The organism is Ferruginibacter sp. (assembly GCF_028288465.1).
Classification (GTDB): Bacteria; Bacteroidota; Bacteroidia; order Chitinophagales; family Chitinophagaceae; genus Ferruginibacter.
Map to the genome: position 1 here is coordinate 173015 of NZ_JAQBNR010000011.1, position 53081 is coordinate 226095.

General features: G+C 40.1%; 45 protein-coding genes and 1 tRNA gene (1 of these 46 cut by a window edge). 29 read left to right on the forward strand and 17 right to left on the reverse strand.

Annotated features, from left to right (window positions below):
* Together JWR61_RS04610 and JWR61_RS04615 are read right to left on the reverse strand one after the other, a co-directional pair.
* A protein-coding gene (locus JWR61_RS04610; RefSeq protein WP_301926673.1) for an NAD(P)H-binding protein crosses the window boundary here: on the reverse strand, positions 1–713 show its 5' portion. 178 nt of this gene lie to the left of the window's left edge; only the first 713 of its 891 coding nucleotides appear in the window; the start codon lies at positions 711–713; the stop codon falls past the left edge of the window.
* A gap of 53 nt (positions 714–766) precedes the next feature.
* A complete protein-coding gene (locus JWR61_RS04615; RefSeq protein ID WP_301926674.1) occupies positions 767–1195 on the reverse strand; it encodes a MarR family winged helix-turn-helix transcriptional regulator in 429 nt (142 codons plus the stop codon).
* A gap of 168 nt (positions 1196–1363) precedes the next feature.
* On the opposite strand from JWR61_RS04615, the gene ruvB reads away from it, so the two are divergent.
* Positions 1364–2395 (forward strand): Holliday junction branch migration DNA helicase RuvB, encoded by a 1032-nt coding sequence (gene ruvB / locus JWR61_RS04620; RefSeq protein WP_301926675.1) that lies wholly within the window; start codon positions 1364–1366, stop codon positions 2393–2395.
* A 94-nt stretch (positions 2396–2489) separates the two neighbouring features.
* On the opposite strand, the gene JWR61_RS04625 is transcribed toward ruvB, so the two are convergent.
* From JWR61_RS04625 to JWR61_RS04635, 3 genes are all read right to left on the reverse strand, one after another.
* The gene (locus JWR61_RS04625) at positions 2490–3185 is read right to left on the reverse strand and encodes a response regulator transcription factor (protein WP_290340464.1); all 696 of its coding nucleotides are present in this window, start codon (positions 3183–3185) and stop codon (positions 2490–2492) included.
* 195 nt (positions 3186–3380) lie between these two features.
* A complete protein-coding gene (locus JWR61_RS04630; protein WP_301926676.1) occupies positions 3381–5477 on the reverse strand; it encodes a pitrilysin family protein in 2097 nt (698 codons plus the stop codon).
* 49 nt (positions 5478–5526) lie between these two features.
* Positions 5527–6834: a pitrilysin family protein gene (locus JWR61_RS04635; protein WP_301926677.1), complete on the reverse strand. Its 1308-nt coding sequence runs from the start codon at positions 6832–6834 to the stop codon at positions 5527–5529.
* A gap of 242 nt (positions 6835–7076) precedes the next feature.
* Between JWR61_RS04635 and rsgA the strand changes: the two genes are divergently transcribed.
* Positions 7077–8003, forward strand: coding sequence for a ribosome small subunit-dependent GTPase A (rsgA, locus tag JWR61_RS04640; RefSeq protein ID WP_301926678.1), 927 nt, complete (start codon positions 7077–7079; stop codon positions 8001–8003).
* Positions 8004–8082: 79 nt separating this feature from the next.
* Here rsgA and JWR61_RS04645 read toward each other — a convergent pair whose 3' ends face one another.
* From JWR61_RS04645 to JWR61_RS04655, 3 genes are all read right to left on the reverse strand, one after another.
* Complete coding sequence (locus JWR61_RS04645; RefSeq protein ID WP_290340458.1) at positions 8083–8385, reverse strand: hypothetical protein; 303 nt, start codon at positions 8383–8385, stop codon at positions 8083–8085.
* Between the two features lie 63 nt (positions 8386–8448).
* A complete protein-coding gene (locus JWR61_RS04650) occupies positions 8449–8643 on the reverse strand; it encodes a hypothetical protein (RefSeq protein WP_301926679.1) in 195 nt (64 codons plus the stop codon).
* Positions 8644–8704: 61 nt separating this feature from the next.
* Positions 8705–9217: a gamma carbonic anhydrase family protein gene (locus JWR61_RS04655; RefSeq protein WP_301926680.1), complete on the reverse strand. Its 513-nt coding sequence runs from the start codon at positions 9215–9217 to the stop codon at positions 8705–8707.
* A gap of 205 nt (positions 9218–9422) precedes the next feature.
* On the opposite strand from JWR61_RS04655, the gene JWR61_RS04660 reads away from it, so the two are divergent.
* The 8 genes from JWR61_RS04660 to JWR61_RS04695 all read left to right on the forward strand — a co-directional run bounded on the left by JWR61_RS04660 (position 9423) and on the right by JWR61_RS04695 (position 15302).
* A complete protein-coding gene (locus JWR61_RS04660) occupies positions 9423–10610 on the forward strand; it encodes an aspartate aminotransferase family protein (RefSeq protein ID WP_301926681.1) in 1188 nt (395 codons plus the stop codon).
* Positions 10611–10740: 130 nt separating this feature from the next.
* Positions 10741–11388: a hypothetical protein gene (locus JWR61_RS04665; RefSeq protein WP_301926682.1), complete on the forward strand. Its 648-nt coding sequence runs from the start codon at positions 10741–10743 to the stop codon at positions 11386–11388.
* Positions 11389–11452: 64 nt separating this feature from the next.
* Entirely contained in the window at positions 11453–11752 is a 300-nt protein-coding gene (locus JWR61_RS04670) for a transcriptional regulator (RefSeq protein WP_290340452.1), read from the forward strand.
* Between the two features lie 50 nt (positions 11753–11802).
* Positions 11803–12213 carry a hypothetical protein gene (locus tag JWR61_RS04675; protein ID WP_301926683.1) on the forward strand — a complete coding sequence of 137 codons (411 nt, stop codon included), beginning with the start codon at positions 11803–11805 and terminating at the stop codon, positions 12211–12213.
* Between the two features lie 73 nt (positions 12214–12286).
* Positions 12287–12517, forward strand: coding sequence for a hypothetical protein (locus JWR61_RS04680; RefSeq protein WP_301926684.1), 231 nt, complete (start codon positions 12287–12289; stop codon positions 12515–12517).
* Positions 12518–12556: 39 nt separating this feature from the next.
* Positions 12557–14140: a DUF4173 domain-containing protein gene (locus JWR61_RS04685; protein ID WP_301926685.1), complete on the forward strand. Its 1584-nt coding sequence runs from the start codon at positions 12557–12559 to the stop codon at positions 14138–14140.
* Between the two features lie 127 nt (positions 14141–14267).
* Positions 14268–14624 (forward strand): diacylglycerol kinase family protein, encoded by a 357-nt coding sequence (locus tag JWR61_RS04690; RefSeq protein WP_301926686.1) that lies wholly within the window; start codon positions 14268–14270, stop codon positions 14622–14624.
* Positions 14625–14630: 6 nt separating this feature from the next.
* Complete coding sequence (locus tag JWR61_RS04695; RefSeq protein WP_301926687.1) at positions 14631–15302, forward strand: DUF1361 domain-containing protein; 672 nt, start codon at positions 14631–14633, stop codon at positions 15300–15302.
* A gap of 7 nt (positions 15303–15309) precedes the next feature.
* Here the strand turns inward: JWR61_RS04695 and JWR61_RS04700 are convergent, their stop codons facing one another.
* A complete protein-coding gene (locus JWR61_RS04700) occupies positions 15310–18723 on the reverse strand; it encodes a hypothetical protein (RefSeq protein ID WP_301926688.1) in 3414 nt (1137 codons plus the stop codon).
* Positions 18724–18805: 82 nt separating this feature from the next.
* Between JWR61_RS04700 and JWR61_RS04705 the strand changes: the two genes are divergently transcribed.
* The gene (locus tag JWR61_RS04705; RefSeq protein WP_290340445.1) at positions 18806–19444 is read left to right on the forward strand and encodes an MBL fold metallo-hydrolase; all 639 of its coding nucleotides are present in this window, start codon (positions 18806–18808) and stop codon (positions 19442–19444) included.
* Positions 19445–19478: 34 nt separating this feature from the next.
* Here the strand turns inward: JWR61_RS04705 and mce are convergent, their stop codons facing one another.
* Positions 19479–19880, reverse strand: a complete 402-nt coding sequence (gene mce / locus JWR61_RS04710; protein ID WP_301926689.1) for a methylmalonyl-CoA epimerase — start codon at positions 19878–19880, stop codon at positions 19479–19481.
* Between the two features lie 126 nt (positions 19881–20006).
* Between mce and JWR61_RS04715 the strand changes: the two genes are divergently transcribed.
* The 3 genes from JWR61_RS04715 to JWR61_RS04725 all read left to right on the forward strand — a co-directional run bounded on the left by JWR61_RS04715 (position 20007) and on the right by JWR61_RS04725 (position 22237).
* Positions 20007–21224 (forward strand): IscS subfamily cysteine desulfurase, encoded by a 1218-nt coding sequence (locus JWR61_RS04715; RefSeq protein WP_301926690.1) that lies wholly within the window; start codon positions 20007–20009, stop codon positions 21222–21224.
* Between the two features lie 78 nt (positions 21225–21302).
* Positions 21303–21722, forward strand: a complete 420-nt coding sequence (gene iscU / locus JWR61_RS04720) for a Fe-S cluster assembly scaffold IscU (protein ID WP_290340440.1) — start codon at positions 21303–21305, stop codon at positions 21720–21722.
* 65 nt (positions 21723–21787) lie between these two features.
* On the forward strand, positions 21788–22237 hold the full coding sequence (locus JWR61_RS04725; protein WP_367881789.1) for a HesB/IscA family protein: 450 nt from the start codon (positions 21788–21790) through the stop codon (positions 22235–22237).
* A 71-nt stretch (positions 22238–22308) separates the two neighbouring features.
* On the opposite strand, the gene JWR61_RS04730 is transcribed toward JWR61_RS04725, so the two are convergent.
* On the reverse strand, positions 22309–22557 hold the full coding sequence (locus JWR61_RS04730) for a hypothetical protein (RefSeq protein WP_301926691.1): 249 nt from the start codon (positions 22555–22557) through the stop codon (positions 22309–22311).
* Positions 22558–22993: 436 nt separating this feature from the next.
* Here JWR61_RS04730 and gldF point away from each other — a divergent pair, with 436 nt between their 5' ends.
* From gldF to JWR61_RS04755, 5 genes are all read left to right on the forward strand, one after another.
* On the forward strand, positions 22994–23716 hold the full coding sequence (gene gldF / locus JWR61_RS04735; RefSeq protein ID WP_301926692.1) for a gliding motility-associated ABC transporter permease subunit GldF: 723 nt from the start codon (positions 22994–22996) through the stop codon (positions 23714–23716).
* 11 nt (positions 23717–23727) lie between these two features.
* Positions 23728–25467 carry a gliding motility-associated ABC transporter substrate-binding protein GldG gene (gene gldG / locus JWR61_RS04740; protein WP_301926693.1) on the forward strand — a complete coding sequence of 580 codons (1740 nt, stop codon included), beginning with the start codon at positions 23728–23730 and terminating at the stop codon, positions 25465–25467.
* Positions 25468–25469: 2 nt separating this feature from the next.
* Positions 25470–26429 carry a TerC/Alx family metal homeostasis membrane protein gene (locus tag JWR61_RS04745; RefSeq protein ID WP_301926694.1) on the forward strand — a complete coding sequence of 320 codons (960 nt, stop codon included), beginning with the start codon at positions 25470–25472 and terminating at the stop codon, positions 26427–26429.
* 28 nt (positions 26430–26457) lie between these two features.
* Complete coding sequence (locus JWR61_RS04750; RefSeq protein ID WP_301926695.1) at positions 26458–28965, forward strand: bifunctional UDP-N-acetylmuramoyl-tripeptide:D-alanyl-D-alanine ligase/alanine racemase; 2508 nt, start codon at positions 26458–26460, stop codon at positions 28963–28965.
* A 145-nt stretch (positions 28966–29110) separates the two neighbouring features.
* The gene (locus tag JWR61_RS04755; RefSeq protein WP_301926696.1) at positions 29111–29782 is read left to right on the forward strand and encodes a lipoprotein signal peptidase; all 672 of its coding nucleotides are present in this window, start codon (positions 29111–29113) and stop codon (positions 29780–29782) included.
* A 29-nt stretch (positions 29783–29811) separates the two neighbouring features.
* Here the strand turns inward: JWR61_RS04755 and JWR61_RS04760 are convergent, their stop codons facing one another.
* The 5 genes from JWR61_RS04760 to gltX form a co-directional block, all read right to left on the reverse strand.
* The gene (locus JWR61_RS04760) at positions 29812–32172 is read right to left on the reverse strand and encodes a T9SS type A sorting domain-containing protein (RefSeq protein WP_301926697.1); all 2361 of its coding nucleotides are present in this window, start codon (positions 32170–32172) and stop codon (positions 29812–29814) included.
* Between the two features lie 305 nt (positions 32173–32477).
* Positions 32478–33878 carry a class II fumarate hydratase gene (gene fumC / locus JWR61_RS04765; RefSeq protein ID WP_301926698.1) on the reverse strand — a complete coding sequence of 467 codons (1401 nt, stop codon included), beginning with the start codon at positions 33876–33878 and terminating at the stop codon, positions 32478–32480.
* 199 nt (positions 33879–34077) lie between these two features.
* Positions 34078–34857 carry an enoyl-CoA hydratase/isomerase family protein gene (locus JWR61_RS04770; RefSeq protein WP_301926699.1) on the reverse strand — a complete coding sequence of 260 codons (780 nt, stop codon included), beginning with the start codon at positions 34855–34857 and terminating at the stop codon, positions 34078–34080.
* Positions 34858–34943: 86 nt separating this feature from the next.
* Positions 34944–35351: a cobalamin B12-binding domain-containing protein gene (locus tag JWR61_RS04775; protein WP_301926700.1), complete on the reverse strand. Its 408-nt coding sequence runs from the start codon at positions 35349–35351 to the stop codon at positions 34944–34946.
* A gap of 23 nt (positions 35352–35374) precedes the next feature.
* Positions 35375–36904, reverse strand: coding sequence for a glutamate--tRNA ligase (gene gltX, locus JWR61_RS04780; RefSeq protein WP_301926701.1), 1530 nt, complete (start codon positions 36902–36904; stop codon positions 35375–35377).
* Positions 36905–37141: 237 nt separating this feature from the next.
* On the opposite strand from gltX, the gene JWR61_RS04785 reads away from it, so the two are divergent.
* From JWR61_RS04785 to JWR61_RS04800, 4 genes are all read left to right on the forward strand, one after another.
* The gene (locus JWR61_RS04785) at positions 37142–38068 is read left to right on the forward strand and encodes a hypothetical protein (protein WP_301926702.1); all 927 of its coding nucleotides are present in this window, start codon (positions 37142–37144) and stop codon (positions 38066–38068) included.
* 261 nt (positions 38069–38329) lie between these two features.
* Entirely contained in the window at positions 38330–38962 is a 633-nt protein-coding gene (locus tag JWR61_RS04790; RefSeq protein WP_301926703.1) for a polysaccharide deacetylase family protein, read from the forward strand.
* A gap of 228 nt (positions 38963–39190) precedes the next feature.
* Positions 39191–39958 carry a TatD family hydrolase gene (locus JWR61_RS04795; RefSeq protein ID WP_301926704.1) on the forward strand — a complete coding sequence of 256 codons (768 nt, stop codon included), beginning with the start codon at positions 39191–39193 and terminating at the stop codon, positions 39956–39958.
* 35 nt (positions 39959–39993) lie between these two features.
* Positions 39994–40080 (forward strand) — tRNA-Ser (locus JWR61_RS04800).
* A 744-nt stretch (positions 40081–40824) separates the two neighbouring features.
* Here JWR61_RS04800 and JWR61_RS04805 read toward each other — a convergent pair.
* Positions 40825–41028, reverse strand: a complete 204-nt coding sequence (locus tag JWR61_RS04805) for a hypothetical protein (RefSeq protein ID WP_301926705.1) — start codon at positions 41026–41028, stop codon at positions 40825–40827.
* A gap of 91 nt (positions 41029–41119) precedes the next feature.
* Between JWR61_RS04805 and JWR61_RS04810 the strand changes: the two genes are divergently transcribed.
* From JWR61_RS04810 to JWR61_RS04835, 6 genes are all read left to right on the forward strand, one after another.
* Positions 41120–43327, forward strand: coding sequence for a hypothetical protein (locus JWR61_RS04810; RefSeq protein WP_301926706.1), 2208 nt, complete (start codon positions 41120–41122; stop codon positions 43325–43327).
* Between the two features lie 666 nt (positions 43328–43993).
* Positions 43994–48286 carry a T9SS type A sorting domain-containing protein gene (locus tag JWR61_RS04815; protein WP_301926707.1) on the forward strand — a complete coding sequence of 1431 codons (4293 nt, stop codon included), beginning with the start codon at positions 43994–43996 and terminating at the stop codon, positions 48284–48286.
* Positions 48287–48303: 17 nt separating this feature from the next.
* A complete protein-coding gene (locus tag JWR61_RS04820) occupies positions 48304–48543 on the forward strand; it encodes a hypothetical protein (protein ID WP_301926708.1) in 240 nt (79 codons plus the stop codon).
* Positions 48544–49376: 833 nt separating this feature from the next.
* A complete protein-coding gene (locus tag JWR61_RS04825) occupies positions 49377–50168 on the forward strand; it encodes a polysaccharide biosynthesis/export family protein (protein ID WP_301926709.1) in 792 nt (263 codons plus the stop codon).
* A 197-nt stretch (positions 50169–50365) separates the two neighbouring features.
* Positions 50366–52603, forward strand: coding sequence for a polysaccharide biosynthesis tyrosine autokinase (locus JWR61_RS04830; RefSeq protein ID WP_301926710.1), 2238 nt, complete (start codon positions 50366–50368; stop codon positions 52601–52603).
* Positions 52604–52842: 239 nt separating this feature from the next.
* Positions 52843–53081 (forward strand): DegT/DnrJ/EryC1/StrS family aminotransferase (locus JWR61_RS04835; protein WP_301926711.1); only part of this gene is annotated, 239 nt, incomplete at its 3' end.

Consider the following 53081-nt stretch of genomic DNA (forward strand, 5'->3'; position numbering starts at 1 on the left):
AACGACTGTTCATCCGTAAATTCCACCCATGGGATACCGGGTTTATTGATGGCATTGCTTAATACAGCCGCTATGTCGGCCCCCGTTCTTTCATCGCCTGCAACATACCGTATCGTATTCCCGGTAAAATGTAACGCCAGTAATTCTTCGGCCGCTGCTGCTGCAATATCATTGGTATGCACCAGTACCAGTTTTTCTCCACTGCCACCAAAGTTGGCGCCCATAATCTGCATGTTTTTGATGAGCGGAATCATGTTGAATAAATTATACATAAAGTATGATGGACGCAATACTTTAATATTTACATCCGTGAGCCGATTCAATAATCCTTCATATTCTGCCAACCCGTCCACCGGACCTGCACCTATACCCATATGTGCACCAATGCTGCTGAGTACCACCACGCGTTGAATGTTGTTGGCTTTAATGGCAGCAATATAATTACTGGCTACGTTTTTTTGATATTGCCTGAAATTGTCGGTTGCAAAATTAGGCGGTATCATCGTGTAGACTGCATCTGCGCCAGCGAATGTGGCTGTTACAAAGCCCGCATCTTCCAGCGAACCCACAGCTGCTGTGGCTCCCTGGCTAACCAAACCTTGCAAATTGCCGGCAGTGCGGCCAATGATTGTCACACTGTGACCTGCTTTCAATAATTTTTCTGTGAGTGCTGCAGCTATATGGCCTGCGCCGCCGGTGATAACGTACTTCATAATAATGGTCTGTTGTTTAATGTTTGTATATACAAATAATAATGAAAAAAATTTTAGCTGCTTAGTTTGTCGCTTAGTTTGTTGATGTTTATTGCCGTCCGCTTCATTTCTTCCGCCCCTAAAATGGAAATACAATTCGTATAAAATTCATCCAGGCAATCTTTCATTTGCGGATATAATTGGTTGGCTTTTGGTGTAGGATATACATTGGTTACTTTGCCTTCAGTCGTTCGAACCACCAATTTATTTTCTTCCATTTTTTCTATCAAACGTGTGATGGTACTGGGTGTAAGCTGCATTTCTTCTGCCAGCTTTCCAGGCTGTACACCCGGCTCTTCAATAACGGTCATCAGCAAATAGGCATGACTGGGAGTAAGGTTGATTTTCTTCCAGCTGTTAGTAGCCAGCTTCTCCACTTTACGGGCAAAAGCGTTGGCCGAAAAATATAAACACTTGCTGAACCTGCTTCCTGATGCTTTCATAACAAACACAAAGTAAAAACATTTTGTTTGTATATACAAATATTAATCTCTTTATTTTTTTAAAGGTTAATTTTTCCGCAATTTAAAAATGGCGCTTTTTAAAAAGCTCTGCAAAACAACCCTAAAAATTAGCCATCACCTCATTGCTTAAATGATTATTTTTACAGCATGGCAAACCCGAATTTAAATAAGGATGGAGAAGCACTGAGCCCTGCGGAAAAGGATTTTGAAAATAATATCCGGCCCAGTGAAATGGCCGATTTTTCAGGCCAGCCGCAAACGATAGAGAACTTAAGGATATTTATTAAGGCAGCTAAAATAAGAGGGGAGGCCCTGGATCATATTTTATTTCATGGCCCGCCCGGATTAGGCAAAACCACACTTAGCCGTATTGTAGCCAACGAGCTGGGAGTAACCATTAAGGAAACCAGCGGTCCTGTAATTGAAAAGCCCGGTGATTTGGCAGGACTGCTAACCAACCTGGAAACCAACGACGTATTATTTATTGATGAGATACACCGCCTCAGTAATGTGGTGGAAGAGTATTTATATGCTGCCATGGAAGATTACCGCATCGATATTATGATTGACAGTGGTCCAAATGCAAGAAGCGTACAGATTAATTTAAACCCCTTTACGCTGATTGGCGCAACTACCAGGAGCGGTTTACTTACAGCACCGCTGTTATCCCGTTTCGGGATCAAATCAAGGTTGGAATATTACAACGCTGCCACATTGCAGAAAATTATTTTGCGGTCTGCATCGATATTAAACACATCCATATCGACAGCTGCCGCAGATGAAATTGCACGGCGCAGCCGCGGCACACCACGTATTGCCAACGGACTTTTAAGAAGGGTTCGTGATTTTGCCCAGGTACTAAACGATGGCAACATTGATATTGGCATTACACAGCATTCCTTAAAAGCATTGAATGTAGATGAGCATGGCCTGGATGAAATGGACAACCGTATTCTGAATGCCATCATTGATAAATTTAAGGGAGGACCTGTAGGTATTACTACTATTGCCACCGCGGTAGGGGAAGAGCCGGGCACACTGGAAGAAGTATACGAGCCATTTTTAATCCAGGAAGGATTTTTGCAACGTACTGCAAGGGGCAGGGAAGCCACTGCCAAAGCCTATCAGCATCTCGGTAAAGCAGCACCCGGCGCAGGCTTTGCCGGCGCATTGTTCTAGGATTTTACCCTGCTTATAAAATAAAAAATGCCAAAGTTTTTTTGAACTTTGGCATTTTTTATAATCCTGAAATGTATGATTGGTTGTTTATATGCTATGCTGCTACTAACCTGAAGCCATTGCCGTGAATATTCACAATTTCAATGGTACTGTCTTCTTTCAAATACTTGCGCAATTTGGCGATGTAGACATCCATGCTGCGGCCATTAAAATAAGTATCGCTGCCCCAGATTTTCTTTAAGGCAATCTCCCGCTGCAACAAATCATTTTTATACTCGCACAGCATCTTTAATAATTCGTTTTCTTTGGGTGATAAGGTTTGCACCTTTCCTTCATACACCAACTCCCGCAGGCGTGGGTTGAAATGATACTTGCCCATATCAAACTCTGCGTTCACTTCTTCACGGTGCATTTCTTCGTTGCGTTTTAAAATGGCTTTTATTTTCAATAATAACACTTCACTGTCAAACGGCTTGGTAATGTAGTCATCTGCCCCCAGTTTGTATCCCTGTATAATGTCATCTTTCATTGTTTTGGCCGATAAGAAAAATAACGGCACATCGGGATTGATATCGCGGATTTCTTCAGCTAATGTGAAGCCATCCATATTCGGCATCATTACATCAAGTAAACAGATATCAAATTTTTCCCGTTGAAATGCGGCCAGGCCTAGACGGCCATCTCTTTCCAGCACTACATCATAATCGTTCAGTTCAAGGTAATTTTTTAAGACCATACCCAGGTTGGTATCATCTTCGCACAATAATATTTTGGGTTTTGCTGCTTCCATGTTTTAAAAGTTTAATGGCAAATAAAATTAAATCAAAATTGATGCAGCGAATATAATGCCTATTTTTTTGTTAAAGGTCTTATTGTACAGGGGCGGCCGTTTGCTGTGATGGACGCCTGCAAACATTTGGTCTGGTAAAATAAAAAGTCCATTCTTTGCGGGAATGGACTTTTTTAAAAAGTTTAAGAGAAATGCTTATTTAAAATCAGCGTCAGTTACGCCTTCATTTAATTTTATTTCTTTGTATTTAAAAGGAATTTCCTGGCCGCCGGCAATCCTGGTAACTTCTGTTGGCAGCAGCAGGTTCCCTGTTTTTTGATAGTTTTTATACTCTACAGTCAGCGGCACATCTGCACCTTCCTGGGTTGAAGTAGTTTCTTCCTTCAATAACAAGCCGGTCTTTACACTGTATTCCTGAACAGTACTTCTTCCGCTTGGCATTATAACCTGCAAACGATAAGTGTCTTCTTCATCTACTTTGCCTGTGCCAAGATAATTGGTTTTGTAAGCGCCATCAGTTATATAGAACAACTGGGGAATTACACCTTTATCATCCATTGCCTCTTTAATTTCCTTATCAGTGAAATCCTTTTTTTGTGGCCCCTGCTGCTGAAACCCGGTAGCACCATTGAACATCATTTTCATTACCGTCATGGTGCCCATTTTTAATTCCATCATCTGCCGGTTGGGATTCATTCGCTTTTCTACCCCGTCAAATGTACGGCCCATCATATCAAGACTTATAACCGCTGATAAGCTGGTAACTTTTTTTACCTCTTCCTTACCACCAATTGCTTTTAAATAGGTTTCAATAATTTCGGCGGCTGAAATACTGTTGGTATTTTTCGGAGTTTCAGTTCCTTTTTTATCAGCAGGTTTACCAACTATAAGGTTGGCAAACCGATCGTATCTTTTTACCGGGTAACCAAGCCGCATTAATTTGGGTAGTATAACAGCACCATTGCCGGCAATCACAATCCGTGAACTGGTTTCGTTAAAATAGGTGCCGGATACCCTTTTTAAATCGCTGAGCTTAACGGCGTTTATTTTCTGCAGATAAGTTCTGTAAAAATCCTTGGGTAGATTATTGATCAAAATATTGGATGCATAAGTAGCAGTGCGGGCGGGGTCTTCCATGCCCAGGGCAAAAGAGCCGTTGTAGATAGCTTTTGCATTATCCAGTTCTTCCTGTGTAATTTTCCCGTCCCGCATATTTAAAATTTCGCCAAATATTTCGGCAGTAGCACTATCTACCTTATCACTTCTAACGGCGGCGCTTGCCGTAAATAAACTTTGAAAGCGGCCGCTGCCAACCCTTGAATAACTGCCGTAGGTAAATCCGTGTTTTTCCCGCAGGTTCATAAATAATTTACTTTCTGCTCCGCCACCTAAAATTTGGTTGGCTACCAGTAGGGCATGATAATCTTTATTGTTCATCGGGTTGCTGATCAGGTTGCCAACGCTTACCTGCCCTTGTACGGCGGTAGGTACATCAACAAAATCTATTTCAGTTCTGGCCGGATTTTTTACCAATGGAATTACGGGAAGGACAAGTTTTTTTCCTGTCCATTCTCCAAAGGCTTTTGTGGCCAGTTCCTTTGCAGCTTCTGGTGTTATGTCGCCCACAAAAGTGAGGTAAGAACGGGATGGAGTAATGTAATTTTTATACGCCTCTTTTACATCTTCCAGTGTAAGACCTTTTACCGTTTCTTCGGTTGTAAACTCACCCATGGCTGTTTGTTTGCCATAGCTTAAAGCTGCATTCACTCTTGCTGCAATGGCCGGTGCACTTTTTTCATTCGCTTTTAACCCGGTAAGCGTAAATGATTTTAATTTATCAAAAGACGCTGCTGGAAAAGCCGGATTTTTTAATCCATCAGCTAGTAAATTAAATGCTTTGTCAAAATAGCGGGTCAATGCGCTGGCATAACCGCCCGAGGCCGAAAGACTAACTTCTGCACCAATCAGGTCAACAGCTTCATCAAATTTGTCTTTGGGCATGCTGGTAGTTCCTTCCGCAAGCATTTGCCCCATCAATTCCACCAGGCCGGCTTTTTTTCCTTCCTGTATTGGTCCTGCATCAATGTTTAAAGAAGCTGTTACTTTTGGGAATTTGTGATTTTCCACCACCAGTATAGTCATGCCATTCGGCAGCGTAAATATTACCGGATCCTTTATGGCAATCACAGGCGCTGGCCCGGCTGCCGGCTTTTTAGATCTGTCAACTTTTATTTGTGCAAAACCCTGCTGTAATAAAACAACACTGATTGCAACGATTAATAATTTTTTCATTTAAATATTTTTTTGCTTTATGATATGCTTGATCAAATAAGTTGTGCTATTATTTTTTAGGCAGATAATACAAAACTACCCGCTGGTTTTTGTTCAAATATTTTTTGGCCACATCCTGTATATCCTGGCGGGTGATTTTCCTGATTTCATCCAGTTCGGTATTGATGTTATTGGTGTTTTTGTAAAAGGTATATCCATCCGCCAGGTTTTCGGCTACGCCCAGCATTTTGCTGTTTTTACCTATATAATCGTTTTCAAACTGGTTTTGTAATTTGGTAAATTCACTTTCGCTGATTAAACTGGTTTGCAGTTTAATCACTTCTTCATTCATATCATTCAGCAGTGTATCCAGGGGAGTTTCGTTATTGGGCAACGCGTAAATAATGTAGGCGCCATAATCTTCCAGCGAATAGTTAAAAGAGCCAACCTGCACAGAATTCTTTTTATCATCCACCATTTTTTTAGACATCCTGCTGCTGTTGCCCTGGCTTAAAACCGCACTTGCCATTTCGAGTGCTTTCGATTCTTTGCTTGTTTCACCCGGTACACGATAGGCTGCTAAAATAGCCGGTATCTGGATATTGTTGTCATACGCCGTGTCAATAATCTCACTCGTGATTGGATCTTCCTTGGCAGTTGTTCTTGTTATTGCAACGCCGGAAGGAATATCTGCAAAATAACTTTCTATCAGCGTTTTTGTTTTAGCGATATCAATGTCTCCTGCGATGGTAAGTACCGCGTTATTCGGGGTATAATATTTTTTATTGAAAGCCTTGAATTCATCCAGTGTTGCCGCATCCAGATCGGCCATGCTGCCGATGGTTACCCAATTGTATGGATGTTTTGTAAACAGGTGTTTCATTACTTCACTGAAAAAATTGCCGTAGGGTTGGTTATCCACCCGCAATCTTTTCTCTTCTTTTACAACTTCATTTTGTGTTTTTACGCCCACTTCATTTATCACCGGGTGCATCATGCGTTCACTCTCCAGCCATATACCGGTAGCCAATTGATTGGAAGGAAAAACTTCATAATAAAAAGTGCGGTCCTGGGTAGTATTGGCGTTATTTTGACCGCCATTGCTGCTCACAATCTTCATAAATTCGCCGCGTTTAATATTGTCACTGCCTTCAAAAAGCAGGTGTTCAAAAAAGTGGGCAAAGCCTGTTCTGTTGGGTTGTTCATCCTTGCTTCCCACATGATACATCACAGATACCGCTACTACGGGGGCTGATTTGTCCTGGTGTAAAATAACATGCAAACCATTTTTTAAGTCGTACTCGGTGTAAACTATTTTTTGAGCGCTGGCCGAAACGGCGCTTGCCATCAGGAAAAAATAAAAAAGTCTCTTCTTCATATTTGTTTAATTGAAAGTCAAATGTAAGTCGTTATTGATATGTTCAATGGTAGTTTTAAAAAAATTGATAAGCGGTAACATCTCTTTATCTACCGTATTGAATTTCATGCAGCATCAACATTTTTTTTATCAAAAGTTGGGAACTATGCGCCCGCCCCCTGCACTTTCAGCCTTAAGCCTTCCGCCTGCTGCTTTCTTCAAACAATTTTTTTATTCATTTTTATTGGTGAAATTCGTGCACAATGAAGGCAACAGTTTATAAAAGTACCGGCAGTTGGTATGTGGTGCAAAACGAGGAGGGGACAGTTTTAAATGCCCGCATATTGGGTAAGTTTAAAATGGATGGTTTAACCAGTACCAATCCCATCGCTGTGGGCGATGTGGTAACGATTGTGGCAGAGAATGAACTGGAGGGCTCCGTTACCATTACGGAAATTGAAGACCGTAAAAATTATATTACCAGGACCTCGCCTGCCAACAAGCACAAGCACCACATCATCGCTTCCAATATTGATCAGTCGTTGCTGTTTGCAACTTTAAAAGAACCCAAAACTTCCCAGGGTTTTATTGACCGGTTTTTAATTACATCAGAGGCTTACCGCATTCCCTCCATTATAGTATTTAATAAGGCAGATTTGTATAAGGAAAAGGAAACGGAAAAATTTGCCGAATTAAAATCTATTTACGAGACCATCGGGTACAAGGTAATGGGCATGAGCATTGAAAAAAATATGGGGGTAGATGAAGTAAAAAGTTTATTGAAAGATAAAACCACTTTGTTAAGTGGCCACAGCGGTGTGGGTAAATCTTCTTTTATTAATACCATTTTTCCGGAACTGCAATTGAAAACACAGGATGTAAGTGGCTGGAGTGGAAAGGGTTTGCATACGACTACTTTTGCCGAAATGTTTAACCTGCCTTTCGGCGGCCGTGTAATTGATACACCAGGTATAAGAGAGTTGGGTTTGGTAGACATTCCAAAGCAGGAGCTGTCACATTATTTTCCTGAAATGCGGGAACTGATCAACGACTGCCAGTTCAACAATTGCATGCATACCAATGAACCGGGCTGTGCCGTAAAAGCTGCGGTAGAAGAAGGTCTCATCCACATGGACCGCTATATTAGCTACTGCACCATACTGGACAAAATAGAAGAGAAATCCTATTAAGCAAACTGAGTTTACAGATTGCCTGATTCAGGTTATATTAAACCAATCCGTGCAATCTGCAAAATCAGTATTCTAAATATCAGTAAGCTCTGTGTTCTAAAAAATGAGCAATTTCCATCACGGCATTATTTTCCTGTTGTACACTTTTTACATGTTGCGGAAAAATGGATACGCCATTGAAAACATTATAATGCAGCGTTAGCACATGGCTTTTGTAATGAAAATCCCAGTCAAGGGTTTCGGTGTCATCCACCTGGTTTAAAAAATTAATTTGCAGGTCGGTGGCCAGGGTTTCTGCGATGGCGTAAAATTTTGATACGCCGCAGTTGTCATCAATAACGGCTTCCGTATTGCCGAATTTAGTTTTCAGGTGGTAACACATAGTTACAGGGGTTTAGGGTTAGGGTAAATTTTTTATTTTAAAATATAACGAGGGTTCATAAAATCAATAAATTTTACGCCCGCCTTTGTACTTTGTCTGGGTCACTTTGTCTCCTTTTGCAATTTTTAAATCATTGCTTAACTGGCCAGCCTGCGGACTGCCGGGACAACCTAATTTTTCTTTTTTACTAAACACGGCGCAGCTTGTTGACGCCATAACATAACACAGGCAGGTAAGGGCAATGATGTTTTTTTTCATAGCATTTGGAATGGGTGTATAAATATTACAGCCGGCTACTAAAAAAAATCATTTGCCAGTTTTATTTAAACCAGCCGCTGTACATTAAATAATTATTGGCGATTCTGTTTATTTCTCCACTGATCAGTTCTTCACTGATATTTTTTACTTTTTTTGCAGGCACACCGGCGTAAATACAGCCTGATTCTATAATCGTATTTTCAAGTACCACCGCACCTGCGGCTATGATACAATTGCTGCCCACCTGCACATTGTCCATCACAATAGCACCCATGCCAACCAGCACATTATCAGCTATAACGCATCCATGTACGATTGCATTGTGTCCGATGCTTACATTATTTCCGATAACCGCCTTCGTTTTCTCATAAGTACAGTGAATTACAGCACCATCCTGAACGTTTACCTTATTACCCATAATGATGCTGTTAACGTCGCCGCGTATCACTGCATTAAACCAAACGCTGCAATCATCGCCCATAATAACATCACCAACAATGGTGGCATTAGGGGCAATAAAACAATTGTTGCCCATTATTGGCAACACACCTTTAACCGGAAGAATTACTGGCATATTTTTTATTTATTATGTTACAAACAGTTGTTTTTTATTATCGGCATCGTTGCGTCGCAGCCGATAGCTATCGGCTCGTGTACTGAATATCTTTTGGCATCTTCAGCCCGCTGTTCTAAGGCATTCAATAGGCCCAACAGCAAGCAGTACGACGGTTGTAAATATTACTGCGAATATCAAACTTTTGTATCGAAATTTGCGGCTTATGACGCAGCGACAATTATTTCTTGCTCATGTGGGGCAAACATCGCAGGCGCCCCTGGCCCTTGAAATTGTAAAAGCCAGTGGCAGCAACCTGTGGGATGTGAATGGAAAAAAATACATCGATCTTATTGCAGGCATCAGCGTATGCAACATTGGTCATTGTCACCCGCAGGTGGTTGAGGCCATAAAAAAACAGGCAGAGCAATACATGCACATTATGGTGTACGGCGAACTGGTGGAAAGTCCGCAGGTGGCTTATGCAAAACTGCTTACGGAACACTTGCCCGCTTCCCTTAACTCGGTATTTTACACAGCCAGCGGAAGTGAAGCGACCGAAGGCGCCATGAAACTAAGCAAACGCTTTACCGGCCGTACACAAATCATCTCCTTCAAAAATTCATACCACGGCAGCACACAGGGTGCTTTAAGTATCATGGGCGATGAGTACTGGCGCAATGCCTTCCGCCCCTTGTTGCCAGATACGGTGCAACTCAATTACAATTCGTTTGAAGACCTGCAGCAAATTACTGAAAAAACAGCATGCGTGATAGCAGAAACCGTACAGGCAGAAGCGGGCGTAATAGTACCAAAAAATAACTGGCTAACGGCCTTGCGTACACGCTGTACCCAAACGGGTACCTTACTTGTTTTAGATGAAATACAATGTGCCTTTGGCCGCAACGGTAGCCTGTTTGCGTTTGAACAATTCAATGTAGTGCCGGATATACTGTTATTGGGAAAAGCATTGGGTGGCGGTATGCCTTTGGGGGCTTTTGTAGCAAACAAACAAATGATGGATTCACTGAGCTTTAATCCTGTGCTCGGTCATATAAACACGTTCGGTGGCCACCCGGTAAGTTGCGCTGCAGGACTAGCGGCGTTGAATGTGTTGTTGCAGCAAAATTTAATCAGCACTGTTAAGGAAAAAGAGGCATTGTTTTTATCGCAGTTACAACATCCGTCTATAAAAGCAGTACGCAGCTGCGGACTTATGCTGGCAATAGAATTTAGCGATTTTTACTTCAATAAGAAAGTAATTGATGCGCTGATTGAGGAAGGCGTATTTACGGACTGGTTTTTATTTGCAGCTAATTGTTTGAGGATAGTACCGCCCCTGGTAATAACCAAAGAAGAAATCATAATAGCCTGCCAAAAAATAAATAATGTTTTAAATAAAATTACAGTGTAGTAAGAGGCATTGGCCCTTTCCTGCAGCATTGCATCTGGCTTAGCATTCCCAATATATTTGCCTTAACCTCAAAAAGTAATTTTTGCAAATATCAAATCTTTCTATTTACTTTGTGTTTCAAAGTGCTTTTATGAGTGGACAACAACAATCCCTGGACGACCTGCAGCATATAAAAAGAATGATGGAACGCAGCAGCCGCTTTATCAGTTTAAGCGGACTGAGTGGCATTGCTGCCGGTACTTGTGCCTTAATTGGTGCCATTGTGGCTTACCCTTATGTATATGGCCATAAGGACATTTTTGTTGATGCCGCCGCGGGCAATGAATTGGCCCGTACAGGGCACTTCAGTGTAATATTGTATACCTGGTTGTTTTGGATTGCCGCTTTTACTTTTGCAGCCGCCGTAATCAGCGCTTTCATATTTACTTATATCAGGAGTAAAAAGCAGCATATTCCTTTATGGGGTACTACAGCCAGGCGATTAATGATAAATGTTGCTATCCCATTAATTGTGGGTGGTTTGTTTTTGATAAAGCTCATACAGGCCAACGACATCGGGTTGATTGCACCAGCCTGCCTGATTTTTTATGGCCTTGCATTGGTAAACGCCAGTAAATATTCACTGAATGAATTGCGCTACCTGGGATACGGGCAGCTGATACTGGCGGTAATTAATTTGAAATTTATGGTCTACGGGTTTTATTTTTGGGCTATAGGTTTTGGTGTATTGCACATTGTTTACGGAGCAGTAATGTGGACCAGGTATGAAAAGGAGTGAATGCTGTTGTATAGGGCATAAGCAAAATTAATATTAAAAGTCCTTAACAGGCAAACCCCGGGTAATGATTAATCCGATAGAAAATTTAAATAAATTATTTGACAGCCGCATTCGCCTGGGTATCATGAGCGCCCTGATGGTAAATGCAGATGTAAGCTTTAATGATTTAAAGGAGTTGCTGACTATAACAGATGGCAACCTGGCAAGTCATTTGAAGGCGCTGGAGGAAAATGGAATCATTAAAGTGCAAAAGGGTTTTATCGGACGAAAAACAAATACAACTTACCTGGCAACAAAAACCGGCGAAAAAGCATTTAGGGCACATATTGAAGCATTGGAAAAAATGATCAGATCAACTAAATAATTTTTTTTGTACATGCGCTTTGAAAAACAAAGTGCTTTCAGAAAATTAAGATGCGAATAATACTACACACATTTACAATTTGGGTCCTCACTGCATTAATCAATGCGGTAGTATCCGCATCCTTGCTGGCTTTCAGCGATAGCGAATTTAACAGGTGGGTATTTGCATTTTCACTTGCCTTCTTTTTTACACTGATATTTTCCGCACCAGCCGTGTTTATTTTTTTTATCTTTTTTGCCACTACAGAAAAAGACGATGACGGCTATTTATTCAGGGTGTTGGTTATAACAGGTTTTGTTACCGCAACAATTTCAGCCGCGGTTTTTTATGCAGCTTTTAATTCAATATTTAAGTCGTTCACAATTCGCCTGACACTGTCAATTGTGTGTTCCACATTAAGTGCTATTATGTTGCATCATAAATTTATTGTGGCAACCTGTAAAAGCCATCTGCCGCCTTAGTATCGAAGGATTACAGAAAATCAATGATAGCTGAAAAACTACCTGGCTTCTTTATCAATTTAAATTATACAACATGAAACAGCTATGGTTTAAAAGAACAAATTGGACTTACTCGCCAATTCACCCGATGGGCTTCATTGTAACATTGATGGCGATCCTTTTTATGGTGCCTGTAACCCTCGCTACAGTACACAACACGCATTCTGTATCTGATAATTTATACGAGCTGTTTGTGTATGGAACCAGCACTGCGTTCTGGTGGAAATGGATAGCTGATAAAACAAGTGCCGTAAGAAAATATTAAAAAATGGCTGCTCTAATGCAGACTACTAAAACCTTAAAAATGAAACCTGAATCAACAAAAACACTTTTAGTAACCGGAGGCACCCTGCTGTTTAGCATTATTTTCTGGCAGCAAAAGCTGGGCATCAATACTATCTTTTTCGACCTCTTTATAATCTTGTCCGTTTTTTATCTGTACCCGGTGGCTTTTAAAAAGCCTGCCATAAAGTGGCTGCTGGCGGCGCATATCATCACTGCTTTTGCTTTATTGTATCACAACACCGAATTGAGTAAGCTGGCCTTTAGTGTTACCTTGCTTTTAGTCGTGGTGTTTACTCAATACCTGCATCGTTCTGTGTGGTATGCCGCCGGTTCTGCTTTTATGAACTACCTTCTGCTGATACCGTCTTTTATTGGCGGCGCAAAACAATTGAATCAAAATAAAATGCGATTATACAATGTACGCAAGACGGTACGTTTTTTAATTATTCCAATATTACTCTCACTTGTATTTTATTGGCTGTACAATTTTGCCAATTCAATCTTTAGCAGTATTATGAGCGACGCTTCAATCGCCTTGCAGCATTTTTTTTCACAGTTTTTTAGCTGGTTTAGTTTGGAATGGTGTTGGTTTTTATTACTGGGTTTATTGATTACGGGCGGCCTCTTATTAAAAAGCAATGTTGCCTATTTTTCTGAAAAGGATATTGTTCAGACTAAAGAGCTCAGCAGAAAAAGGACAAACCTTATTGAATGGAAACGGACCGGCATGTTTCAATTGTTGTTTTTGTTAATGGGCAGATTTTCGGATGGTATGCTGGCACTGCGAAATGAAAACAAAACCGGTATCATTAGCCTGGCGCTACTCAATTTGCTGCTGCTTTGTATTAACTGTATTGACGTAACGTTTGTCTGGTTTGGCTTTCAGTACAAAAATAATATGAATCTTTCTGCCTACGTACATGAAGGAACCGGCATGCTGATTTTTTCAATTGTGCTTGCAATGGTATTGTTATTGTTTTTCTTCAGGGGCAATTTAAATTTTTATAAAAAAAACAAGTGGTTGCGTATTGGAGCCTATGCCTGGCTGATTCAAAATATGGTGTTGGTGATTTCTGTATTGCTTAGAGACTATTATTACATCGTACATATGGGCCTGGCCTACAAACGCATTGGCGTATTAATTTTTTTAATGCTGGTATTATTTGGACTGATAACTATTTTTATAAAAATTCAGCAGCTAAAAACAGCTTATTATCTGCTTACTGTAAATGCCTGGTTCGCCATAATAGTACTGGTGTTTTCCAGTTGTATACATTGGGATGAAATGATAGTAAAGTATAACCTCGCCAGGAAAAATACCATTCCGCTGGACATACATTTTTTGTTGTCGCTCTCAGATAAAGCACTGCCGGTACTGGAGGCTAATATGGATGTACTGGAGAAATCCAGCGCCCAAACCAATGATCTCAATGACGTATATTTATACCGGTCGGGGCTTACAGCAAAACAATTTTTCGAAAGGCGAAAGGCGGATTTTTTTAAAGAGCAAAATGGATATAACTGGTTGTCATGGAATTTTGCCGATGCTTATGTTAAAAGCCACCTGGCAAAAGGCCCGGAAACCGCTATAGTAAACCATTAACAAAATATAGTACGTTATGTGCGTACTTGGGAGTCGCAGGTAGCGTTAACCGGGGTGTCAGTAGTGCAGTGCAAAAGAGATACCCGGAATTTTAAGTGCAATTGAATAAGAGTGAAATAAAGACATTATGAAATTACTACGTTCATTTTTTTACGCCGGCAGGGGAATAAAATATTGTTTTCAGCAGGAGCAAAATTTCCGGATTCATGTACTGGCAATAGCGGTGGTATTATCCGCCGGTTTTTACTTTTCAATCAGCACAACGGAATGGCTTTTTGTAACGGGATGCTGTACCATTGTAGTGGCAATGGAAATGCTGAATACGGCATTGGAAAAAATGTGCGACCTGGTGACAAAAGATTTTCATCCATTGATCAAATGTATTAAAGATGTTAGTGCCGGCGCTGTACTGGTATGCGCTGCCGGAAGCCTGATTACCGGCACAATTATATTTGTGCCGAAAATAATTCAACTTTTAAAATGATTTTTTATGAAACAATTGAGTGCGTCCTATAAGGTACAGCTGGCTTTTTTTGCATTTATTACTGTGATGCTGGTAGCCCGTGTTTGTTATTCCGGAACACTGATGTATTTATTTCTTTTATGGAATTTATTTTTAGCCTGGGTACCTTTTCAACTAAGCGTTTTACTGAGCAGTAAAAAAGTCAGGTCGAAAACCAGTGCTTATTTTATTTTGGCAGGGTGGCTGTTATTTTTTCCAAACGCCTTGTATATCATCACTGACCTTATTCACCTGGAAGATGTGGATACCGATGTTCCGGTTTGGTTTGACGCCATTTTAATATTCACCAGTTCTGTTGCCGGTTTAATACTGGCATTTGCCTCCTTATTTAAAGTAGAAAGGTTTCTACAACAAAAAATAAAGCAACATTTGGTAGACAGGCTGATAGTCGGCTGTCTTTTTTTAGGTTCGTTTGGAGTTTATCTTGGCCGGTTTTTGCGGTGGAACAGCTGGGATATTGTGACACATCCGTTGGATTTGTTGGCTCAAATTACCGCACCATTTATTTTACCATTGCAGCATTACCGCACCTGGGGTATTACCGGAATGCTTACTTGTTTATTTTGCCTGCTTTATTTTACCGTAAAAAAATTACCCGGCCTTTTAGAAGAACCGGGTAAAACATCATTTAAACTATAATCTTGTTTTAAAAATCAAGTCCCATACTTACATACATAATGGGTTTGCCTTTAAAGAAGCCATTCATTTGCCAGGCTGCATCAAACTTTAAAAAATATCCAAGCAAAGTACTCCTGGCACCAAAGCCATAGCCGCCTGCAAAAGGTCCGATGCCACCGGCCTTCTTTTCAATTTGTACTGGCGGTACGCCATAAATTACTGATGGACGGCCAATGCCTTTTAAACCACCACTCCAGGCAGAACCTAAATCAGCAAACTGAACCAGTTGAAAATTCCGCAGGAAAGCATTGTTGATGGGGCGGCTAAACAAGGTTGTAAAAACAGGCAATCGAAATTCACTGTTTAATACGACTGCATTGTTACCATTGGCCACGTTTTGTAAAAATCCCCGTACGTTTACAGCAAGGCTTTGAAAAGCATATTCAACATTCTGATCTGGTGGATTGTGTGTATTAAAGTAACGATCGGAGCCATCGGATTTTGTGTTGTTGCCAAACATCAGCCAGCTATCCACACCACCCAGGTAGTAAATTGTTTTTTGATTGCCCCAGCTAAAATCCGCCGCGGCTCTTCCTGCCCAGATAAAGTTGCGGTAAATAGGATAGTAATAACGGGCATCGGCACCCCAGTTAAAATTATACTTTCCATTGTTTAATTTTTCTTTACTGATGTCCGTATTCCAGTCCATGTAAACTTTATACCGCAAGCCATTCCAGATGTTTTGGGTTGGGTTTAAAGAGTTATCATACACATATTCCAAATGGGTAGTAGCAAATGTTCTTTTTTGATCCGGCTCTTTTAAAGATTCATAGGGGTAGGTAAAATCGTAAAAATTTGTGAGAAATACGGTTTTATCTGTTCTGATACCCAGTGTTAAAGCAAGCCTTTTCGAGTTATCAAATGGATAGGCTACATTGCCCTGGTACAGATTGGTAAATACTTTACCAGGAATAGATCCGGTTTGATCAGTTACTGTCATTGCATTTCGGTAGTAAGTTGCACCCCAGTCGAACCTTCTTTTGTAATTCTGGTAGGTCATCAGCCATTCATTGTCTTTTAAATTGGAAGATATTCTGAATGCACCGCTGATTTTTACGTCTTCCATTAATTCCGCCGTACCCATCTTTATAAGTCCGTTTATAACAGTACTGGATGAAAGATTGATGGGGCCCTGCCCACCGCCATAGGGCTGAAAGCGGTTGATTAAAAGGTTATTATTTAAACTGGCACCCACATAATCAGAATAAAATTTAGCAGGCTTGTAGGGATATAACTGCGCTTTCTGTAAAACGTTGTTTTTACGCGACTCGTTATCGGCATTTACATTTTGTATAGCATTACTGTCCACCTTTTCATTATCAAATTCATTTTGAAAAACATCTTTTTTGTTTTTATCCTTGCCAGGGATGCCAAGTGGTTTATCAAATTTGTCGCCCTCTCCGGCCGCAACTTTATCAGCCATAATTACGTTTTTCATATAGCTGGTAGGAGGTACAGTTATGTTTCGCCGGCGCAAAGTGCTTTCATCAATCTTTAATTTGTACAAGGTCTTTTCATCACTCTGCCGGGTAACTTCACTCACCTGGTTATTATCTCCGGCAATCCGGCTTTCGGCAATGCTGCTTTCATAATTGCTCAAGGGAAATGTGTACACAGAATCTGTTGAAATAGCTACCACTGCTACAGAATCAACATCCGTTTTTTTGTAGACATTTAATGTGCTGTCTACCTCCTTTACCGATGGATTGCGCAGGATGTCATCACCGATTAATACCAATGTATCCAGGCCTGCAGCCTTGGTTGTAAAGAAGCCAGCATAACGGTTTCCCACACCATTTTCATCACTAACAAATGTAAAGTGGTTGGAGTTGTAAGGCGTTGGGTAACGGGCATTGCCGTACTTTAAATTAGATAACTGTGTTATCTGGTTCAGCTCTGGCTTTACACCAAAATTGGTAATCAGGAAAATGTTGTATCGGTTATGACTTGGTAAAACTGTGTCAGCAGTTTTTGCATCGGAACTGGGCCGGTTGCTGCTGAAAAGAATACCCTGTTTGCCCGGAAATGAAACAAAAGTGGCGTCCAAGTCATCGTACACGTCATTGGTGATTTGTTTTACCTTTTCGTTGTCCAAACCAAGGGTAAAAATATCTGTATGCCCATCTTTTACGGCGCTTAATAACAGCGTTTTACTGTCAAGTATATATTTTACATCCTGTATTTGCTGAAACTCATCGGTAAGATCAATTTTGGGATTTTTAATCCTTGTGACCAGGTCGTATACGAATAATTTTATCCTGCCTTCCTGTTTGTAAACCACGGTCAGTCTTGACCCTTTTGGATCCCAGGCTAAAATTGGATAATAAGGATTGGTTTCGTTTTGATAGCTGCGGATGCCATATTGCAGAAGTGTAGTATAATCAAAATCTTCGCTCAGCTTCACTTTTATGATACCTTTTTTATACTCGACTACCGCAAAAGAATTGTTTTTTTTGTTTGGGTTTACATTAATGCGGTAGTAATCTTTGTTTTTGCGGATTTCAAAACTTTCAATGTAACTTCCTTTAGGATAGGCTTTTCTTTTGGCAATATCCTTGTAATATTTTTCTTCTTCAAACTCCATAAAATCCTTCAGAACACCTTTAAAGTTTGTTTTGCAAACCTGCTGACTTGCCCGGTTCAGGTTTTTATACACCCTTGCGAGGTAGAGCAAATACGTGACATTTTCTTTCTTGTATTTTTCCTGGATGTAATACCAGAAAGCATGACCGGCCAACTCCGGTTTTTCAAAAGCAAACTGGTAAAAATTTTTGTAATTGCCACTTAGGATTTCACTTTTTAATTCGTCATCCAATGCTGTATTCCAGTTTTCACCAACATAAGCAACGTAGCCATCGGTAAGCCATTTTGGTAAATCCAGCAGTGCCTGGTTTCCGGCTACTTCGCCCAGGTCTTCTCCAAATAAAACATTGTCAGTTAAAATGCGGGCAATACCTTCCTTGATCTGTTTCCGCAGGTTAGCATGGTCGCCATTAAAATAAACCACCATCTTATTATTTACCAGTTTGGTGCCCCCGCTGGTCGATTGCCAGTCTGCATTTAACCCAATATTGGATTGTTGTAAATCTGCAAACTCGTTGTACACAACAATATTGGCCCTGCGCTGTAAGCTGTATTCGGTAAAGGTTTCAATGCCTGGCAGCTCTTCTTCTGCCACCTGTAAAACAAACTTTGCCAGTTCCTGACCATTTTGAGTAAAGTAAGTATTGAAATTTTTTGTTTGATAATATTGCCACTTGAATTTTTTATACTGAACCCTGTTTTTTCCAAACTCAACTGCATTTACCTGGGCTGCGGAAATGAAAGAACCAAAAAGTATACTGCCACACACTATAAAAAATATTCTGCTGAACTTTGCCATACTTAATCTGATATTTGTTAATAAAATTACTCTATTCAAACCAATCATAAAAATATCCCTTTAATAGCTAAATTGATCTTAAATGTTGCAGATACAATCTTTTATTTTTAGTCCGATACAGGAAAATACGTATATTTTGTACAATGAGTTTAAACAATGTATCGTCATTGATCCGGGCTGTTACTTTGATGAAGAAAAGGAAACGCTGCAAACTTTTATACAACAAAAAGGGCTTAAACCAGTAATGCTGTTAAACACTCATTGCCATCTTGACCATGTGTTTGGTAACAAGTTTGTTGCCGAAACTTATAGTCTCAAATTGCAATTGCATGAAAAGGAAAAAGCTGTTTTATCTTTTGCACCAACTTCAGGTTTAATGTACAACATGCCCTTTGACAATTATACCGGGGAACTCATTGAATTGAAAGAAGGGGATAAGGTTTTACTTGGGGGGGACGAACTGGAAATCATAGAGGCGCCAGGGCATTCGCCTGGCAGTATTTGTTTTTATTGCCGCAAGCAACATTTTGTAATTGGAGGTGATGTGTTATTTCAAAGAAGTATCGGCCGCACTGATTTGCCAGGAGGTAGCCATCAAACCCTGCTTAACAGTATTCGTAAAAAATTATTTACATTGCCCGATGAAACAATAGTCTACAGTGGCCACGGTTCGCCAACAACAATAGGGGAAGAGAAAAAACAAAACCCTTATCTAAGTTAATGGTCTGGTAGTGACGAAAGATGGTAAATCTTTATTAACGAATCCCCTGACACAGCTCAACTAAAACACCTGTAGTATCTTTTGGATGTAAAAAACAAACCAGTTTATTATCAGCTCCGGGTTTTGGTTTTTCGTTCAGTAAGGTAAAACCCAGGCTCTTTAATCTTGCCATTTCGGCCTCTATATCAGCCACTTCAAAAGCAATATGATGAATGCCTTCTCCTTTTTTGGCAATGTAGCGGGCAATTACGCCGTCGTCACTATTGCTTTCCAGCAGTTCAATTTTGGTTTCCGCCGTTTTAAAAAAAGCGGTAGTTACGTTTTCTGTTGGTATAACTTCTGTTTTATAACACAAGCTGTTTAATAATTTTTCATATAAAGGAACAGCAGTTGCAAGGCTTTTAACGGCAATGCCAATATGATCTATTTGTTGCATATCAAAAGTATTGGTCCTTGTGAGCGGTTTGTGAAATAGGGAAATTATTGACTCCGTTAACCTACGAATAAGCTAAAATAGAACCTTTTGTAGTAATTTTATGTTTGAACAGATAAATAAAGATGTATGTTAAAACTACCGATATATTTAGATAATAACGCCACAACACCGATGGACCCCCGGGTATTTGAAGCGATGACTCCTTATTTTATGGAGCACTTCGGTAATGCGGCCAGTCGTAACCACCCTTTTGGATGGGAAGCAGAAGAAGCAGTTGATTACGCCCGCGAACAGGTTGCCAAATTAATAGGCGCCGATCCCAAAGAAATTATTTTTACCAGTGGTGCCACTGAAGCGGATAATCTTGCCATTAAAGGTGTATTTGAAATGTATGCCAGCAAGGGAAATCACATTATAACAGCTACTACAGAACATAAAGCAGTACTGGATACCTGTAAACACCTGGAAAAAAATGGGGCAGAAGTAACTTATTTACAGGTACAAAGAGATGGTCTGATTGATCTTAAAGAACTGGAAGCGGCTATTAAGCCAACGACCATTCTGATAGCCATCATGTATGCAAACAATGAAATCGGTACAGTTCAACCAATTAAAGAAATAAGCACGATCGCAAAAAAACACGGCGTTTTGTTTTTTACTGATGGTGTACAGGCAGTAGGTAAAATTCCGGTGGATGTAATAAAAGATGGTATTGACCTGATGGCATTTACTGCGCATAAAATGTATGGCCCTAAGGGTATCGGTGCGTTGTATGTTCGCCGTAAAAACCCAAGAGTAAAAGTTACCGCCCAGATGGACGGTGGTGGTCACGAAAGAGGTATGAGAAGCGGTACCTTAAATGTACCCGGTATTGTAGGGTTTGGTAAAGCCTGTGAACTGGCCCGTTTGGAGATGGAAGCCGATACAAAGCGCATCAGTATTTTGCGTGATAAACTGGAAACAGAACTGATGAAGTTGGAAGAAGCCTATATTAACGGCAGCACAGAACATCGTTTGCCACATGTGACTAACATTTCTTTTAAGCATGTGGAAGGTGAAGGCCTTTTGATGGGATTCAATAAAAACATTGCGCTTAGTTCAGGTTCGGCCTGCACTTCAGCTTCACTGGAACCTTCTTACGTTTTAAAAGCATTGGGTTTAGGCGATGATCTGGCACATAGTTCGCTGCGTTTTGGTTTGGGAAGGTTTACAACAGAAGGACAAATTGATTACACAATTAAAGCAATAAGTGAAACCGTTTTAAAGTTAAGAGAAATGAGCCCGTTATGGGAAATGTATAAGGAAGGTATTGACTTAAATTCAATTGAGTGGGCAGCACATTAGAAAGGTCAAATGTTTAGTATTCACAGTATTTAACGGGTTAGCACATTAACTAATCAACAAATTATAAAATTTAATACCATGGCATATTCAGAAAAAGTAATCGATCACTACCAGAATCCAAAGAATGTTGGAACGCTGGATAAAAGTAGCAAAAGTGTTGGAACCGGTTTGGTAGGCGCTCCTGAATGCGGCGACGTTATGCGTTTGCAAATACAGGTAGATGATGCTACCGGTATGATCACCGATGCTAAATTTAAAACTTTTGGTTGCGGATCAGCAATCGCTTCCTCTTCTTTGGCCACAGAATGGCTCAAAGGAAAAAGCATTGATGAAGCACTAACAGTTGATAACATGGATTTCGTGGAAGAATTGAATCTTCCGCCAGTTAAAATTCACTGTTCAGTATTGGCTGAGGACGCCATTAAAGCAGCTATCAATGACTACCGCGTGAAGAACGGCAAAGAAGCAATTAAGTTTGAAGAAAGCGTAGTGCATTAAGATGCAGAATTTAACCTGCTGTTTTTAAATAACAGGAGGTGAGTTGTAATTAAAAGTGTTTAAGAATGAGTAGTGATATTTTAAATAAGTCTGTAGATACAGTAGTTGAGGAATGTCCGCAGGTGCCCGGTGAAGAAGGAGGTGAAACCGTTACGGTTGAAGAACCCAAGATGCTGGAAAATTCCATTTACATCAGCGACAAAGCCAAACAAAAGGTAGTAAGTCTGATGAGTGATGCAGGTTTGGCGGGCGATCCGTCTTACTTTTTACGGGTAGGGGTCGTAGGTGGTGGCTGTAGCGGTTTAAGTTATAAAATGGATTTTGATAATGAGCAAAAACCAATGGACCAGGTATTTGAGGACAAGGGAGTTAAAATTGTAACTGACCTCAAAAGTTTTTTATACCTCGTAAATACCGAGCTTGAATTCAGTGATGGATTGAATGGCAAAGGGTTTTACTTTAATAATCCCAATGCTAGCAGAAGTTGCGGCTGTGGTGAAAGTTTTGCGGTCTGATGTAAGTTATATAAAATTGAAGAGCCCGTTTCATTTAGAAACGGGCTTTTTATTAGTACTATTTTCACGGGTTAATTTGTTGACTCCCTGACAATTTCCGGGGGCACAAAATGTACTTTTTCTTTCTTTACTTTAGGTGGTTTAGGTGGCGGTGGTGGTGCCTGAAATTTGGCAACCTCGATTGCAGGCGGCGGTGGCGGTGTTTTTTGTATTTTAACTGCCGGTGGCGGAGGAGGCGGTGGTGCCAGTTTTTTTGTTGTTTGAGCAGTTAACTGCCCGGCAAGGATAACAGCTGCCATCATCATACTGATTTTTTTCATATTGAAGATTTCAGGTAAGATGCAGCCTTGATAATAATCCATAAAAAAATCCCGCCGTTAAGCGGGACTGTGCAGTCGGTTTTGGTAAACGACTTATTCTGGTAATTTCGAATAAATGTTTAACGGGGGTTAAACAAGTTTTCTAAAAGCGTATGTTTTGGGTAAAAAGACAAACTTAAATGAGTTGTTAATTAGCTTATCTTTTACAATGACAGGACGACTTTACAAAATGCTGCACGAAAAAAAATATTTTTTGAAATTATTTTCAATGACCCGGCATATGCCCCGTTTATGGACTCATTTTGCCGCTTAATTTTTTTAATAATTAAACGTGGTTAAAATACCATAGGGAATTAATTCGTTGTTCACCAACCCAGGAAAACCAAAACTAATATTTGTAATTGGCTAAGTAGTAAATTGCAGCAATTTTATGCCTATGTTGAGTATATGTAAAAAAGAATTACACCAGTTTTTCAGCAGCCTTACAGGTTATATTTCTATTATCATGTTTTTAATGGTGAATGGCATTTTTTTATTTGTTTTGAAAGACAGCAATATTTTTGATTTTGGCTATGCTACGCTGGATAAATTTTTTGAGCTGGCTCCCTGGATTTTGATCTTTTTGGTACCGGCCCTTACCATGCGTTCGCTTGCAGAAGAATTTAAAACCGGCACTTTTGAAATTTTACAAACCAAACCCCTGTCACGCTGGCAAATAGTAGCAGGAAAATATGTAGCTGTTTTAGCGGTATTACTTTTTGTAATTGTGCCAACTTTTATTTATGTTTTTACAATAAAAAATTTAAGTGCTGTACAAACTGTTGACAGCGGAGGAATAACCGGCAGTTATATTGGCCTTTTTTTGTTGGCAGCTGTATTTGCGGCCATCAGCCTTTGCTGCAGCAGCTTTACCAATAATGCGGTGGTAGCTTTTTTGGTAAGTGCGTTTGCCTGTTTGCTGCTTTACTTTGGATTTAATGCGATTAGCAAATTGCCTATGTTTGTTGGCAGTGCCGATTACTATATTGAAATGGCAGGAATTGATTTTCATTACCGCAGTATAAGCCGCGGTTTACTGGATAGCAGGGATCTGCTGTATTTTTTAAGCCTTATTTTTTTATTTCTTTTAATTACTGTGCAAAACCTGCGTAAACGATAAGCCAATTCTTCATGAAATCAATTTTGCAAAAAATAGCCAATACAAAGGCATGGTTGCCCTTAACAATTTTGTTGCTCGTTTTTATAAATTGGCTAGGGTCAAAATTTCATACCAGAGTAGATTTTACCAACGAACAAAGATTTACGCTTTCAGCTTCTACACAGAAAGTATTGCGGAATTTGGATAGCACAGTTGATGTAACTGTGCTGCTGGCAGGCGACGTAAAATCTGAGTTTAAAAAGCTGTCGAACAGTACCCGTGAACTGTTGGAGAATTTTAAAAATTATGGCGGTAACAAAATTCAATACAAATTTGAAATACCGGGTGAAGGATTGGATGATTCCACAAAGGCTAATTTATTTGATTCTTTAGTTAATATGGGATTAAGGCCAACCAACCAGCAGGTACAGGTAAAGGAAGGCGAAGGCAAAACCCAGCGCCAGATATTTCCGGGAGCCATCATCCAGTATGGAGGCAGGTCAGTAGCAATAGATTTATTACAGGGCCAGGTACAAAAAAATGTTTTTAATTCGGATGATATTTTGGATAAGCAATCCCTCAACAGTGCAGAGGCTTTGCTGGAATATAAGTTTGCCAATGCAATACAGAAGTTAACTCAAAAAGACGTACCGGTGGTTGCGTATGCCTATGGCAATGGTGAGCCACCATTTGGATTTTTGCCGGTGAATGATGTTTTTCAAACACTGGGTAAAAATTTTATTGTAGATACGGTGGATGTAAGAACTCAGCCGTTTTTAAGTCCTGAATATGCAGCCATAGTAATTGTAAAACCTACAATAAAATTTACCGATGATGATAAATTTAAAATGGATCAGTATGTAATGAACGGGGGCAGACTATTATTTTTTATGGATGTGTTGTATGCCGAACGTGACAGTCTTCAAAATGGCGAACTGGTAGCTTATTCAAGAGACCTCAATCTGAATGATTTGTTATTTAAATATGGTGTAAGAATCAATACCGATTTACTGGCCGACAAACATGCAGACAAAATCCCGGTGGAAGTAGGTTCGGTAGGAGGAAAAAGTCAAAAGCAACTATTGACTTGGCCTTATGCTCCGTTACTACAGCCTGGTTCAGCACATGCCATAGTAAAAAACCAGGCAGACGTAGTAGGGCAATTTGCCAATTCTATTGATACAGTAGAAGCCGCAGGTATTACAAAAACGATTTTATTGTCATCTTCCGCCAATGCCTATACGTTACCTACGCCGGCAAGAATACAGCTGAATAGTTTACAAACAGTAGAAGATATTGCCAGGTTCAACCTTAAAAATATTCCGGTGGCTGTTTTATTGGAAGGAAAATTTACCAGCATGTTCGCAAATCATGCAAGCCAGTCACAATTGGATACTTTAAAAGAGTATCACATTAATTTTTTAAGACAAAGTAAAACAGCCGGTAAAGTAATAGTAGTGGCAGACGCGGATATTGTTTTGAACCAGGTATCTGATATAATTGGTCCGTTGCCTATGGGAACGAATAAATACACCAATATTCAATACGCCAATAAAGACTTCTTTTTAAATTCTACGGAATACCTTGCAGATAAAAACAATATTCTGGATGCCCGGGCTAAGGATTATACCCTTCGGCTACTGGACGTTAAAAAAACTACTGACCAGCGTTCACTTTGGCAACTGGTTAATATAGTGGCTCCAATATTGCTGGTATGCCTTTTTGGATTGGGGTATCAGTGGTGGCGAAAAAGAAAATATACTAAACAATAAACATGGGCAATACTGGCTTTTTATACCTTGTCTTTTCATTGATAATTGTAGTGGCATTAGTTTTTGATCTTGGATTGCTAAGTAAAAAAAACCAGGTTATTACCATCAAAACGGCCCTTGTACAAACCCTCTTCTGGGTGTTTTTGTCATTTGCTTTTTGTGTGTTTATCTGGTTTAGGGATGAAGGAGGCACCGGAAAACCAGATGCCATTTCTTTTCTTTCAGCTTATTTGCTGGAGTGGTCACTTTCAATAGATAATATCTTTGTTTTCATTATCATTTTTACTTTTTTTGGCGTAAAAGAAAAAAATTATTCGAGGGTTTTGCTAGCCGGTATTTTAATGGCCATCATATTCAGGATCATTTTTATTGCGGCAGGAAGTGAGCTGGTTGCAAGGTTCGATTGGATCATGTACGTGTTTGGCGTTTTTTTGGTTTACACAGGTGTAAAAATGTTTGGCAGTAATGAAGAAGAAGAGTTTGCACCGGATAAAAACTGGGCGTTTAAATTGCTCAAAAAAATAATGCGCACAACAGATGCAGAGCCGGATGGCAGATTTGTTATTGTAAAAAGCGGGCGTCTCTTTTTTACCAAACTGGCGATGGTGGTAGTTATGCTGGGATTGATTGATATTGTGTTCGCATTGGATTCTATCCCTGCTGTGTTTTCTGTTATACCCGATCCAGGCAAGAAAATGCTGATTTATTCATCGAATATTTTTGCCGTACTGGGTTTACGAAGTTTGTTTTTTTTATTGCGCGGGGCAGCCAATAAATTTAATTATTTACAGCAGGGTATTGCGGTAGTTTTGTTGTTTATAGGCATAAAAATGCTGATCGAAAAGTGGATTCATTTCCCTGTTTGGGTATCATTGCTCGTAATTGTTTTTTGTATAGGTTCATCCATTTTTTATTCGGTTTGGCATAAGCAAAAAAACGGTAGTGTGGAAACTCCGGAATAATTATTATTCATTCTTAATACAGTATTCATTGTATTCAATTTCAGAAATAGTACAAATAATTAAAGCCGATTGGGTGCAACAAAATGCCCCTGCAACCATCGATCATATTTTACTTGACAGCCGTAAATTATTATTTCCGGCATCTTCTTTATTTTTTACGCTTGGGGGACCAAGAAGAAATGGAATTATATTTATAGACGAATTGTATGAAAAAGGAGTTCGCAATTTTGTAACCGATCAGCAAATAAATCCTGATCACTTAAGTAAATATCCCGAAGCCAATTTTCTACAGGTAAGAGATGCGCTACAATCGTTGCAACAACTTGCTGCATTTCACCGCAAGCAATTTACTCTTCCTGTTATTGGCATTACCGGCAGCAACGGTAAAACTATTGTAAAAGAATGGTTATATCAATTGCTGCATAACAATTACAATATTGTAAGAAGCCCTAAAAGTTATAATTCCCAAATTGGTGTTCCGCTTAGTGTTTGGCAAATAAATGGAGCGCACGACCTTGGCATTTTTGAAGCAGGTATTTCTCATGCGGATGAGATGGAGCGGCTTGAGAAAATAATAACTCCGGGCATTGGTGTATTTACCAATATCGGTGACGCACACAGCGAAGGATTTTTAAACGTGCGGCAAAAAATAAATGAAAAACTAAAATTATTTCTGCACAGCGATGTGCTGATTTTTAATGCGGATGATCCGGACGTAAATAATGCCATTAATACATTTGCGGGTAACGTAAGAAGTCATGATAACTTTCAGCTTTTTTCGTGGAGCAAAAATGCCAAAGCTGCTTTACAGATTATCGACATCGAAAAAAGCAATGGGCTTACCACTATAAAAGCCATTGATTACAGGCATGATAAAAGTGGCAAAGCCGTTTCAATATCAATTCCTTTTACAGACGAAGCATCGGTTGAAAATGCTATTAACTGCTGGTGCGTATTGCTTTATTTAAGCACAGACGAACTACTTATTGCAGAAAAAATGCTTCAGCTGCGTTCTGTTGAAATGCGCCTGGAGTTAAAAAAAGGAATCAATAATTGTTCAGTAATCAATGACAGTTACAGCGCAGATATTAATTCGCTTACCATTGCATTGGATTTTTTAGTACAGCAACAGCAGCACTCGAATCGTACATTGATACTAAGTGATATTTTGCAATCGGGTAAAAGCGGCCGGGAATTGTACACCGCCGTTGCCGCTATTTTGGAGCAGAAAAAAATCAACCGGTTCATTGGTGTTGGTCCCGAAATTGTAAAGCAGCAGGCTGCATTTAAAAACATTCCACAGACAATTTTCTTTTCATCCACGGCTGAATTTAAGCAGCAATTTTATACGCTGCATTTTCACAATGAAACCATATTGCTAAAGGGTGCCAGGGTTTTTGAGTTTGAGCAGCTGAGCCATTTACTCGAAGAAAAAGTACACCAGACAGTGATGGAAATTAACCTGAATGCCATTACGCATAACCTGAAGCAATATCAGCAGGAATTGAAGCCCGGTGTAAAAGTGATGGCAATGGTAAAGGCTTTCAGCTACGGAAGCGGCAGTTTTGAAATTGCAAACTTACTGCAGTTTCATAAAGTAGATTACCTGGCAGTCGCCTACACAGACGAAGGAGTAGAACTTCGTAAAGCCGGGATAACATTACCTATCATGGTGATGAATGCAGAAGATGTAACGTACGATTTAATGGTACAATATAATCTTGAACCTGAACTTTTTTCATTTGCTATATTAACCGGATTTCAGCGGTATTTGCTGCAATCGGGCATTACAAATTACCCGGTGCATATCAAGTTGGATACGGGTATGCACCGTCTCGGGTTTGAAGCAAAAGACATAGAATCCTTATCTGCGTTTCTTAAGTCATCATCAACATTTAAAGTACAATCTGTTTTTTCTCACCTGGTGGGAAGTGATACAGAACAACTGGATGAATTTACACAAACGCAGGCCGACCTCTTTTTGCAAAGCTGCGATGCATTGCAAAAAATAACCGGTTACACTTTCTTACGTCATATTGGAAACACGGCTGCCATTCACCGGCATAAAAACTTACAGTTGGATATGGTTAGGCTTGGTATTGGTTTATATGGTATAGACAGTAGCCCGGCCATGCAGCAACAGTTAAAAAATGTAACTACTTTAAAAACTACCATATCCCAGATAAAAAATGTGAAGGCCGGGGAAACTGTTGGTTATAGCCGTAAGGGTACAGTCAAAAAAGATTCTGTGATTGCTACCGTTCGTATCGGCTATGCGGATGGCTACCCGAGAGCATTAAGTAATGGCAAAGGAAAAATGTGGCTAAACGGAAATTTGGTGCCTGTTATTGGCGTAGTGTGTATGGATATGACGATGCTTGACATTACAGGAATCCATGTTGCGGAAGGGGATGAAGTGATTATTTTTGGTGAACCTTTATCGGTACATGATGTTGCCAGCTGGTCGAAAACAATTCCGTATGAAATATTAACTGGTATTTCTCAACGGGTTAAACGGGTTTATTTTGAGGAATAAATACATTACAATTAATGGAAATTTCGCTAGGTAAAGTAAAGTTTGTACGGTGTTTCATCGCTTCCAAAACCGCATGATTTCTAAAAACTAAATGAAAAAGCTCAGCTAAACCTTACATCGCAAACTATTATCTTTGCCAACTATTATGAAATTAAGAAACACAGCACTGATCATTTTTTTAGTTGTACTGGCAGACCAGGCATTAAAGTTTTATATCAAAACTAATTTTTATTTAGGCCAATCCCACAATGTGTTAGGCAAATCATTTCAACTGTATTTTGTTGAAAATGAAGGCATGGCTTATGGATGGAAATTTGGCGGACAGGCAGGTAAAATGTTGCTTACGCTGTTTAGATTGGGGGCGGTCATTTTTGGTGTTTGGTATTTGATCAACATCACCAAAAAGAAATACAACCGCGGGTTTATTGTTTGTGCAGCACTGATATTTGCCGGCGCACTGGGTAACCTGATTGATAGCATGTTTTACGGAATGATATTCGAAGAAAGTAATGCCTACCATATTGCAACACTTTTTCCTAAACATAGCTATGCCGGCTTTTTACATGGTAAGGTGGTAGATATGCTGTACTTTCCTATTATCAGGGATACCCACTTTCCAAAATGGGTGCCTGTTTGGGGAGGAGAAGATTTTGAATTCTTTCGTCCGATATTTAATTTGGCAGATGCCTCTATCTCAACTGGGGTGATTGCTATACTGGTTTTTCAAAAACGCTTTTTTCAACACAATTCAGTTACTGAACCCGGCGATACTGTTGAAACCGGAGCCATCGTAAATGATGATGTGCAGATACAATAAAAATCTTTAAATTTTTTTTATTCAAATCACTATTCCATCTTAAGCATCCGTTTGGTAACGGAACTATTTTCATAATAAATTGTCACACTGTAAATTCCCGGCGTTAAAAACTCAAGATTGTTTAGCGTAAAATTGTTAAGGTCTTTTTTGCCATTTATCATCTGCTTATACACGCCCTGTCCCATCGCATCGGTAATATAGAATCTAACCACACCGGCTCTGGGCAGGTTATAATTAATACTGATAAAATCTGTAAATGGATTTTTAAATCCCAACACTTCAAAAGTGGATTGTTTGGGACTTACTACGACTGTTTCACTGTATTTAGACGAACCGTCACTTCTGCGGAGCCTTAAACGAAAATAGGTATCCGCTCTTATTACTTCATTGTCATTGGTATAATAAGAATTGAAAGTGGTTGAATTGCCGGCTGGCTTTTCAGTCGCTTTTTCAAAATGAACCCCATCCGCACTTTTCTCAATTTCGTACCTGGAAAGGTTTATTTCATTTGATACAACCCAGGTTAAAACTGTTTTAGACTCGTAGTTTAGTTTACCTGTAAAGGAAATTATATTGGATTCCAATACTGCCGGACAGGAAATTACTTTTACCATAATGTAATTCCCGTCGGTAAAAGAACAGTTGCTACTTGAAACATTGGCTGCGCTTGTACCCAACACAACCCTGAACAAATGGCCGCTATCCGAATGACTCACGGTGAAAGGTCCAAAGTTGGTAATGTATTGATACTTCCCATTTACCGGAGGTCCAATAGTCACGTTTCCAGAGCTGGTTGCCTGCGGAGGCGTACCCCATGTTACCCCGCCATCTGTGCTTCTCTGCCATTTGTAGTAAGAATATTTTGGGTTGTAAGAATATCTTACCGTGTCGGCAAAAGTTAATTGTGTACCCGTAGTGCAACCCAATGCAATTGGTTTGTAATTCATAGTAGAAGATGGACCGCAGGTGCCGAGTGCCAGGTCATCCAATACCCAGTCATTACCGCCACCACCGGAAGCATTATTGCGGATGGAAATTACAGCCGCCGTTTGCCCGGGTCCTGTTTTGAAAACAAAACCTTTTTTTACCCAGCCCAGACTGTCCAGTTCCCCGCTTGAATAAAGATCAATATCATTAATAGCAAATGTAAGATTGGGCCGTACACCGCCTGAGTAAGTGCTCACGCTATTCTGATCAATTCCGCAGCGTCTGCAAATATTTTTTACCCAGGCACTGAATTCATAATAAGTATCAGGACATAAACCTGATACAGTTTGCCTGTATGCTTCGCTTGTAACAACATCAGCATTTACCATCAGCATGTAACCACCCTTGCTGCCTGGCGCCGGTGCCGGATTACCTGTAGAATTATTGGTACCGGTATGGTCGCCCATAATATCCCAAAAACCGCCAAACATCCTGTTTACACAACTATCGGCTGTGGGAATTGGTAGTATAGCTGTACAGTTCGGCTGCATTCTCGCATTTGGATTGGTACTGCCGGTAGGGCTTGTATTATTTACGATGGCATAAGATCCATCGCCGATTGCAACGGACCGGCTTGCCGCTAGATAGCTGTAGTTAGGAATGATATAGGCTGGCCCGTAACTTCTGTTTTGTACATAGCCACTATCAAAAGTACCGGTAGCTTCAACAGCAAGGTTATTACCGAGGGCATTGCCGCATAAGGCGGTTGCAGTGGAGTCAATATAAATTTTGTAGGGTACAGCATTGATAGTTGTATCCGCGCCTGAAGATGTTTTTCTGTAAACAAGTTTTCCAACTCCCAAAGTAATCGTGTCTCCGGGATTGCCTGTTACTGTAACCCTGAATGCCGTTGTTAATAATGCTCCTCCAAACAATTTAGGTATATACCCACCAATCAATATATAACCTGACCCTGTATTGTCGGTTAATTTTCCGGGGTTAGAACCTGGATCACCTGCAGTTGTGCCTACGTTAATTCTTACCTGGTATTCTCCGGAGTTAGGATTTGCAGTATATGTTCCTGCATCATCTCCGGCATTGAGTGAATAATTTTGTACTGTAAGGCCTTCATTTGTTATAAGGCGTAAGGAATCGGCAGCCCCGGTATTCATGCTCGTCTTTAACGGAACACTGTCATAGTATCTTACATTCCATATTTTATAGGCATTACCATTAGGGACTTTATTACTTGCATTATAAGTTGGGCCTAAAAAATAATTGGTCCGTATTTCTAGAATATCTCCTTTCTGCACGGCACCACCCGTCGTTCGTTTCGTTACGTTAACATACCCGTTTCCATATCCCAGTAATGGATTGTGCTGTCCGTAGGTTGTCTGCAAAATGCACAACGATAACCCGGTAAAGAACAACGCAATATGTAATGGTGAGCAAAATTGTTTCATAATAGGTATCAGGGCTGGATATTATAACAAGGGTATTTTAAAATAATATTGCTGATTTTTTAAAATGATGAACCCAATGCTAACAGAAACGGAAATTTTTTAAAATTATTTCGTTTGTATATTGACAGGGGGAAAATACTTCTCTTTCCCGGCCTGCATTGTAGCACTTTTACTGCTTTTTTTGTAGGGGCAACACGTCAATCTTAGTAGAAGAAGTTTTATGATCACAATTTTTTAAAAAACAGTGAAATAACAAAAAAGGCACCTTCCCGGGTGCCTTTTGTATAACTGTTATAAGTGAAGTTTTATTTTATCTTTCCAACCATATTGGCAGGTATAACCCACTCATCAAATTCCTGCGGTGTAACATAGCCCAATTGTACTGCCATCTCTTTTAATGTTGTTCCTTCTTTATGTGCTTTCTGTGCAATTTCAGCGGCCTTGTAATAACCAATCTTTGTATTTAATGAAGTAACAAGCATCAGTGAATTATCCACGTGTTTTTTAATATTGGCTTCAATCGGCGCCAATCCTATAGCACACTTATCATTGAATGAAACACAGCCATCACCAATCAGCCGGGCACTATGTAAAAAATTATAGATCATGACCGGTTTAAAAACATTCAGCTCAAAATGGCCCATGCTTCCACCGATACCTATTGCAACATCGTTGCCCATTACCTGTGCAGCAATCATGGTAAGTGCTTCGCATTGCGTAGGATTTACTTTACCGGGCATGATTGAAGAGCCCGGCTCATTATCCGGAATAAAAATTTCGCCAATACCCGAACGTGGACCGGATGATAACATACGGATATCATTCGCAATTTTCATTAAACTCACGGCAACTGTTTTTAAAGCACCATGGGCTTCTACAATGGCATCGTGGGCAGCCAATGCTTCAAATTTATTTTCTGCAGTTATAAAAGGCAGGCCGGTTAATTGAGCAATGTGTTTGGCAACATTTTCGGAATAGCCTTCTGGTGTGTTGATACCTGTTCCTACAGCTGTACCGCCCAATGCAAGCTCACTTAAATGAGCCAATGTATTTTTAATTGCCTTTAAGCCATGGCTTAATTGTGATACATAACCGCTGAATTCCTGTCCCACAGTTAATGGGGTAGCATCCATAAAATGCGTACGCCCTATTTTAACCACCTGCATAAACTCCTTGCTTTTTGCAGCCAGTGTATCCCTTAATTTTTCAATGCCGGGAATGGTGGTTTCTATTAAAATTTTATAAGCCGCAATGTGCATGGCAGTTGGAAATGTATCATTGCTGGATTGTGATTTATTAACATCATCATTGGGATGCAAAAACTTTTCTTTGTCTTCCAGTTGTCCGCCATTGATTACATGCCCGCGGTAAGCCACTACTTCATTTACATTCATATTACTCTGGGTACCGCTGCCGGTTTGCCAAACTACCAGCGGGAAATAAGCGTCTAATTTTCCATCCAGAATTTCATCACATACCTGGCCAATCAAATCGCATTTTTCTTTGGATAAAACACCGGCATCAAAGTTGGTCAGCGCAGCAGCTTTTTTTAAGTAAGCAAATGCTTTGATAATTTCTTTGGGCATTCTGTTAATGTCCTGTGCAATTTTAAAATTATCAATGCTGCGTTGTGTTTGTGCGCCGTAGTAGGCTTCAACAGGCACTTTTACTTCACCCATTGTATCTTTTTCAATCCGGTATTCCATATAGTTATTTTTTAGAGTTTTTTATTCGCCGCAAAGTTAATTATTGCAGTACTAAATAATAAGCAATTATGATAATAATCATAGGCAGTTGGCAAGCGGGGTAACTGCTGTAATCATAGCAACAGCTGGCGGCATGCCTGCACAGGCTCATCGTATGAAGATTGGGAGTGCAATTATATGCAGGATGGAACTACTGAGCTTATTTACCGGTGAACAAAGCCTTTCGCTTTTCTAAAAATGCACTTGTTCCTTCCTTCATATCTTCCGTTGCAAAGCAGTTACCAAAGGCATTTATTTCGGTAGCATAGCCATTGGACGTTGAATCGTAAACAGCATTTGCCGCCTGTATACATGCTGCAATTGCGAGCGGTGCTTTTGTATTAACGAGCGTTAAAATTGCTTTGGCCTTAGGCAATAATTCGTCTGGAGAAACAACATAGTTTACCAACCCGTATTGCAGGGCTGTGGCGGCCTCAATCAAGCTGCCACTGATGAGTAATTCTATTGAACGGCCCTTCCCTATCAATTGTGTTAAACGTTGCGTACCGCCATAACCAGGTATTAAACCAAGGTTTACTTCCGGCTGACCAAATTTAGCGTTGTCGCTGGCAACCCGGAAATGACAAGCCATTGCCAGCTCACATCCTCCACCCAAAGCAAAGCCGTTCACAGCAGCTATTATAGGCTTGGAACTCCTCTCTATTTTAAAAAAAATATCCTGCCCTTTTGTTGCGAGCGCCATGGCCCCTGCTTTATCAAGGCCATTGAATTCTGTTATATCTGCCCCGGCAACAAAAGCTTTATTGCCTGCGCCGGTAATGATTGCTGATTTGACTGATGGGTTGTTTTGTATTTCATCTATCACATTGTCAAGATCAGCAAACACATCTTTATTTAACGCGTTTAATTTATCAGGCCTGTTGATAGTGATGGTAAAAATACCGTTTTCCAAAGACGTAAGTAAAGTTGAATGATTCATGTTATTTTATATTATCGTTTGCAGATGAAAGCAATAGAAATTAACAAGGGAAAGTGGAAGGAGGTAATTTTATAATCCACCTGATACTAAAAATTTCTGTTCAATTTTACCCAATCCTTAATGTACGATGCTATCTCACTGGTGGTGGCGCCTGGTGCAAATAATTTGCCTACACCAAGTTTATTCAAAGATTCCATATCCTCATCCGGTATAATGCCACCGCCTGTAAGTAACACATCATCCATTTTTTTTTCCTTCATCAAGGCAATCACTTTTGGAAAAACAGTGTTGTGTGCACCGCTGAGAATACTGATGCCAATTGCGTCCACATCTTCCTGTAATGCAGCATTCACTACCATTTCAGGGGTTTGCCGCAAGCCGGTATAGATAACTTCCATGCCGGCATCCCTCAATGCTGTGGCAATTATTTTGGCGCCCCTGTCGTGGCCATCCAGTCCAACTTTAGCTACCAGCACCCGTATTGGTCTTGTCATGTGTGAAGCATTTGATGAATCAATTATTGAAGCAATGCTAATGTATATTCAATTCTTTTTATTGTGCTCTCTTTACCAATTGCTGAAGCTATCTCAAAAACACCCGGACCAAATTTTCCACCCACCAGCATAATGCGTAAGGGCAACATCAGCTCGCCTGTTTTTAGCTGGTTCGCTGCGGCCAGTTCTTTAAAACTTATCTCCAGTTCAGCCGAATTCCACAATGTGCTTAATTGCCATGATTTTATTAATTCTACAAAAAACATGTTTTTCTTTTCATCCCATTTTGGCTGTATAGATGTTGTGTCAACGGTAGCCGGTGCCTGAAAAAAGAAAATGCCCTGTGTAAAAAAATCAGGTAATAAAGTACAACGCTCTTTTACGAGCTCCATTACCTTTTTTAAATAAGCATCATCCGCTATCGATATGCCTTTTGATTCAAATATATTTTTTACCCTTTCAGCATAATGGCTCACATCCAGTTTCTTTATCCACTCATGATTAAACCATTTCGCTTTTTCAAAATCGAATTTGGCGCCACCCTTATGTACTTTTTCAATATTAAATTTTGTTATCAGCTCCTCCATAGAAAAAATCTCCTGCTCTGTTCCATCATTCCAACCTAAGACTGCCAACAGGTTAATAAATGCTTCAGGCAAAAAGCCAATTTCTTTAAAACCTTTGGTTATTTCTTTTGTCACAGGATCTGCCCAGTCCATCGCATAAACAGGAAATCCAAGGCGGTCGCCATCTCTTTTACTAAGCTTGCCATTACCATCCGGTTTCAATATTAATGGTAGATGCGCCCATTGTGGCATATTCTCCAGGCCAAACAGATATTGCCATAACAGAATGTGCACAGGTGCACTTGGTAACCATTCTTCACCACGGAAAGCGTGTGTTATTTTCATTAAAAAATCATCCACCACTACCGCCAGATGATAAGTCGGCATGCCATCTGCTTTCAGCAATACCTTATCATCTACTGCGTTGGTGTCAAAGGAAATTTCTCCCCTTATCATATCGGTAAAGGGAACAAATTCATCCGGATTTATTTTAATGCGCACCACGTAAGGGGTTCCGGCATCGAGTAGTTGTTGGGTTTCTTCCGGTAAAAGTCGCAGAGAATTGTTCATATTCATGCGCACATGATGATCATATTGCAAACTGCTGCTGCCCTTTGTTTTCAACAGGTCACGCATGCGTTCCAATTCGGCCGGGGTATCAAAAGCATAATAAGCACGGCCATCTTTTATCAGCTGTTCGGCATACTGGCGGTATATTTCTTTTCGTTCGCTCTGGCGGTACGGCACATAGGGACCGCCATGCAATACACTTTCGTCCGGGTTTAAACCACACCATTGCAGGCATTCAAAAATATAAGCTTCTGCGCCTTTAACAAATCTGTTTTGATCGGTGTCTTCAATTCTTACTATAAAATCACCATCGTGCTGCCTGGCAAATAAATAATTAAATAATACGGTACGCACGCCTCCCAAATGTAATCCCCCGGTCGGGCTGGGAGCAAATCTAACTCTTACTTTTTTTGACATATTGCAAAGATAGGAAGACGGCAAATAGTGTTTTGTTTCAATTTGTCAATATTGCCGAGGCAAGACAACAACTTTTGTATAAAGAAGGGACACCCAAAACCAGTCTGTAAGCAACGGTTGCCGTGTGCAGTCTTTACAAACCGCCGGTAATTTTTCGCAGATTATTAACGAGCAGTTAAACTTCTTTACAAAATATTCATCTATAAAATATCGTTCATTAAAAAACCAAAAAAAATCATGCAAGTAAAAATCCGTTCAATCGCTGCTATTAGTTTAATAACGGCCATTTCATTTGTAAGCTGTAAAAAAACAGATACAACTACTACGACAACCGACCCCACTACAGAGTTAACTGCACAAACCGACGATCAGTCGAATGTTTCCTCTACTTCCGACGCTATTGAAAATGATGTTAACGCGTACCTGGATAATAACGCATCTTTTAACGGCAGAATGGAAGGCGTACAGGGAATGCCATGCAACGCAACTGCAGTAGCCGATTCTGCCAATGGGATCAGAAGAATTACAATTACCTATAACGGCACCAACTGTTCGGGCAAGCGCACGCTAACCGGTGTAGTAGTTATGTCAATGCCAATAGGAACACATTGGAAAGATGCAGGGGCTGTATTAACGGTTAATACACAAAACTTAAAAGTTACCAGGGTAGCTGACGGTAAAAGTATTGTTATCAATGGTCTAAAAACTATCACTAATGTAAGTGGCGGAAAGCTTAGCCAACTGTCATCAGGATCAATTACCCACACCATTTCCGGTACCGATTCAGTTACTTTTGACAATGGCAAGCAAAGGATCTGGCAAATGGCCAAACAAAGAGTTTTCACTTACAATAATGGTTCCGTAATCACTACAACCGGTACACACACAGAAGCGGGCGTAAACGGCATAGCAGAGTGGGGTACCAATCGCTTTGGCAATGCCTTTGTAACTGCTATCAGTCAGCCGCTGGTGATCAGGCAGGATTGTGATTTCAGATTGGTAAGCGGTACCGTTGTACACAGCAAATTGGTAGCCGATGTAACGGTAACTTTCGGACTGGATGCAACAGGCACACCTGTTACATGCCCCAATGGAAGTTTTTATTTTAAGGCTGTATGGCAGGGTGTAAATGGAGTAACTAAAACAATTATTTTACCTTACTGATTATAGATAAATATTGTATAAAGAGGTTGTCTGATTTAAAGAGGCAACCTCTTTTTTATTTGCAGAAATCTTATCAAAAAAATCGTATCATACATAGAAGCAATTTTTTATCAATGGATTTAGTTTACTCCAATTTTGAAAATAATTTCAATAAAAATTATTAAACATTCCCGGTTATCCTAATAGTAATAGCTTTGTAATGGCAGTTTATCGCTTGACAAGTGTCAAGGTTCTTAGTAAGCCTTCGCATAAAAATAGTGTATGTTTTATTTTGTTAAAACGCCGGTATGGCTAAAAAAAATTTACTCCGGTTGCACCTGGCAAATGAATACTGTGGAAAAAAAAATATACCTCAGTTTTGATGACGGTCCGCATCCGGTTGCAACGAAATTTGTACTGCAGGTACTGGAAAAATACAATGCCAGGGCAACCTTTTTTTGCATCGGCAAAAATGTAGCAGCATATCCGGAAGTGTATCAGCAAATATTGGCTGGAGGTCATGCTGTCGGGAATCATACATTCAATCATTTGAATGGCTGGAAAACACCGGTTGGAATGTACATTGAAAATATTGAGCAGGCACAGCAATTAATCAAGACCAATCTTTTTCGGCCACCTTATGGAAAAATCAGTTTCAAACAATTAAAAGCATTGTCAGTAAAACAACCCACATTAAAAGTAATTATGTGGAGTGTTTTAAGTGCAGATTTTGACAGAAAAATAACGCCGGAAAAATGCTGTAGAAATGTGCTCGAAAATACCGGGAATGGTTCTATTGTAGTGTTTCACGACAGTGAAAAAGCATTTGAAAATTTACAATTTGCGCTCCCAAAAATGGTGCAGCATTTTTCACGTCTTGGTTATAACTTTGAGAAAATAGATTGCGTAAATTAATGGGCAAATTATTTGATTTTGTTCGATTCTCTATACATCAAAAAAAGTGGGCCGGGGTAGAAACCCTGGCCCGTTTTTAATCCGTACCCTATGAAAACTGGCCGAAAGGTACTAAGTAGTTTCTGAATTAACAATATTATTTTAACAATATTTTGTCATTTATAACCGGGGTTTTACGCAGTTTGTATTTTTAATACATTTTGATAACTAACACATTATTTTGCACCTATGAAATTAATAGATACCCACTGCCATTTATACTCCGAAGAATTTGTTGGTGATATTGACAGGACTATAGACGTTGCAATTTCAGCGGGAGTGGAAAAATTTTATCTTCCTGCGATAGATAGCAATTCAATTGAGGCTATGTTTGGTCTGGAAGAAAAATATCCGGGCAGATGTGTTGCCATGATGGGGTTGCATCCCTGTTATGTGAAGGAAAATTACAAGACGGAACTGGAAATTGTTCAGCAATGGCTTGGCAAAAGAAAGTTTGCAGCAGTAGGCGAAATCGGACTGGATTTTTATTGGGATAAAAGCTTTGTCACAGAGCAGTATGAAGCCTTCAGAATACAAATGGATTGGGCCATCCTCCATAACTTGCCCATAGTCATCCATACCAGGAATGCGATGCAGGAAACAATTAACCTGGTAAAAGAATATGTACCCAAAGGAATACGTGGCATTTTTCACTGCTTCAGCGGGAGTTACGAAAGCGCCCGCGAAATCATCAAGGCTGGTTTTTATTTGGGTATTGGCGGGGTAGTTACTTATAAGAACGCCGGTGTAGCAGAAGTGTTGGAAAAGATAGATTTGGCACACCTGGTATTGGAAACAGACGCACCTTATTTAACACCCGTACCATTCAGAGGGAAAAGAAATGAAAGCAGCTACTTAAAATACATTGTGTCGAAAATTGCAGCCATAAAAAACTGCACAGAAGAAGAAGTAGCCGCTGTTACAACCGCCAATGCTGAAAAAATATTCGGCTTATAAATACCGATGCTGTATTTTTGCCGTCCTGAAAAAAAGGAGAGTTGTCCGAGTGGTTGAAGGAGCACGCCTGGAAAGTGTGTATATGGGAAACTGTATCAAGAGTTCGAATCTCTTACTCTCCGCATAAAAATACCTGCTTAAGCGGGTAAATTTTTTTGATTAAACGTCCTTTTTTAAAGAAGGACGTTTTTTTATTGCAGTAGGAGGTTCCCGAACCTGTTAATACGAATGATCTGTAAAAATGAAGATGTATTCCTGTAGCAACTGTTGTGTAAGCGGTATGTAAATTCTTCTCCCTCAATTTCACTTTTACCCGAATGCTTTCTTTGGCTTTAATTCTATAAGGCAGCATTATTTTACCAATAAAGAATAGAAAAAATTCGATGGCTTATGTAAATATATGCCTATAAGGAGCATGGCGATCTGCCTACAAAATTTTCCTGATGGGTTGTATACTTTTATGTTATTAAATCCGGCCCAAATGTGTACGCAGGTGGGTCCAATTTATTAATCAAAATATCCTAACAAAATCCACAAATCCAAACTAGTATTATGCAAACCTATCTACAAAAGAGTCTTCTTTGCCCAGGAGATAAATTATCAGGCTGTGAAACGTCAGCAACATTCTTTAAAAATAAAATTAACAGGCTACATTTCAAACATCGGCTATTTGAATTTAAATTACCAGTGATTGTATCATTTATTTTATTTTTAAGCTTTTCATTTCATGGACATGCCCAAACTAAAAGCTGGACAGGATTGGCCAAAAGCACTGATTGGAATACGCCCGGAAACTGGAGCGGGAGCACTGTCCCAACTTCAACTTCCGATCTTGTTATTAATATTCCAACTACTACACCTAAATATTATCCTTCTGTTCCTAATGGTGGCGCAATATGCAGGTCATTAACAAGTATGGCTAATGGAACTTCGATTAATGGCAGTGGAATATTGACAATTAGCGGGACATCTTCGACGGCATTGGCTACTGGCTTTGCAACAATATCATGTCCAATCATAATTTCTTCGAATACCACTTTTTCTCCTAGCAATGGTGCAACGTTAACCATCAATGGATCTGTAAGTGGAACAGGGGGGTTCTATAAATCTGGATCTGGAATATTAAGATTAGAACCCACTTCATCCGCAACATTAAGCACTATGACAATATTAGATGGCTATTCCTATCTTGGCGGAAATATTACAGTAAATGGAATACTTGATCTTACAAGTGGAACTTTAAATATAAGTTCAGGAACCCTAAATGCAATTGGCGGCATTACCCGAACAGCGGGCTTCCTTGCCGGCGATGGCACAGGAAACCTCACCTTGGGTGGCACAACTTCTGAACCATTATACTTCGAAACTGGACAGGAGATACTTAATACGCTGACGCTTAATCATTCGGCACCAGCTACCACAACGCTTTTTACTGATCTTGTAATTTACGGTAATGTCAATTTCGCCAGCGCCAATGACAACTTTAATGTTAATGGTCAGCATCTAACGCTAAAAAGCAGTGGTAGTGGCACAGCTTACGTTGGCGAAATTAAGGGGTCTTTGACTAATGCAAGCAATGTAACAGTTGAGCGTTACATTGATAGCAGTTTAACCAGTACAGGTAGAAGAGCCTGGAGATTATTATCAATTCCCGTAACAGGTCAAACTATTCGAAATGCATGGGCGGGTGCTGCAGCCAATCCAAGCGCACCCAACGGGGAAACAAATTACAACATCGGCACCCTAATAACAGGGCATGGCTATTCTGATGGCACTCTGGCAGCCGCAGCTGGTTATGATTGGTTTACCGGATTAGGTGCTAATACAACCTCTTCAATTCGTTATTATGATGCTGCACACGCCTGGGCGAGCGCTACTAATACTCCAAGTACACTAAGTGTACCAGACAAGCAAGGATATATGCTTTATGTTCGTGGTGACCGGTCGGTGGCGACCGCCACTGATTACGGATACACTGTATTGCAGCCAACTGGAACGCTTAAACAGGGAACCCAAACCATACCCGTAAATGATGCTTACACAGTAGTAGGCAATCCATATGCATCTCCTATCAATTTAAACGCTGTGTACCTCAACGGTAGCAACGGCGCTGTAATAAAACGCAATTTTTGGATTTGGGATGCTACCCAGGGAACCAGTGGCGCCTATCGTTCGCTAACCTGGAATGGTATCGACTCCTATAACATGACAGGAGGTTCAGGCAGTGCAGCCGACTACCTGACGGTTAACTCCGGCCAGGCATTTTTTGTAGAAAAGAGCAGCACAGGTAATATTACCATTCAGGAAAGCAATAAAACTACCACAACTGCGCCTACCGTATTTCGCCCAATGGGATCTACCGTTAGTAACCTCTCTATAAAATTATACCAGGCCACCGGCGCAACACTGGGTTTGTTGTGTGATGGCGCATTGGCTCGTTATAATGACCTTTACAACGTGTCGCCTTGGGAAACTTATGATGCTGCTAAAATGAATAATTTTAATGAAAATCTTAGTCTTGTGAGAGAAGGCCGTTATCTAAGTGTGGAGAGTCGCCCTTATCCAAAACAAAACGATACGCTTTTTGTACCGTTCTGGGGTTTGAAAGTGAGAGATTATGCGCTTACCATTACCAGTAATAATTTAGATGGCTTAAACCAGACTGCTATCCTATATGATGCCTTTACCAATGTTACCAAACAGGTAGATATGACAAGTGCTACTGTTATTTATCCTTTCAGTGTTACGAGTGATCCTGCAAGCAGCAGTTTGAATCGATTCAAAGTTATAATGGCACCTGCTGCATTTGGTGTATTGCCGGTTAAGTTTACTAAAATAGCCGCCCAATTGTATGATAAAAAAATACAAGTTGCCTGGCTTACTGCCAATGAACTTGGCGTTACAAACTATGATGTGGAAAAAAGCGCGGATGGCCTGCACTTCAGTAAAATAAGTACACTTAAAGCTAACAATGCATCTGTTGGCGGCAGTTACCAGGTAACGGATGAGCAGCCATTTACGGGCAATAATTTTTACCGGATTCGCAGTAATGACGAAAGCGGAAAAACCGATTACAGCAGCACCGCCTTAGTTCAGTTTAACAGTAAACATGTTATCCATATTATGCCCAGCATAATTACCAACCAGCAATTTACTATCTCATTAAAAGGTCAGCCTGCGGGCAACTATAACCTTAGCCTTACCAACTTATCAGGGCAACAGGTATACAAAAAGACTATTTATAACACAAATGGAGATGACCACCTGATAGCGTTTCAAAAGGGTGCAGTGAGTACGGGCGTATATAATTTATCCGTGGCAGGAGCAGATGGTAGTATTCAAAACTTCAGGCTACTCATAAAAAATTAAGCTGACACCGTTTTTAAGTAAGAAATGAAAAAGAATTATTAACGCTTACAACAATTTTAATTGAGGCAGCCCAATCAGTTGCTCAACCGGCAGGCACTTCCGAAGTTCATAATCCAGACGCAGAAGTTCCTTTAACAGGAATGGAGATTAGTGATACTTTAAGTTGATAGTATACAAAACTGTTAATTATGCCCGGGCGGTTTTAGCCACAACAAAACAGTATAACTCTCTCAGTAAAATATCAGACAAAGTTAACATCACAAAGGTTTTGCAGCAATGCAAAGCCTTTTGTGATTTAGACAATAATCACAGCGATCCTTCGCATTCAGTATGTTACAGCTGACTAATCCTATCTATATAAATGCAATATTTACCCTTTATTCCATTCTGTAGAGTCATCTCCATTTTTCGGAAAATAAAAAGTGATTTTGCCAGGCTGGAAATTTATTTTCAATAATTTTTAATTACAAAAAGATGATTCAAATCCTGATATTTGTAATACTTTCGCTATATAGTTTGTAATAAAACTACTATAAAAAGAAATAAATCTTTAATCTGGCCGTTGTACAATTTTTTAAAAATTGTACAAATATTGCAGCATTTTCAAATTGCGGTTTGGCCAACAACTAACAAAAAATCTCATTCAATTTAATCTCCCACGTTTATATGAATAAAAAATTTACACTCAGTTTGAAATCTTTGATGGCATGCTGTTTAACTTTGTTAAGCATTCTGGCTTTAGGACAAAAAACCGCCACCACCGGAAATTGGAATACACCGGGTACTTGGTCACCAGCCGGAGTTCCAACTGCAACTGATGATGTTATTATCCCAAACGGGGTTACCCTTACAGGCGATGTCAGCACTACCTGCGCTTCCATCACTTTTACAGGAGCAACGGCAACACTGACAGTTAATGCAGGAATAACGGTTACTGTTTCAAACGCAATCAATTTAAATTCTGCAACAGCTGCCAATACAAATGCCAGTATAGCAGGGGCGGGCTCAATTGCCTGCAATTCAGTTAATGTAGGGTCAACAATTACACCTACCACTACTTCTGCAGCTACCCTGACATCTACAATTTCTTCTTTTTTATGTTCTAACAATTTTGTAATTACAGGTACCAGTGTAGGAAATGGGGGTGGTTCCAGGCAAAATAATGGAGTTGCGAACATCACGAGCGGCCTACTAACTGTGAATGGTACGTTGTCAACAACTACGTCTATCATTTCAGGCAATAGGACTCCGTCAACCAGTTTTACATTGGGTTCTCCAGCGTCAACACTCAGCCTCGGGGGAGCTACACCCTTTTCTATAGATGCGAATGGTACATTAACGTTAAATACCGCAGGAGCAACTGTTATTTATTCTGGAAGTACCCAGACTGTTGCACCCGCAGCATATGCAAATCTCACAGTGAGTGGTACTGGTGAAAAAACGGCAGGAGGCGCTATTACCGTAGGCGGCAATTTAGCCATTGTAAGTGCTTCTACTTTCACAACTGCTTCTAACTTTACATTAAATGTTACTGGAAGCAGTTTGATTGACGGAACGTTCACTGTTGCAGGAACAGGGGCAAAAACATTTACGGGAAATGTAACAATCAATTCAGGGGGAGTATGGAATGAGACCTCTGTTGCTGCGATTGGTTATGCTGGTAATTTGCAAAATGATGGTAGCTATACCGCAAGTACGGGGGTTCACACATTTAGTGGAACGGCAAAAACAGTTGGCGGAAACAACGCTGTTGTAATCTCAAATATAACGATCACCGGCACCGTAACCAACAACGGAACCCTCACAGCTTCTGCGTCGCTTGCGGGTGGCGGAACGCTAACCAATGGCGCTTCAGGTAACCTTAACTTCGGCGGTACTTCAATTGCAACCACTTTAGCCGCTTCCACCGCCGGGAACACAATAAGTTACATTGCACCAGGGGCACAAACTATTAAGGCCACAGCCTACAGTAATCTTATTTTGTCAGGCAGTGGTGCTAAGTCTATGGGGTCGGCCACCGTTTCGGTTGCAGGCAATTTGTCTATTGTTACCGGAGCATTGGCAAGTGTAGGTAACCGGCTAACATTAACTGCAGGAAGTCTTACACTTGGAGGAATAAATAAAATCAGCGGTACGTGGGGGTCAACACTGTCTACAGCTACGTGGAAGGACAATACCTACTTTGGTGCCACCACGGGTATCATCAATGTGACAAGCGATACCAGGCCCACGCCAGTATTTTCAGGGTTAAATGGTACTCCGTCAATTACCTATGGTACCGCTTTTATAACACTTTCCGGTACAGTAAGTGCACCTGGACCAGCATATCCTTCCAATGGCGAAACGATTGGAATAACAATTAATGGAGTAACGCAAACGACTTTAATAAGCGGCTCAACAGGTGATTTTTCAATCAATTTTTCGAGCGCTGGTATTCCAGTTACGGGAGGACCTTATACGATAACGTATACTTACGGGGGAAATAACAATTTAAAGCCGGCAGCGAATGATGTTAGCACTGCACTGGCTGTTAATCCGTCACCATTGACGATAACAGCGAACGACGTGAGTAAAGCATTTGGAATAACGCTGACGGGTGGTAGCGGCTCAACAGCTTTTAGCGCCAGCGGGTTGCAAAATAGTGAAACTGCGGGAACCGTAACGATTTCATATGGTACAGGAGCAGCAGCTACAGATGCCGTGGGAACTTATACCGGCTCGGTAACAGCTTCGAACCTGACAGGGGGAACCATCAACACAGCTAATTATACACTTACTTATATACCCGGCAATATTATTGTAACATCAAGTATTTCATCAGCTGATTATCGCAGTAAGCAGGCTGGTAATTTCACAGATCCGGCGTCATGGGAATATGACCTGGGAGGTGGCACGTGGGCAGATGCTACCCAGCCTCCGGCAGGCACGAATAACATAACTATTGGCCATCTAATAGCACTGGATCAGCCTTTTACGCTGGCAAGTGGAAAAACTATTTTGATTAGCACTGGCGGCAGCCTTGAAATTAACCCGGGTGTAACATTAAGTGTCCAGAATTCGGGAACATTGGATTTCAATAATCAGCCTGTCATTGTCAGATCTAATGCAGCCGGTACCGGATCTATCGGGGTGATTGCCGGTGCCATGTTAGGGGCCAGCAACGTAACTGTAGAACGTTTTATAGCAACTAACAAAAGGGCCTGGCGTTTATTAACTATACCAGTTACAGGCTCAACGATAAGGCAGGCGTGGTGTGGAGTAGATGCTAATCCAATTGCACCATCTGGAGAAGCAGCCAACGCCGGAACTTTAATAACCGGTAACGGTAGCAGCTATCCTGACGGCGCTTCTGCCGCAAGCAACGGGTTTGATTGGTTTAACGGACTGAATAGTGCCACTACATCTTCTATACGGTTTTATAATCCGGTTACAAACGGCTGGTTTAGTACAAACACCCCTGATCCCCTGGCGGCTCCCAATAAGGAAGGATATATGCTGTACATAAGGGGAGACAGAACTGTCGCTGATGCTACCAGTTCTGGCACAACAACACTCAGGCCAACCGGAGCACTAAAGCAAGGTCAGCAGTCTATACCGCTTTCAGCGTCTGATATTTATACTGTTGTGGGAAATCCTTATGCCTCTTCTATTGACCTGGATGCGGTTTACAATAATGGAAGCAACAGCAGTTTCATTGATCGCAAGTTCTATATATGGGACGCTACACAAGGGACAAGCGGCTCCTTTATTACCTTAATTTACGATGAAATAGGGAATGGATATATAACCTCGTTAGGTGATGATGGAACGCCATATCTGGCAGTTAATTCCGGCCAGGCCTTTTTTGTAGTGGGAAAAGGAATAGATGGAAGTCTCAACATTGATGAAGGCACTAAAACAGATCCCTCGGCCCAATCTCTTTTCCGCCCTATGGCGCCTGCAGGTAATGGTGTAAGTAAAATTGCTGTAAAACTATTCCAAGCTACGGGCAATACTATTGGACAACAAATGGATGGAACTGTTGCCAGGTTTAATGATGCTTACAGCCAATCCGCTACTGAAGTATATGATGCAGCCAAGATTAATAATTTTAACGAGAACATTAGCCTGGTACGAAATGGCCGTTACCTGAGTGTAGAAAGCCGTCCCTTCCCTGCACAAACCGACACCCTTTTCGTTCCATTCTGGAATTTAAAAACCCGGGATTATGCATTGACTATTGCCAGCAGCAATTTTGCAGGTATAAACCAAACTGCTGTTTTGATAGATAAATTTACCAATACCCAAAAAATACTCGATCTCAGTGGTGGTACTATTACCTATCCATTTACAATCAGCAGCAACCCGGCCAGCAGCAGCCTGGGCAGATTTTTAATAATACTTGCACCATCAAGTCCGCTGGCTGTTAAGTTTACGAAAATTAATGCCAATGCCAATGGGAAAAATGTAGTTGTAAGCTGGGCTGTAGGAAGTGAACAGGGAATAAAAGATTATTTCATCGAGAAAAGTACAGACGGAAATCAATTTACTAAAACCGGCATTGTTGTAGCAAAAAATTCAGTCATGGGCGCCAGTTATCAGTGGGTCGATGCTGCCGCAGCCGAAGGAAATAATTACTACCGCATCCGCAGCAATGATGAAAACGGCTCATTTGCTTACAGCACTGTTGCCACAGTTCAGATGAATGCAGGAAAGGGAATTCAGGTTTATCCTACCCTAATTACCAATCAACAGTTTACAATAACATTGAATAATCAACCCGCAGGCAATTATGGCTTATCACTCACAGATGCTTCCGGAAAGCAGTTGTTTTATCGAAAAATTACGAATTCAAATGAATATAATACACAAATTGTAAATTTGCATAAAGCCGTTCCTGCAGGAATATACAATTTATCTATTACCGGAGATAAAGGTGTCAGGCAAAATTTCAGGATTGTTATTAATTTATCCAAATAAAGAAAACAAAAATTACAATGAAAAACCAATCGCTAAAAAAGCTGGTTAGAACAGTATTTACAGCAGTATTCCTTTTTATAGCATTTTTTGCAAATGCACAAACCGATGGTCCCGGAAGCGGATTGGATGTGAATCCTGACGCAGGAGTTCCTTTAGATGGCGGCGTTACATTATTGTTGGTTATGGCGGTGTGTTATGCGGCATTTAAAGTCTGGCAATACCGGAAGGTATCAAAATTTTCAAGTAGTAAAGATTAGGAGAAATAAATGAATGAATGAAAAGGACTGTCTGAAACGACAGTCTTTTTTTGTATCGGTCAGGTTCGTTAAGTGATGCTTTGAAATTTCCAGATGATCCCCAGGAAGTATCATAAATTATTGCAGCCTGTTAACAGCAGGCGGCAGATATTTAAAGCCAGAGATTGAAAAATATAACGGGTATTATATAGCCGAAAAGAGGCTTTATATGGCTTTAACTACAGGTAGCGACGAAGGATACCCTAAGCATGATAGTAGCCGGCAGGGTTAAACACGGCTTTATTGTGCAAAAGCGGTTTAATCGGCAAGCCGGATGTAAAACTGTTTAGTTGTTTTTTATTTTGTAGCTGTTATAAAAAAAACTGCTAAAATGATTTCCATAAAAATTGAATTGATTTTACGGGAAGTCGGTATTATTTATTTCAGCTCGACCCCAACATTCTCGCTATTAGGACAGCCTTTTTTGCTTTTTACTGTTTAAATAGATGTCTATTTAAAGTGACAAAGCCTATAGTAGTTCTTATTGTTAATCTGTAGTAATATCATTATGTTATCGGGTATAAAGAATAATCAAGTATTTTTGCGCAAATTCGATATCATGTCATCGGCTGAATCTACTTCAGTTCATAGCAGGCAGAAACGGTATAGTGTCGGATCGATATTGATAGATTAATTTTATCTGGTTAATTTTTTTTCATTTGTTCTTCAATTTTTGTGATTGAGGCAGGCGAAGCCGTGAAAAATAGCCAGTTGAATTCATCAGAACAGGTAAGTATATCAAGATTGTATACCCTATGTTCGCATATATGAGTACTATTTATAAAATGCTTTCTATGTCATCTTTTTTTAAATCAAGTTTATTTTTTGTAACCCTTTTTTTAGGTGTATTGAATATCATATCATGTACTTCAACAAAGCAGGTGGTGTATTTAAACGACCTGGAAAAAACGGATTCAGGAAAATTACATGCAGCCCAAAATGCATTTGAAAATCCCATTCAAAAAAATGACCAACTGTGGATTACCGTAGGTGGTAGTAATCCTGCGGACCTGCCGGCACTTAATTCCGCGATAGGCATGGTGACAGGAGCCACATCATCTACTATTACCGGTGTGGCAATCGGGTATTTGGTTGAGGCTGATGGCAAGATTCAAATGCCTTATATAGGCAAAGTGCAAGCCGAAGGGATTACCAGACTGCAATTGGAAGATACCCTTACTCAAATGTTTAAAGATTATACTAAAAATCCGGTTGTCAATGTTCGGTTTTTGAATTATAATTTCTCTGTAATGGGAGAAGTAAATAAAAAAGGAACATTTAATATGGTAAATGAACGTACCACTATATTAGACGCAATCAGTATGGCAGGCGATTTGACTGATTTTGGGAAAAGAGACAACGTGCTGGTAGTGCGTGAAGTTAACGGGGTGAGGAGCTATGCAAGAGTAAATCTATTATCCAAAGATCTCTTTAAATCGCCGTATTATTATCTGAAAACCAATGATGTTTTATATGTGGAGCCGGTGAAATCAAAATTCATTGCCCGCAAAGGTGTTCCCCAATATCTGGCAATAGCTGCAGTTGGCCTATCCCTGCTTATAACAGTAATAAATTTACGCAAATAATTTGGACTTCATTTTAGGTTAACCTCTTGAATAGCCTTTCTATTCGTAATATCATCGTAATCACTTAATTTAAAATTTTGAAATATTCTTCTAATCCGCGGGAAGCAGTTACGGACCAGAACACTGAGGTTAACAAAAAAGCAAATTTCAGCCGCATCTTTTTTCGGGTTTTACCATATTGGCCCATACTGCCAGTTTTGATAGGGATATTTCTTACAGGTGCCTATTTTTATATCAAATATCAGGTCCCGGTATACCAGGTAACTGCACGCGTGGTTGTAAACGACGGGGAGCAGGAAAAAGGTGCAAACCTGTTCCAGGCTCTTACCTACAAGAATGTTGACCGGGAAACGGAAAGGGAAAAAGAAATACTAAAGTCAAAATCGCTCATATTTCAAGTTGTACAAAATGAACAACTGAATATACGATGGTTAAAAAAAGGACGGGTAACAATCATTCCTCAATTTGGCAATTTGCCCCTGGAGGTGTGGCTGGAAAATCCTGACTCTGTCAAGAAAACAATTACAGGTGATGTTAAATTGCTATCGGCAAAAAGCGTTTCATTTGACGGAGTAATCTACCCGATTGATTCGTTGGTGCATAGCGTTTTTGGTAATCTTCGCTGGCACTTAAATAGCGCGGATCAATTTACCAATGAGTGGGAATTAACATTGATGCCTGTAAAAAAGGCGGCTGCCATTTTCCGAAGTCAGTTAAATGCAGAACCCATCAGCAAACAATCTGCCATTCTTGATTTAACATTACAGGAAACGATACCGGGAAGAGGAGTGCTATTTTTGACGAGTTTACTGGAGCAGTATGGTCAAAATAATGTAGCCTTTAAAAACAGGGTTTATCAAAATACAGCAAAATTTGTGGAAGAAAGGTTGAGGTTAGTGTCAGATGAACTAAATGGAGTGGAATCCAAATTAGAGAATTTTAAAACGAAGGAAGGTATATACAATCTTAGCAGTCAGGGAGATCTTTATCTGAATCAATTAAAGGATATCGACCAAAAAATGGGAGAGACAGAATTACAACTAGTTGTTTTAAAAAAAATAGAGCAATATGTAAACAACCGTAATCATACACCGGAAGCCGTACCGGCCACTCTAGGGTTAACCGATCCAATATTATTGAGTTTATTAAACCAGTTATATTCGGCTGAATTTGAAGCTGAAAAATTGAGAAAACTTTCCGGTTCAAAAAATCCGGAACTTGAAGTGCTGGATGAAAGTATATTTAAATTGAAGCCAAGTATTCTCGCCAGTATTCAAAACCTTAGAATCAGTTTACAAAGCAGTAAGGATAAACTCACTGAACAAGAAAAGCAATTCATGGGCGAATTGAAAGGTATCCCGCAAAAGGAGCGTGCTTTACTTGAGATAAGCAGGCAACAGCAGATTAAAAATAACATCTATACATTTTTGCTGCAAAAAAGGGAGGAGGCTGTTTTATCGGCTGCATCTCAAACGCCCAATCATCGGGTTATAAATGCCCCGGAATCAGTGGGCCAGGTTGCGCCTAAATCCAATATGATATATGCAGTTGCGCTGTCACTTGCATGCATCTTATTTATTTTATTTTCCTACTTTAAAGAGTTTATAAATGACAAAGTACTTTTCAGCAGTGATCTAATTCAGGAAACCAGCTTGCCATTGTTAGGGGAACTTGTTTTCTCTCATCGTTCTGAAACAGACAGCGTGATTAAGGGAGACGAAAGGATATTGATCGCAGAACAGATAAGAGATCTGAGGACCAACTTGTCATATATCCAAATTCAAAAACAGGGAGCGCAGGTGTTGCTTATTACCTCTTCGATAAGTGGTGAAGGGAAAAGTTTTATCACGATTAACCTGGCCGCAGCACTTGGCAGAGTGGATAAAAAAGTTTTGATGATTGAGAGTGATCTCCGTAAGCCCGGGGTAACCAAAAAAATGAATATTCCCAGGGGCAAGGGCCTTACTGATTACCTGATAGGACAAGCAACGCTGGAAGAAATTGTAAGGCCGGTTGAGCGCCTGAGCAACGTATCCTTGATTTCAGCTGGACAAATTCCACCTAACCCCGTAGAATTATTGTTGAATGGCAGACTGAATTCTTTAATGGAAATTCTGAAAACGCAATTCGATTATATTTTGATAGATTCTCCACCAGCCGGGGTATTAACAGATGCCAAAGTTCTGGCTGCCTACGCAGATAATACCCTTTATATTGTCAGGCACAATTATACACCCCATGAATTTATTCATTTTATCCGGGATCAGGCAAATCTCCAGACACTTCCCCGGATACATCTTATTTTTAATGGTGTTGTCCGAAAAAAAGTTTTTGGCTACGGTTATGGTTATGGTTACGAGTATGGGTATGGGTATGTAAAGGAAGATGAGGTAAAACGGAGAAGCATTTTTAAACGGAAACGGGATAAGACTTAATTGGCTACAACCTAATATACTAATGAAATATAAATTTTAAATGGCGGGTTACGTAATGTAAATAGCCGGGTATCTTATTGAAGAATTCTATCCTGGTTTTGTCGTAACAGAATTCAATCAAAAAGACCAAGTCCGTATTGCGTAACACAAACCTACTTTTAGCTTGCATCACCAATGCCGTTTTTTAAACGGTAATATTTCAAGAAATATGCGAATTGCCTCAAAATAAAATTAGCAAGATGAACAATAACAGGATACCATACGGTAAACAATATATCAATGAAGATGATATTCAAGCCGTAATTGAAGTTTTAAAATCCGAATTTTTGACCCAAGGACCGCATGTGAAGGAGTTTGAGCAGGCGTTCGCTAGTTATATCGGATCTAAATATGCTGTTGCTGTTTCGAATGGCACTGCGGCTTTACATTTATGTACAATGGCTTTAAACGTTAAGGAAGGCGATAAAGTTATTACTAC

Excerpts from the sequence above, each read along its gene's own strand:
- JWR61_RS04615 (WP_301926674.1), bottom strand. The coding sequence starts at position 1,195 with ATGAAAGCATCAGGAAGCAGGTTCAGCAAGTGTTTATATTTTTCGGCC.
- ruvB (WP_301926675.1), top strand. The coding sequence starts at position 1,364 with ATGGCAAACCCGAATTTAAATAAGGATGGAGAAGCACTGAGCCCTGCG.
- JWR61_RS04625 (WP_290340464.1), bottom strand. The coding sequence starts at position 3,185 with ATGGAAGCAGCAAAACCCAAAATATTATTGTGCGAAGATGATACCAAC.
- JWR61_RS04630 (WP_301926676.1), bottom strand. The coding sequence starts at position 5,477 with ATGAAAAAATTATTAATCGTTGCAATCAGTGTTGTTTTATTACAGCAG.
- JWR61_RS04635 (WP_301926677.1), bottom strand. The coding sequence starts at position 6,834 with ATGAAGAAGAGACTTTTTTATTTTTTCCTGATGGCAAGCGCCGTTTCG.
- rsgA (WP_301926678.1), top strand. The coding sequence starts at position 7,077 with ATGAAGGCAACAGTTTATAAAAGTACCGGCAGTTGGTATGTGGTGCAA.
- JWR61_RS04645 (WP_290340458.1), bottom strand. The coding sequence starts at position 8,385 with ATGTGTTACCACCTGAAAACTAAATTCGGCAATACGGAAGCCGTTATT.
- JWR61_RS04650 (WP_301926679.1), bottom strand. The coding sequence starts at position 8,643 with ATGAAAAAAAACATCATTGCCCTTACCTGCCTGTGTTATGTTATGGCG.
- JWR61_RS04655 (WP_301926680.1), bottom strand. The coding sequence starts at position 9,217 with ATGCCAGTAATTCTTCCGGTTAAAGGTGTGTTGCCAATAATGGGCAAC.
- JWR61_RS04660 (WP_301926681.1), top strand. The coding sequence starts at position 9,423 with ATGACGCAGCGACAATTATTTCTTGCTCATGTGGGGCAAACATCGCAG.
- JWR61_RS04665 (WP_301926682.1), top strand. The coding sequence starts at position 10,741 with ATGAGTGGACAACAACAATCCCTGGACGACCTGCAGCATATAAAAAGA.
- JWR61_RS04670 (WP_290340452.1), top strand. The coding sequence starts at position 11,453 with ATGATTAATCCGATAGAAAATTTAAATAAATTATTTGACAGCCGCATT.
- JWR61_RS04675 (WP_301926683.1), top strand. The coding sequence starts at position 11,803 with ATGCGAATAATACTACACACATTTACAATTTGGGTCCTCACTGCATTA.
- JWR61_RS04680 (WP_301926684.1), top strand. The coding sequence starts at position 12,287 with ATGAAACAGCTATGGTTTAAAAGAACAAATTGGACTTACTCGCCAATT.
- JWR61_RS04685 (WP_301926685.1), top strand. The coding sequence starts at position 12,557 with ATGAAACCTGAATCAACAAAAACACTTTTAGTAACCGGAGGCACCCTG.
- JWR61_RS04690 (WP_301926686.1), top strand. The coding sequence starts at position 14,268 with ATGAAATTACTACGTTCATTTTTTTACGCCGGCAGGGGAATAAAATAT.
- JWR61_RS04695 (WP_301926687.1), top strand. The coding sequence starts at position 14,631 with ATGAAACAATTGAGTGCGTCCTATAAGGTACAGCTGGCTTTTTTTGCA.
- JWR61_RS04700 (WP_301926688.1), bottom strand. The coding sequence starts at position 18,723 with ATGGCAAAGTTCAGCAGAATATTTTTTATAGTGTGTGGCAGTATACTT.
- JWR61_RS04705 (WP_290340445.1), top strand. The coding sequence starts at position 18,806 with ATGTTGCAGATACAATCTTTTATTTTTAGTCCGATACAGGAAAATACG.
- mce (WP_301926689.1), bottom strand. The coding sequence starts at position 19,880 with ATGCAACAAATAGATCATATTGGCATTGCCGTTAAAAGCCTTGCAACT.
- JWR61_RS04715 (WP_301926690.1), top strand. The coding sequence starts at position 20,007 with ATGTTAAAACTACCGATATATTTAGATAATAACGCCACAACACCGATG.
- iscU (WP_290340440.1), top strand. The coding sequence starts at position 21,303 with ATGGCATATTCAGAAAAAGTAATCGATCACTACCAGAATCCAAAGAAT.
- JWR61_RS04725 (WP_367881789.1), top strand. The coding sequence starts at position 21,788 with ATGAGTAGTGATATTTTAAATAAGTCTGTAGATACAGTAGTTGAGGAA.
- JWR61_RS04730 (WP_301926691.1), bottom strand. The coding sequence starts at position 22,557 with ATGAAAAAAATCAGTATGATGATGGCAGCTGTTATCCTTGCCGGGCAG.
- gldF (WP_301926692.1), top strand. The coding sequence starts at position 22,994 with ATGTTGAGTATATGTAAAAAAGAATTACACCAGTTTTTCAGCAGCCTT.
- gldG (WP_301926693.1), top strand. The coding sequence starts at position 23,728 with ATGAAATCAATTTTGCAAAAAATAGCCAATACAAAGGCATGGTTGCCC.
- JWR61_RS04745 (WP_301926694.1), top strand. The coding sequence starts at position 25,470 with ATGGGCAATACTGGCTTTTTATACCTTGTCTTTTCATTGATAATTGTA.
- JWR61_RS04755 (WP_301926696.1), top strand. The coding sequence starts at position 29,111 with ATGAAATTAAGAAACACAGCACTGATCATTTTTTTAGTTGTACTGGCA.
- JWR61_RS04760 (WP_301926697.1), bottom strand. The coding sequence starts at position 32,172 with ATGAAACAATTTTGCTCACCATTACATATTGCGTTGTTCTTTACCGGG.
- fumC (WP_301926698.1), bottom strand. The coding sequence starts at position 33,878 with ATGGAATACCGGATTGAAAAAGATACAATGGGTGAAGTAAAAGTGCCT.
- JWR61_RS04770 (WP_301926699.1), bottom strand. The coding sequence starts at position 34,857 with ATGAATCATTCAACTTTACTTACGTCTTTGGAAAACGGTATTTTTACC.
- JWR61_RS04775 (WP_301926700.1), bottom strand. The coding sequence starts at position 35,351 with ATGACAAGACCAATACGGGTGCTGGTAGCTAAAGTTGGACTGGATGGC.
- gltX (WP_301926701.1), bottom strand. The coding sequence starts at position 36,904 with ATGTCAAAAAAAGTAAGAGTTAGATTTGCTCCCAGCCCGACCGGGGGA.
- JWR61_RS04785 (WP_301926702.1), top strand. The coding sequence starts at position 37,142 with ATGCAAGTAAAAATCCGTTCAATCGCTGCTATTAGTTTAATAACGGCC.
- JWR61_RS04790 (WP_301926703.1), top strand. The coding sequence starts at position 38,330 with ATGTTTTATTTTGTTAAAACGCCGGTATGGCTAAAAAAAATTTACTCC.
- JWR61_RS04795 (WP_301926704.1), top strand. The coding sequence starts at position 39,191 with ATGAAATTAATAGATACCCACTGCCATTTATACTCCGAAGAATTTGTT.
- JWR61_RS04805 (WP_301926705.1), bottom strand. The coding sequence starts at position 41,028 with ATGGTTAACGTTGCACCATTGCTAGGAGAAAAAGTGGTATTCGAAGAA.
- JWR61_RS04810 (WP_301926706.1), top strand. The coding sequence starts at position 41,120 with ATGACAATATTAGATGGCTATTCCTATCTTGGCGGAAATATTACAGTA.
- JWR61_RS04815 (WP_301926707.1), top strand. The coding sequence starts at position 43,994 with ATGAATAAAAAATTTACACTCAGTTTGAAATCTTTGATGGCATGCTGT.
- JWR61_RS04820 (WP_301926708.1), top strand. The coding sequence starts at position 48,304 with ATGAAAAACCAATCGCTAAAAAAGCTGGTTAGAACAGTATTTACAGCA.
- JWR61_RS04825 (WP_301926709.1), top strand. The coding sequence starts at position 49,377 with ATGTCATCTTTTTTTAAATCAAGTTTATTTTTTGTAACCCTTTTTTTA.